This is a genomic window from Microbulbifer weihaiensis (assembly GCF_048323715.1).
GTDB lineage: Bacteria > Pseudomonadota > Gammaproteobacteria > Pseudomonadales > Cellvibrionaceae > Microbulbifer.
Window position 1 is genome coordinate 1 of record NZ_JBLWFL010000013.1, and the last position, 57,671, is coordinate 57,671.

Annotated in this window: 43 protein-coding genes (1 of these 43 running past the window's edge); 30 read left to right on the plus strand and 13 right to left on the minus strand. The window is 60.1% G+C overall.

Annotated features, from left to right (window positions below; translation table 11 throughout):
• Positions 1–274: 274 nt before the first annotated feature.
• On the plus strand, positions 275–1,009 hold the full coding sequence (locus ACNKU7_RS13870; protein ID WP_418297587.1) for an MHYT domain-containing protein: 735 nt from the start codon (positions 275–277) through the stop codon (positions 1,007–1,009).
• Between the two features lie 168 nt (positions 1,010–1,177).
• On the opposite strand, the gene gcvP is transcribed toward ACNKU7_RS13870, so the two are convergent.
• On the minus strand, positions 1,178–4,069 hold the full coding sequence (gene gcvP / locus ACNKU7_RS13875) for an aminomethyl-transferring glycine dehydrogenase (RefSeq protein WP_418297588.1): 2,892 nt from the start codon (positions 4,067–4,069) through the stop codon (positions 1,178–1,180).
• A gap of 474 nt (positions 4,070–4,543) precedes the next feature.
• Here gcvP and ACNKU7_RS13880 point away from each other — a divergent pair, with 474 nt between their 5' ends.
• A complete protein-coding gene (locus ACNKU7_RS13880) occupies positions 4,544–6,316 on the plus strand; it encodes a diguanylate cyclase domain-containing protein (RefSeq protein ID WP_418297589.1) in 1,773 nt (590 codons plus the stop codon).
• Positions 6,317–6,539: 223 nt separating this feature from the next.
• Entirely contained in the window at positions 6,540–6,782 is a 243-nt protein-coding gene (locus tag ACNKU7_RS13885) for a hypothetical protein (protein ID WP_418297590.1), read from the plus strand.
• A gap of 262 nt (positions 6,783–7,044) precedes the next feature.
• On the opposite strand, the gene ACNKU7_RS13890 is transcribed toward ACNKU7_RS13885, so the two are convergent.
• The 3 genes from ACNKU7_RS13890 to ACNKU7_RS13900 form a co-directional block, all read right to left on the minus strand.
• Positions 7,045–7,926 (minus strand): dTDP-4-dehydrorhamnose reductase family protein, encoded by an 882-nt coding sequence (locus ACNKU7_RS13890; RefSeq protein ID WP_418297591.1) that lies wholly within the window; start codon positions 7,924–7,926, stop codon positions 7,045–7,047.
• 7 nt (positions 7,927–7,933) lie between these two features.
• Positions 7,934–9,670 (minus strand): arginine--tRNA ligase, encoded by a 1,737-nt coding sequence (argS, locus tag ACNKU7_RS13895; RefSeq protein WP_418297592.1) that lies wholly within the window; start codon positions 9,668–9,670, stop codon positions 7,934–7,936.
• A 177-nt stretch (positions 9,671–9,847) separates the two neighbouring features.
• Positions 9,848–10,513: a hypothetical protein gene (locus tag ACNKU7_RS13900; RefSeq protein ID WP_418297593.1), complete on the minus strand. Its 666-nt coding sequence runs from the start codon at positions 10,511–10,513 to the stop codon at positions 9,848–9,850.
• Between the two features lie 179 nt (positions 10,514–10,692).
• Between ACNKU7_RS13900 and sbcB the strand changes: the two genes are divergently transcribed.
• Both sbcB and ACNKU7_RS13910 read left to right on the plus strand, forming a co-directional pair.
• Positions 10,693–12,129, plus strand: coding sequence for an exodeoxyribonuclease I (gene sbcB / locus ACNKU7_RS13905; protein WP_418297594.1), 1,437 nt, complete (start codon positions 10,693–10,695; stop codon positions 12,127–12,129).
• A gap of 193 nt (positions 12,130–12,322) precedes the next feature.
• A complete protein-coding gene (locus ACNKU7_RS13910; protein WP_418297595.1) occupies positions 12,323–13,339 on the plus strand; it encodes an aspartate carbamoyltransferase in 1,017 nt (338 codons plus the stop codon).
• A gap of 280 nt (positions 13,340–13,619) precedes the next feature.
• Here the strand turns inward: ACNKU7_RS13910 and ACNKU7_RS13915 are convergent, their stop codons facing one another.
• Together ACNKU7_RS13915 and ypfJ are read right to left on the minus strand one after the other, a co-directional pair.
• Complete coding sequence (locus ACNKU7_RS13915; protein ID WP_418297596.1) at positions 13,620–13,901, minus strand: peptidylprolyl isomerase; 282 nt, start codon at positions 13,899–13,901, stop codon at positions 13,620–13,622.
• Positions 13,902–13,968: 67 nt separating this feature from the next.
• Positions 13,969–14,868, minus strand: coding sequence for a KPN_02809 family neutral zinc metallopeptidase (ypfJ, locus tag ACNKU7_RS13920; protein ID WP_418297597.1), 900 nt, complete (start codon positions 14,866–14,868; stop codon positions 13,969–13,971).
• Positions 14,869–15,021: 153 nt separating this feature from the next.
• Here ypfJ and ACNKU7_RS13925 point away from each other — a divergent pair, with 153 nt between their 5' ends.
• From ACNKU7_RS13925 to ACNKU7_RS14000, 16 genes are all read left to right on the plus strand, one after another.
• Entirely contained in the window at positions 15,022–15,597 is a 576-nt protein-coding gene (locus ACNKU7_RS13925) for an LON peptidase substrate-binding domain-containing protein (RefSeq protein ID WP_418297598.1), read from the plus strand.
• Between the two features lie 69 nt (positions 15,598–15,666).
• A complete protein-coding gene (locus ACNKU7_RS13930) occupies positions 15,667–18,324 on the plus strand; it encodes a DUF2339 domain-containing protein (protein ID WP_418297599.1) in 2,658 nt (885 codons plus the stop codon).
• Positions 18,325–18,488: 164 nt separating this feature from the next.
• Complete coding sequence (locus ACNKU7_RS13935; RefSeq protein ID WP_418297718.1) at positions 18,489–19,736, plus strand: glutamate-5-semialdehyde dehydrogenase; 1,248 nt, start codon at positions 18,489–18,491, stop codon at positions 19,734–19,736.
• A gap of 287 nt (positions 19,737–20,023) precedes the next feature.
• Entirely contained in the window at positions 20,024–20,671 is a 648-nt protein-coding gene (nadD, locus tag ACNKU7_RS13940; RefSeq protein WP_418297600.1) for a nicotinate-nucleotide adenylyltransferase, read from the plus strand.
• Between the two features lie 33 nt (positions 20,672–20,704).
• Entirely contained in the window at positions 20,705–21,067 is a 363-nt protein-coding gene (gene rsfS / locus ACNKU7_RS13945; protein WP_418297601.1) for a ribosome silencing factor, read from the plus strand.
• A gap of 28 nt (positions 21,068–21,095) precedes the next feature.
• Complete coding sequence (gene rlmH / locus ACNKU7_RS13950; RefSeq protein ID WP_418297602.1) at positions 21,096–21,572, plus strand: 23S rRNA (pseudouridine(1915)-N(3))-methyltransferase RlmH; 477 nt, start codon at positions 21,096–21,098, stop codon at positions 21,570–21,572.
• A 337-nt stretch (positions 21,573–21,909) separates the two neighbouring features.
• Positions 21,910–23,811 (plus strand): penicillin-binding protein 2, encoded by a 1,902-nt coding sequence (gene mrdA, locus ACNKU7_RS13955; RefSeq protein WP_418297603.1) that lies wholly within the window; start codon positions 21,910–21,912, stop codon positions 23,809–23,811.
• Complete coding sequence (gene rodA, locus ACNKU7_RS13960) at positions 23,804–24,949, plus strand: rod shape-determining protein RodA (protein WP_418297604.1); 1,146 nt, start codon at positions 23,804–23,806, stop codon at positions 24,947–24,949. The genes mrdA and rodA overlap by 8 nt, the downstream gene beginning before the upstream one ends.
• A gap of 108 nt (positions 24,950–25,057) precedes the next feature.
• Positions 25,058–26,047 (plus strand): lytic murein transglycosylase B, encoded by a 990-nt coding sequence (mltB, locus tag ACNKU7_RS13965; protein WP_418297605.1) that lies wholly within the window; start codon positions 25,058–25,060, stop codon positions 26,045–26,047.
• A gap of 139 nt (positions 26,048–26,186) precedes the next feature.
• Complete coding sequence (locus ACNKU7_RS13970) at positions 26,187–27,092, plus strand: septal ring lytic transglycosylase RlpA family protein (RefSeq protein WP_418297606.1); 906 nt, start codon at positions 26,187–26,189, stop codon at positions 27,090–27,092.
• A gap of 123 nt (positions 27,093–27,215) precedes the next feature.
• Positions 27,216–28,364: a D-alanyl-D-alanine carboxypeptidase family protein gene (locus ACNKU7_RS13975; RefSeq protein WP_418297607.1), complete on the plus strand. Its 1,149-nt coding sequence runs from the start codon at positions 27,216–27,218 to the stop codon at positions 28,362–28,364.
• Positions 28,365–28,533: 169 nt separating this feature from the next.
• A complete protein-coding gene (locus tag ACNKU7_RS13980) occupies positions 28,534–28,809 on the plus strand; it encodes an HP0495 family protein (protein ID WP_418297608.1) in 276 nt (91 codons plus the stop codon).
• Entirely contained in the window at positions 28,809–29,519 is a 711-nt protein-coding gene (lipB, locus tag ACNKU7_RS13985) for a lipoyl(octanoyl) transferase LipB (protein ID WP_418297609.1), read from the plus strand. The genes ACNKU7_RS13980 and lipB overlap by 1 nt, the downstream gene beginning before the upstream one ends.
• Positions 29,512–30,519 carry a lipoyl synthase gene (gene lipA, locus ACNKU7_RS13990; protein WP_418297610.1) on the plus strand — a complete coding sequence of 336 codons (1,008 nt, stop codon included), beginning with the start codon at positions 29,512–29,514 and terminating at the stop codon, positions 30,517–30,519. Before lipB ends, lipA begins: the two co-directional genes overlap by 8 nt.
• Positions 30,520–31,050: 531 nt before the next feature.
• Entirely contained in the window at positions 31,051–33,231 is a 2,181-nt protein-coding gene (locus ACNKU7_RS13995; protein ID WP_418297611.1) for a prolyl oligopeptidase family serine peptidase, read from the plus strand.
• A gap of 334 nt (positions 33,232–33,565) precedes the next feature.
• On the plus strand, positions 33,566–34,813 hold the full coding sequence (locus ACNKU7_RS14000) for a sugar MFS transporter (protein ID WP_418297612.1): 1,248 nt from the start codon (positions 33,566–33,568) through the stop codon (positions 34,811–34,813).
• A gap of 124 nt (positions 34,814–34,937) precedes the next feature.
• Here ACNKU7_RS14000 and ACNKU7_RS14005 read toward each other — a convergent pair whose 3' ends face one another.
• Together ACNKU7_RS14005 and ACNKU7_RS14010 are read right to left on the minus strand one after the other, a co-directional pair.
• The gene (locus tag ACNKU7_RS14005; protein ID WP_418297613.1) at positions 34,938–35,654 is read right to left on the minus strand and encodes a 4'-phosphopantetheinyl transferase family protein; all 717 of its coding nucleotides are present in this window, start codon (positions 35,652–35,654) and stop codon (positions 34,938–34,940) included.
• A 116-nt stretch (positions 35,655–35,770) separates the two neighbouring features.
• Positions 35,771–36,061: a DUF1540 domain-containing protein gene (locus ACNKU7_RS14010; protein ID WP_418297614.1), complete on the minus strand. Its 291-nt coding sequence runs from the start codon at positions 36,059–36,061 to the stop codon at positions 35,771–35,773.
• Between the two features lie 217 nt (positions 36,062–36,278).
• Here ACNKU7_RS14010 and ACNKU7_RS14015 point away from each other — a divergent pair, with 217 nt between their 5' ends.
• Together ACNKU7_RS14015 and ACNKU7_RS14020 are read left to right on the plus strand one after the other, a co-directional pair.
• On the plus strand, positions 36,279–39,806 hold the full coding sequence (locus ACNKU7_RS14015) for a PAS domain-containing hybrid sensor histidine kinase/response regulator (RefSeq protein ID WP_418297615.1): 3,528 nt from the start codon (positions 36,279–36,281) through the stop codon (positions 39,804–39,806).
• A gap of 175 nt (positions 39,807–39,981) precedes the next feature.
• Positions 39,982–41,451, plus strand: coding sequence for a catalase (locus ACNKU7_RS14020; protein ID WP_418297616.1), 1,470 nt, complete (start codon positions 39,982–39,984; stop codon positions 41,449–41,451).
• A 71-nt stretch (positions 41,452–41,522) separates the two neighbouring features.
• On the opposite strand, the gene ACNKU7_RS14025 is transcribed toward ACNKU7_RS14020, so the two are convergent.
• Together ACNKU7_RS14025 and acs are read right to left on the minus strand one after the other, a co-directional pair.
• Entirely contained in the window at positions 41,523–42,251 is a 729-nt protein-coding gene (locus tag ACNKU7_RS14025; RefSeq protein ID WP_418297617.1) for a response regulator transcription factor, read from the minus strand.
• A gap of 212 nt (positions 42,252–42,463) precedes the next feature.
• Positions 42,464–44,434 (minus strand): acetate--CoA ligase, encoded by a 1,971-nt coding sequence (gene acs / locus ACNKU7_RS14030; RefSeq protein ID WP_418297618.1) that lies wholly within the window; start codon positions 44,432–44,434, stop codon positions 42,464–42,466.
• A gap of 235 nt (positions 44,435–44,669) precedes the next feature.
• On the opposite strand from acs, the gene ACNKU7_RS14035 reads away from it, so the two are divergent.
• The 3 genes from ACNKU7_RS14035 to ACNKU7_RS14045 are packed head-to-tail and all read left to right on the plus strand — an operon-like array spanning position 44,670 to position 48,064.
• Positions 44,670–46,001 carry a DcaP family trimeric outer membrane transporter gene (locus ACNKU7_RS14035; protein ID WP_418297619.1) on the plus strand — a complete coding sequence of 444 codons (1,332 nt, stop codon included), beginning with the start codon at positions 44,670–44,672 and terminating at the stop codon, positions 45,999–46,001.
• A gap of 29 nt (positions 46,002–46,030) precedes the next feature.
• Entirely contained in the window at positions 46,031–46,348 is a 318-nt protein-coding gene (locus ACNKU7_RS14040) for a DUF4212 domain-containing protein (RefSeq protein WP_418297620.1), read from the plus strand.
• A gap of 9 nt (positions 46,349–46,357) precedes the next feature.
• Positions 46,358–48,064, plus strand: a complete 1,707-nt coding sequence (locus ACNKU7_RS14045) for a sodium:solute symporter family protein (protein WP_418297621.1) — start codon at positions 46,358–46,360, stop codon at positions 48,062–48,064.
• 130 nt (positions 48,065–48,194) lie between these two features.
• Here the strand turns inward: ACNKU7_RS14045 and ACNKU7_RS14050 are convergent, their stop codons facing one another.
• From ACNKU7_RS14050 to ACNKU7_RS14060, 3 genes are all read right to left on the minus strand, one after another.
• Positions 48,195–48,731 (minus strand): GNAT family N-acetyltransferase, encoded by a 537-nt coding sequence (locus ACNKU7_RS14050; protein ID WP_418297622.1) that lies wholly within the window; start codon positions 48,729–48,731, stop codon positions 48,195–48,197.
• Between the two features lie 88 nt (positions 48,732–48,819).
• Positions 48,820–51,198, minus strand: coding sequence for an autotransporter outer membrane beta-barrel domain-containing protein (locus ACNKU7_RS14055; RefSeq protein WP_418297623.1), 2,379 nt, complete (start codon positions 51,196–51,198; stop codon positions 48,820–48,822).
• A 268-nt stretch (positions 51,199–51,466) separates the two neighbouring features.
• Entirely contained in the window at positions 51,467–53,452 is a 1,986-nt protein-coding gene (locus tag ACNKU7_RS14060) for a BCCT family transporter (protein ID WP_418297624.1), read from the minus strand.
• A gap of 124 nt (positions 53,453–53,576) precedes the next feature.
• Between ACNKU7_RS14060 and arfB the strand changes: the two genes are divergently transcribed.
• The 4 genes from arfB to ACNKU7_RS14080 form a co-directional block, all read left to right on the plus strand.
• Positions 53,577–53,993 carry an alternative ribosome rescue aminoacyl-tRNA hydrolase ArfB gene (gene arfB / locus ACNKU7_RS14065; RefSeq protein ID WP_418297625.1) on the plus strand — a complete coding sequence of 139 codons (417 nt, stop codon included), beginning with the start codon at positions 53,577–53,579 and terminating at the stop codon, positions 53,991–53,993.
• 48 nt (positions 53,994–54,041) lie between these two features.
• Positions 54,042–55,100: an Ldh family oxidoreductase gene (locus tag ACNKU7_RS14070; RefSeq protein ID WP_418297626.1), complete on the plus strand. Its 1,059-nt coding sequence runs from the start codon at positions 54,042–54,044 to the stop codon at positions 55,098–55,100.
• A gap of 132 nt (positions 55,101–55,232) precedes the next feature.
• The gene (locus tag ACNKU7_RS14075) at positions 55,233–56,675 is read left to right on the plus strand and encodes an amidase (protein WP_418297627.1); all 1,443 of its coding nucleotides are present in this window, start codon (positions 55,233–55,235) and stop codon (positions 56,673–56,675) included.
• Positions 56,672–57,671, plus strand: partial view of a pyridoxal phosphate-dependent aminotransferase gene (locus ACNKU7_RS14080; protein WP_418297628.1) — the 5' portion only. The gene runs 209 nt beyond the window's last position; only the first 1,000 of its 1,209 coding nucleotides appear in the window; its start codon is at positions 56,672–56,674; its stop codon lies beyond the right edge, outside the window. The genes ACNKU7_RS14075 and ACNKU7_RS14080 overlap by 4 nt, the downstream gene beginning before the upstream one ends.

Here is a 57,671-nt window from a genome sequence, read left to right on the forward strand (position 1 = left end):
GTGCCGAGTAAGAACGGCAAATAGAAAATGGGGAAGCGGGAGGCGTGAACTCCCGCTGCTTGAATGAAGACCAGGAAAATAGCTCGGGATGCAGCTGGTGTATCAGTAGTTTCTCGCGATGAATTCGGAGAGTCGCTTGGTTCACCCGGTATCGGTTTCACATGGAATTTGTCATGTGATCTGTTTCGCGCTTTGCTGCGTAATCACAACCACCTGTCCGCAAGGGCAGTGAACCTCATAAATTCCTTCTGTTGTTTCTCTGGAAAATCTCACCATGCTTGCTCAATACGATCCCGCGATTGTTTTTCTGTCTTATGTCATTTCCGTCCTGGGATCCTTTGCCGCGTTGCAATTAGTCACCGCGATCCCTGTAGCGGCAACCAGGGCACAGCGACGTACGGCGATTGTGTCAGCGGGTGCGGCACTGGGCCTTGGTGCGATCTGGTCCATGCATTTTGTCGGCATGCTGGCACTAAAGACTGATATGAAAATGGCCTACGATGTATGGGGCACCCTGGTTTCGCTGGCCGTTGCGGTTGCTGCTTGTACTGTGGGCATGGCGATCTGTGGTTCCGGCCGATTCAGCATCGATCGCCTGCTGCCTGCTTCCGTATTTATGGGTGCCGGTGTGGCCGGTATGCATTATTTCGGTATGGCGTCGATGCTGATGCCGGCGGAAGTCAGCTATAACCTCAATATCATCCTGATCTCGATCATTATCGCGGTGGTGGCTTCGTTCGCGGCGCTGTGGATGGCGTTCAACATGCAGGGTAACGGACGCAAGTTCCTCAGTGCGCTGGTCATGGGCGTGGCAGTATGCGGTATGCATTACACCGGCATGACAGCTGCCAGTTACCGCATGACCGGTGTCATGCCCCAGTCGGGCTGGGCCGGTGCGGTAAGCCAGACTTCGGTGGAAATTTTTGCGGGCTTTGTTGCCCTGTGTGTGCTGGTGCTCGCGATCGGGGTTGCCCGCTGGCACCGCAGCCGCCCGCAACTTGCCAGCTGAATCCCAATTAAGAACCAATTGTCATTCCCGCGCACGCGGGAATCCAGGTAGCAGGGTTGTCGCACCCCGGCAATGCTGGATCCCGGCTCAAGGCCGGGATGACGAAACTGGTTTGATCAAGGCATAAAAAAACCGGAGCAATTGCTCCGGTTTTTTTATTTCAGACTTTTAGTCCATGTAGCTCTCTACCGGCGGGCAGGAGCAGATCAGGTTGCGGTCACCGTAGACGTTGTCGATACGGTTGGACGCCGGCCACACCTTGTGGTGCTTGAGCCAGTGTGCCGGGCGACCGGCCACTTCGCGGCTGTAGGCGTGGGTCCACTCGTCGGCCATGATGTCGTCCTGGGTGTGCGGCGCGTTGTGCAGCGGGTTGTCTTCCGCAGTGTACTTGCCGCTCGCCACGTCTTCCGCTTCCTGGCGGATGATCGCCATGGCTTCCACGAAACGATCCAGCTCTTCCTGGGCTTCGGATTCGGTCGGCTCGATCATCAGGGTGCCGGCTACCGGGAAGGACATGGTGGGCGCGTGGAAACCGAAGTCCATCAGGCGCTTGGCAATGTCTTCCTCAGTGATGCCGCTCACTTCCTTCAGCGGACGCAGGTCGATCAGACACTCGTGCGCAACAAAACCATTGGTGCCGGTGTACAGCAGCGGGTAGTGCGCGCTCAGTTTCTTGGCCACGTAGTTGGCGTTCAGGATCGCGGTCTCGGTGGCCAGCTTCATGCCGGTCTTGCCCATCATGCGGATGTACATCCAGCTGATCGGCAGGATGCTCGCGGAGCCCCAGGGTGCCGCGGAGATGGTGCCGTTCACCGGATCGTTGCCCGGAACTTCGGTTACCGGGTGGCCGGCCAGGTAGGGCTTCAGGTGTTCGCCAACGGCGATCGGGCCCATGCCGGGGCCGCCGCCACCGTGCGGGATACAGAAGGTCTTGTGCAGGTTCAGGTGGGATACGTCACCACCGAACTTGCCCGGTGCGGCCACGCCAATCAGGGCGTTCATGTTGGCACCGTCGATGTACACCTGGCCACCGGCATTGTGGATAAGTTCGCAGATCTCGCGAATGCCTTCCTCGAACACGCCGTGGGTGGACGGGTAGGTGACCATCAGCGCGGCGATGCGGTCGCCGTGCTCTTCCACTTTCGCTTTCAGGTCGGCGATGTCGACGTTGCCCTTGTTGTCACAGGCAACCACGACCACCTTCATGCTGACCATCATCGCGGATGCCGGGTTGGTGCCGTGTGCAGAGGCCGGGATCAGGCAGATGTCGCGCTGGGTTTCGCCTTTGGCTTCCAGGTATTTCTTGATCGCTACCAAGCCGGCGTACTCACCCTGGGAGCCGGCGTTCGGTTGCAGGCTCACGGCGTCGTAACCGGTACATTCCGCCAGCATGGCTTCCAGCTGGGTGAACATTTCGCGGTAGCCTTCGGCCTGGTCGGCCGGCGCGAACGGGTGCAGCTTGCCGAATTCCGGCCAGGTCACCGGGATCATTTCCGCGGTGGCGTTCAGCTTCATGGTGCACGAACCCAGCGGGATCATGCTGTGGTTCAGGGCGATGTCCTTGGACTCCAGGGTCTTCAGGTAGCGCAGCATCTCGGTTTCGGAGTGGTGCGTGTTGAATACCGGGTGGGTCAGGAAGTCAGTGGTGCGCTGCAGGTTTGCCGGAACACCGGCAGGGCCTTTGGCGACCAGCTCGCTGTCGAGCTTGCCCAGGTCCAGGTTGTGCTCGCCACCGATGAATACGGCCAGCAGCTCGGAGACGTCGGCCAGTTTGGTGGTTTCGTTCAGGCTGATACCCAGTGCGTCGCTGCCAACCTTGCGCAGGTTGATCTCGGCGGCGATGGCGCGCTCGAAGATTTCAGACTGCTTGTCGCCCACGTTGATGGTGAGGGTATCGAACCAGCTTTCGTGGGTGAGGTTGAAACCGGACTGCTGCAGGCCGGCGGCCAGGATGTCGGTCAGGCGCTGGATGCGCGCAGCGATGGTCTTCAGGCCTTGCGGGCCGTGGTAGATGGCGTAGAACGCACTCATCACCGCCAGCAGTACCTGGGAGGTACAGATGTTGGAGTTGGCCTTCTCGCGGCGGATGTGCTGCTCGCGGGTCTGCATGGCCATACGCAGGGCGCGCTTGCCTTTGCTGTCTACGGAGACACCGATGATGCGGCCGGGCGCAGAGCGCTTGTAGGCTTCGCGGAACGCGAAGAAGCCGGCGTGCGGGCCGCCGTAGCCCATCGGGATACCGAAGCGCTGGTTGCAGCCGACAACCACGTCTGCGCCCATCTCGCCCGGCGCTTTCAGCGCAACCAGGCTCATCAGGTCAGCGGCAACGGTGACCAGGGCGCCGGCGTCGTGCACCTTGGCGATCAGGTCAGTGAGGTCGCGTACCACACCAGTGGAGCCCGGGTACTGGAACAGGGCGCCAAACAGGTCTTCCGGCAGCTCGGTTTCCGGGTTGCCTACCAGTACGTCAAAGCCGAAGTGCTCGGCACGGGTTTTGACGACGGCGATGGTCTGCGGGTGGCAGTCGGCATCCACGAAGAAGGTATTGGACTTGTTGCGCTTCACCTGGCGCTTACACATCGCCATGGCTTCTGCGGCGGCGGTGCCTTCGTCCAGCATGGAGGCGTTGGCCAGTTCCATGCCGGTCAGGTCCATGATCATCTGCTGGAAGTTCAGCAGGCCCTCGAGGCGGCCCTGGGCGATTTCCGGCTGGTAGGGGGTATACGCGGTGTACCAGCCCGGGTTTTCCAGCACGTTGCGCAGGATCACGTTGGGGGTGATGGTGTCGTGGTAACCCATACCGATGAAGGTACGGAAGATCTTGTTGCGGCTCGCCAGGGCTTTCAGTTCCGCCAGCGCCTGTTGCTCATCCACGGCATCCGCCAGATCCAGCTCATCCTGTTTACGGATGGAAGCGGGCACGGTCTTCTCGATCAGCTCGTCGAGGGACGCAACGCCAAGGGTTTCGAGCATAGCCTGGGTCTGGGCGGCATCCGGGCCAATGTGACGACGGATAAACGCGTCGCGTTGTTCCAACTGCTTGAGCGAAGGCTGGGTCATAGTGGATGAGTTCCTGTAAACACTAAAAGTGTGCTGCCGGCGCGCTGTTGCCAGAGGGTGCGCTGTTGTCAGAAAAGTACCGGTAAAAAATAGCAAAGAGGGCCACGACTAAGGTGGCCCGATGTCTAAAGTGGCCCGCATTTGGAATAGCCCCGCATACTGGCGGTGTGGGGCCCGGCCGGCGCGCATCTTAGCAACCGCGTTGGTAGTGGGCAATTGGGCACGGCCACGGTCAAAAATATGCTAGAAGATCGGCATTTTTGTGAGATATATCCTGTTTCTGCAAATGTGGCGTTATTTTATTCTGCGGTTTTTCGTGGTGACCGCTGGGCTGTGAGATCTTGACCATACTGTGCGTATAAATCACCGCAGACCGGGGTAACCCTGTGCCGCAGGAGAGGTAAGGCTGGAGGCAAGGAAGGCACTCTGCACAGAATAAATTGCACTCAACTCCATGGAAGTCGGGAATCTGCTGTGCTGAAACTGGCCACTCTCAATACACTCCGCTTCAAGGCGTGCCTGTTCTCCCTGCTGCTTGTTGTCGCCATGTGCCTGTTTTTCATTCTCCTGGGTAATGGCAGCCTGCAATCGCTCCTCGAAAAAAGCCGCGAGAGCCGTTATCTCAGCTTCCAGAAACAGATTTCCGGCCTGATGGTGCACTCGCGTCAGGAGGCCCAGCGCCTGGCGGAGCTGGTTGTACACAATGAGCGCGGGCGTATCGCCAGCCGGGATGACCTGCGCAAGTCCATGAATCGCCAGTGGGAGCTGTTACAGCACAACTGGGGGCTGCACTCGCTGAAGCTGTATTCCGGCACTGCCGAGCCTGCGCTCACCTGGGGGGCTCCACACAGCGGGCTTTCCAGGGACGAGGTGCGCCAGGTGCTGCTGCGTGGCCAGCCTCTGGAACGGGTGTATTGCGAGCACACGTGTGTGCAGAGTGTCGCGCTGCCGGTCAGGGCCAGTGGTGGCGACTACGTGTTGCAGATAGACCGGGCCCTGTCACAGCTGCTGGAGCGATTTCGCTCCATGACGGGATCGGAAATCGGCATTATTTCCAGCGAGCGTCAGCCCGAGTATGCGGATGGCGCCAATTACGTTGAGCGTTGGCAGCGCGAGGTGCTGGCGCTCACTTCCCGAGACCGCCTGTTGCCCCTGCTCGCCCAGCTGGCAGAGCGGGAAGGTCTCGAGCGCCTGCACTTTTCCCGCTTCTTTCGCTTTTCCAATCGCCAGTACGATATCCGGGTGATGCCGGTGGATGTAGGTGGGGAAGGGGCGCATTTCATCTTCATTGACGATGTCACCGAAGAGGCGAAGCACATCAGCGCCTCGGTGAAACTGCTTTTGCTGTTTTCGATACTGGGCGCACTGATCTTCAGCGCGGCGGTGGCGGGAACCCTGTGGCGCCCGATTGTGCGTCTGCGGCGCCTGGCGCAAGCCCTGCCGCTGCTCACCAACGGGCGCTTTGACGATGCCCGTCGCCTGATCCAGCCCGTGCACAAGGATCTGAATAAATTCGATGAGCTGGATGTGCTGGACAATACCGGCCTCACGGTGTGCGATCAGCTGGAAGACATGAACGACATGGTGAGCCGCAAAACCGCCCAGCTTGAGCAGATTGCCATGCACGACAGCCTGACGGGGCTGGATAACCGCTATAGCCTGCTCGACCAGCTGGAGCACTACCTGAACCTCCAGCGGCGGGCAACGACTGGGCAGCGGGAGCAGGGCTATCTGTTCTTTGTGGACCTGGACGACTTCAAGCAGGTGAATGATACCCTCGGTCACCAGGGGGGCGATGAGCTGCTGTGCGTGCTCGCACGGCGGTTACTGAGTGTGATGCGCTGTGGAGATATTGTCGCCCGCCTTGGTGGTGACGAGTTCTGTGTCTTTGTCCGGGATCTGCCCGAGGCGGATGCCTACCGGACACTGGCAGAAAAAATGCTCAATACGGTGGCCCAGCCGGTGAAAATTTTCGGGCACCTGGTAGCCGTTACCATGAGCGTGGGGGTGGTGGCGATTGATGAGCAGGGCGATACCCTGGAAGCCATACTGCAAAAGGCAGATATGGCGATGTATCACGCCAAGCGCAATGGTAAGAACAAGTTCCAGCTGTTTTCCCCCGACCTGCCCGAGAGTGCCGAGCTTTCTTCCCCTGAGTCCACACCGACCTCGACAAAATCCTCCTCTACAACAAAAGGCGCGCAAAACGTTGCGACTCTGGAACTCATTTCCAGCCAGCCACGATGATTGGCGCACCTGTCTTCATGAGGCAGCCCTGCGGGCCGATGACCGCAGCGCCCTGCACTATCTTTAAAGTTACCTTCTTCCGAAATTGCCTGCAGCGGATGTGACCCATCCAATGTGGTGGCGGAAGTCAGAGGGTGGCTTTGGGGGGTACCGCAAATGCTTGCGATACCGAACTCTCCGGAGCCAGTGTAAGGAACGTCGGCCACAAGCCGGCATGGAAGCAATGAACAGTCGCAGTATGGCGAGAAAAATTTATTCAACGAGCGATCAGTTACTGGGGAGTTACCTGCGTAATCTGCTGGAATCCGCCGGTTACTCCGTGCTCACCCAGCAAACCCGGGTGGAATCCCTGCAGCCCGATGGCAATCCCATGGACTGGCACTCCGAGCTTTGGCTGATCGGGGATTCCGATATGGCTATGGCGCAACAGGTGGTACAGCAGGCGCTGGCAGGGGAAGCCGGCTGACCGGAGTTCCGCTTTGATTGCGCGATCAATTCGCTCGACTTATGTTTCGCGCCTGGCGTTGTGCACGTGAGTTTACGATTCTGGTTTTACGACACCGGTCGCTCGCCCTTCCCAGGGGCTTCTCTGGCGAGCTGAGGCCCGCCGCCCCCTTTCCCATACTCTATCTCAGCGCAGTGGTCATCTGTCCCTGGCGATGTTTTGCCGTGCGCTCGACCCGCCTTGCTGGTGCGCCCCGTCACCGGATCCACGCCCTTTCAGGAGGTTAGAGGAATGGTGCCAGGGTGCGTGCCAGTTGTGTGCGAAGAGGCTCATCGGCAGTGATCCCCTGATCGCGCAGCCGTGAGGTGTCCAGCTGGCAGTTGTAGGGACGCGGCTCGGCCATGACCGGGTTGCTGTCTGGCTGGATGTGATCGCTGCTCACACCGGCGATATCCGCCACCATCAAAGCGAGCTGGTAGCGGGTTGTCGCCTTGCTGCCACTCCACTGGTAAATACCATCAAACGCGCTGCCGGCAGCGATGCGCGCCAGGCATTGATGTATGACATCGGCCACTTCTTCCACGCTGGTGGGAAAGCGGATAGCCCAGTCGTCGATTTTGACCGGGGTTTTATCCGCGACGATATCCAGCAGCGCCGTGATGCCGGATTCCTGCAGGTTTGCCGTGGGGCCGAACAGCCAGGGCAGGCGCAGCACCCAGTGGTTGCCGCTCTCGAGAACCACCTGCTCGCCGGCGAGCTTGCTGCGACCGTAAAAGTTCAACGGATTGGTGGGGGCATCGTGCCGGTAGGGCGCATTTTGGCCGTCAAATACGTAATCCGTAGAAATGTAGGCCAGCTGTGCACCGCGAGTAGCGCAGGCTTCTGCGAGTGCACGGGTGCTGTCCACATTCAGTTGCCAGGCGCTTTCCGGCTGTTGGGCGCAGCGATCTGGCCAGCGCTCCGCGGCGCAGTGGATAACCACTTCCGGTCGCACCTGATCCAGTACCCTTTGCACCTGGTCGGCATCGGTCAGGTTCAGGGCGATGAGCTGGTCACCGGCGCGGCTGAATGCCGTGCCGGTGGCCTGGATGTCGGCCTGCTGTTGCAGGCGGGCGAGAACACTGCGGCCCAGCAGGCCGGAGGCGCCGGTGACGAGTACGCGCATGGCGGGGTTACATCTGCTCCAGCACTTCAATGCCAAGCAGGTCGAGGCCGGTGGCAATCGTGCGTGCGACCACGTCGCACAGCTGCAGGCGGCTCTGCTTCTGCGCTTCTGTGACACCTTCCTTCAACACCGGGCAGGCTTCGTAGAAGGCCATGTAGGCGCTGGCCAGCTCATACAGGTAAGTACACAGCACGTGCGGGAAGGTGTCCTTCGCCACCTGATCCAGTACTTCGCCAAACTGGTTGAGCTTGATCGCCAGGGCGCGCTCGGCGTCGGTGCCGAGTTCAATCGCACCGGTGAGTTCGGACGGGGCGATGCCTGCGCGACGGAAGATGCTGCGCACGCGGGTGTAGGCGTATTGCAGGTAGGGGGCGGTGTTGCCTTCGAAGGCCAGCATCGAATCCCAGTTGAACACGTAATCGTTGGTGCGGGTCTTGCTCAGATCCGCGTATTTCACTGCACCGATACCCACCACGCGGCCAATCTCGGCCTGCTGTTCCGGGCTCAGTTCCGGGTTCTTTGCCGCGACCAGGGCAGTGGCGCGCTCAACCGCTTCGTCCAGCAGTGCCGCCAGTTTCACGGTACCGCCGGTGCGGGTTTTGAACGGCTTGCCGTCTTCACCCATCATGGTGCCGAAGGCGCAGTGCTCCAGTGTCACTGATTCCGGCAGGAAGCTGGCTTTGCGCGCGGCGGTAAAGGCCTGTTGCAGGTGCAGGGACTGGCGCGCATCCACCACGATCAGGATGCGGTCTGCCTTCAGCTGGTTGGCGCGATAGCGGATCGCGGCCAGGTCGGTGGTGGCGTAGAGGTAGCCACCGCCTTTCTTGCGGATGATCATCGGGCTGGGATTGCCCTCTTTGTCTGCCATTTCCTCCAGGAAGACTACGATCGCGCCCTGGTCTTCCACCGCGATTCCGCGATCGAGCAGTTCCTGCACCAGTACCGGCAGGTCGTCGTTATAGCGACTCTCGCCGTAGACGTCGCTGCGTGTCAGGGTGACGTTCAGCTTTTCATAGATCTCTTCGCTGTGGCTGATGGAGATGTCGATAAACTGTTGCCACAGTTTCAGGCACTCGGCGTCACCGCCTTGCAGCTTCACCACATATTCGCGGGCACGGTCGGCGAAACCTTCTTCCTCGTCGAAGCGAATCTTGGCTTCGCGGTAGAACTGCTCCAGATCCGACAGGGCGACCTCGGCATCGTCGCTTTTCAGCTTGTCTGACAGGTGTGCCAGCAGCATGCCGAACTGGGTACCCCAGTCGCCCATATGATTCTGGCGGATCACTTTGTGGCCCTGGAACTCCAGCAGCCGGGCCAGCGCGTCGCCGATAATGGTGGAACGCAGGTGGCCTACGTGCATTTCTTTGGCGAGGTTGGGGGCGGAGTAGTCCAGCACCACGGTCTGGGGCTCGGCTACCTTATCGATATTCAGGTGTTCATCGGCACGGGCTGCCACCAGGGTTTTGCCCAGCCAGGCGTTGTTCAGATGAATGTTGATAAAGCCGGGGCCAGCAATTTCCACTTTCTCGATGATCTCGCCCTTATCCAGGTTATCGACGATCTTCGCTGCCAGTTCGCGTGGGTTGCTGCCCACTTTCTTGGCGGCTGCCATGGCGCCGTTGGCCTGGTAGTCACCAAAACCGGCCTTCTTGGCCGGGGCCACTGCGGGGCTGCACTCTGCGGGGATACCGGCGGCAATCATGGCGGCCTGGAAGATGTCGTTCAGCTGTTGGCGAATGTTCATAGAGTAAGAATCGTCCGGGGAGAAAATCACTGGAGGAATAATAGAGAAGGCGGGATTTTAATGTGCGCTGGGGGCATTGCAACCGGCGCGCGAACCCGGGTTCTGGAACCCGGGCCTGCGGGATTGACCGGGCAGGCGTGGTAAGCCGCGGATCCGCGGCTGGCCTGCCCTGAAAAATCAGAAGCGGAAACCGACTGAGATGCTGCCCAGGGCGGGGGCGGTGTCTTCCATGTTGTATACGGTGTAGTCGGCGCTGAACATCCAGTTGCCGGCACCGAGACCCAGGGTCACACCGTAGTAAGGGTCGTTGCCGTCCACGGTTTCGCTGAGTCCGGCTTCGTTACCGTAGTCATAGGCCTCGTAAGCGCCAATGGCGCTGTTCCAGAAGTACTCGGTCCACTCGTCGATTTCATAGGCGTCAGCCTCTACGTCCCACAGGTGGTAACCGAATCTCACGCCGGCGGTGAAGCCGCTGTAGACGTCGGTTGAAAGTACCACGCCGATGGCCAGGGAGCTGGCGGAAATACCGGCGCCGGACTCGTAGACACCTTCCTCAAAGTAGTAATCGTATCCGGGGGTGCCGTAGCCGTAGGGCTCAATATAGGACTCGGTGATCTCGCCGAGGTTGACGTAACCACCCTCGAGTGCGAGGAACGGGCTGGCCTGGTAACCCAGCATCAGGCTGTAGCCCGCAGGCTGCTCGTAATCGTACTCGTCGAGTTCGTGGATGTCCGGATCGACGCTGCCGTAGCCAAACTTGAGGTAGAAAGGGCTGTAAGCACTGTCATAGGCGGTCGCAAAGGGCGACAGTAAAAGCAGCATGGCGCAGGCAAGCTTTTTCAAGGTGGTATTCCTTTTGTTGGTATCTTGGTCCCAAAGGCGGTTCAGCCGACGTCGAATGTGGATAACTTGCTGGCTGAGGGGCCGGGAATCTATACGAAATCCCTCCACAATGAAATTGATGCCCGCGAAGCCTGTGCGCCAATTGCGTTACCATGTGCCCCAAACTTCACGGAGGCTCCATGGCAACCACACTTTACTGGCACGACTACGAAACCTGGGGTACGGATCCCGGCGCGGACAAGCCCTCCCAGTTTGCCGGCATCCGCACGGATGAAGACCTGAACATCATCGGCGAACCGCTGATGATTTACAGCAAGCCGGCCAGCGACTGCCTGCCGCAGCCGATGGCGAGCCTGGTGACCGGGCTGGCCCCGCAAACTGCACTGGCGGAGGGTGTGCCGGAGATCGATTTTATCCGCCGCATTCTCGACGAGCTGGGCGCTCCGGGTACCTGCGGCGTGGGCTACAACAGCCTGCGTTTCGATGATGAGGTCACCCGCCACACCCTGTACCGCAACCTGCTCGACCCCTATGAGCGCGAGTGGCGCTCGGGCAATAGCCGCTGGGACATTATCGACATGGTGCGCCTGACTTACGCGCTGCGCCCGGAAGGCATCCAGTGGCCGCAGCGGGTCGCCGCCAATGGTGAGCGCGTGCCGTCTTTCCGCCTGGAAGAGCTCACGGCGGCCAACGGCATCAGCCACGAGGGCGCCCACGATGCGTTGTCGGATGTGCGTGCCACCATCGATATGGCGAAACTGATCCGGGAGAAGCAGCCCCGCCTGTACGAGTATGTGTACAACCTGCGCCGCAAGCAGGAAGTGGCCAAGCTGCTCGACCCCCACGCCCGCCAGCCGCTGCTGCACGTATCCGGCAAGGTGTCGGCGGCCCAGGGGCATCTCACCTATGTGCTGCCGCTGGCCATGCACCCGGTTAACCGCAACGCGGTGATCTGCGCCAATCTGGCCATGGATCCGCAGCCGATTATTGACCTGGATCCGGATGCCCTGCGCGAGCGCCTGTATACCGCCCGCGACAAGCTGGGTGAAGGCGAATTGCCGGCGGGCCTGAAACTTATCCACATGAACCGCTGCCCGGTGCTGGCGCCGGCGAAGATGCTGGACGACAAGCGGGCGGCGGAGCTGGGGATCGACAAGGCGGCCTGCGTGGCTAGCTGGCAGCGCCTGCGCGATCTGGATCTTACGCAGAAGCTGCACCAGGTGTTTCTCGACGGCGAATTCCCGGCGCGGGATGTGGAAGCGCGGCTGTACGACGGTTTCATGAACGATGCGGATCGCGACCTGTGTCGCCAGCTGCACCGGGCGCTGGCCAGTCGCGGCCCGGAGGCACTGGCGGGCGAGGTTCCGTTTTCCGATTCGCGCCTGCCGGAACTACTCTTTCGCCTGCGGGCGAGAAATTATCCGGAGACCCTCAGTGAGGTGGAGCAGGCGCGCTGGGAGGCCTGGCGCTACCAGCGCCTGACGGATCCGGCGTTCGGCGCGAGTATCACCATGGAAGCCTACTTCGAGGAGATCGCGCGCCTGCGGGAGGAGTTCCCGGAGCGCAGTGAGTTGCTCGATCAGCTGGAGGCCTGGGGCGACGCGCTGCTGGTCTGATGTCAGCTGGGTGGGAGCCTGCCAGCAGGCTCCTGAAAGTGGGCTCCTGAAAGTGGGCTCCTGTAAGAGGGCCCATGTAAGTTGGGTTCGGTGACTCTAATGTTCTGTTCCATGGGCCGGCTCCCGCGTAGAATACGCGCCCGGTAAAGCCGCCGGTGATCCCGGCGCAAACAGTGCTTAACGTGGAGCAGCAATGGATTTTATTGGCGCCAACATTCTTTCCGTCAGCCAGTTTGATCGCGGTGATATCGACCGCATCTTTTCTGTGGCAGACACCATGGTTCCCTACGCCCGCCGGGAGAAAGTAACCCGCGTGCTCGAGGGGGCCATCCTCGGCAATATGTTCCTGGAGCCCAGCACCCGCACCCGGGTGAGTTTCGGCTGTGCCTTTAACCTGCTGGGTGGCACGGTGCGCGAAACGGTGGGTATCTCCGCCAGCGCCATGGCCAAGGGCGAATCCCTTTATGACACCGCTCGGGTACTGTCCGGTTATTCGGATGTGATCTGTATGCGCCACCCGCAGGCGGGTTCGGTGGCGGAGTTTGCGGCGGCGAGCCGGGTACCGGTGGTGAACGGTGGCGATGGCGCCAACGAGCACCCGACCCAGGCGCTGCTGGACTTGTATACCATCCGCAAGGAGCTGGAAGGCAAGGGCCGCTCGCTGGACGATTTCCGCATCGCGATGATCGGCGACCTGAAATACGGCCGCACGGTGCACTCGCTGTGCAAGCTGCTGTGCCTGTTCAAGAAGGTGCAGCTGGTGTTTGTGTCTCCGGAAGAGCTGGCGATGCCGGAGAAGGTGGTCGAGCAACTGCGTGAGGCTGGCCACCAGGTGACGATTTCCGATCAGCTGGAGCAGTCGATCAAGCATGTGGATATCGTTTATTCCACCCGCATCCAGGAAGAGCGCTTCGCCTCCCAGGAAGAGGCGGATCGCTACCGCGGTCGCTTCCGCCTGAACCGCGATATCTTCACCCGCCATGCGGAACCCAACACCGTGATTATGCACCCGCTGCCGCGTGACTCCCGCGCCGAAGCCAATGAGCTGGATCCGGATCTCAATGAACACCCGAGCCTTGCCATTTTCCGCCAGACTGACAACGGCCTGCTGGTGCGTATGGCACTGTTTGCAATGTTGCTGGGGGTGGAAAACAAGGTGGACGATTACGCACGGCCGGTGACCTGGCAGGTGCGTCGCAATCCTATCTAACGGCTTTATAACGCCCTGACAGTACCGTGTATCGGCACCTTCGCTTCGAGTTTAAGTGGTTCTAATTGCTAGTTTAATAAGCTTTGCGAACGAAGTGCTGAACTGAGACGCGAAGGCAAATCACCCGGTGAAGTATTTCGAAACCGTCGGCGACAGGACGTCGCCGCCGGAGCTTACAGGGATGTATTCACAGCGTTTTCGAAATGCTTCACCGGGTGGTTTGCCGCCACCCAACCTACATCAAAACAGAAGCGGCGGGGTGGCCGAAAAAAGGAGGGGATCAGTTGGTGCGGCTGGTCACTTCCAGCAGGTGATAACCGAACTGGGTTTTCACCGGGCCGTGTACCTTGTTCAGTTCACCGTTGAATACGACTTTGTCGAATTCCGGAACCATCTGGCCCTGGCCGAATTCGCCCAGGTCGCCGCCGTTGCGGCCGGAAGGGCACTTGGAATACTGCTGGGCAATTTTGCCGAAATCGGCGCCGCCTTCGATCTGCTTTTTCAGATCTTCACACTGGGCTTCACTCTCAACAAGAATGTGTCGGGCTGTTGCTCTTGGCACGGGATTCTCCCTGGTTAATTCATTTACGTGCGGCACAGCTTAGTGGCTAAGACGCCGCTAGGCCAGTTTATTGACCCGACAGTGCTGCAAAAGTATTGCACTGATTCACATCACCGCTGGTAAAGCCGCGCTGGAACCAGTAAGCCCTTTGTTCGGCACTGCCGTGGGTAAAAGCGTCGGGGGAGACCGCACGGCCGGAGCGGCGCAGGAGATGGTCGTCGCCCACCGCAGCGGCCGCCCGCAATCCTTCCTCGATATCACCGGGCTCCAGCATATTGCGATCGCGGTGAGCGTAAAACGCCCAGACGCCAGCGAAGCAGTCGGCCTGCAACTCCAGCATCACCGACAACCGGTTGGCGGTGACCTTGTCCGCTTGCATCCGCGCGCGCTGCACTTTGTCGGAGGTGCCCATCAGGTTCTGTACGTGGTGCCCGACTTCGTGGGCGATCACATAGGCGAAGGCAAAGTCGCCGGGCGCGCCGAGTTTTTTCAATTCATTCAGGAAGCCCAGATCGAGGTACACCTTCTGGTCACCGGGGCAGTAAAAGGGACCCACCGCGGCTGAACTGAGTCCGCAGGCGGAGCGCACGGCATCGTTGTACAGCACCAGCTTTGGCGTGGTGTATTGGGAACCGGCCTGCTGGAACAGCTTGCCCCAGGTATCTTCGGTATCGGCCAGTACCACCGCGACAAATTGCGCCAGCTCATCGCTGGCGGCGTCCGACGGCTGTACCTGCCCATCAGGGCCAACAGTCGGTGGCCCGGTGTGGGTGGTGCCGCTGAACATGTTACTGCCGAAATAGTAGAGCGCACCCAGGACCAGGAGTATCAGCCAGCCGCGCTTGCTGCGCAGCAGGAAGGGCGCTATGGCCAGAAGGTTGCCGAGACCGCCCAGGCCACCGCCGGGGGATGCCTCGCCGCGACGGTCTTCGACATTGGAGCTTCTACGACCTTTACGCCAGCGCATAGCAATACCTCTCGCTGCACATCCGCACTCTGCATTAGTTAGAAGTCTAGAACAGCTGGCGCGAGTTTTTGTTTTATCGGAGTGACGTTATCCTTGGCGGGGTAAACACAGTGGTATCTTTGTCGCTTATCTGTGCATTGTTGGACGGTTACTTTGTCTCTTATCCCGCTATTTCCCCTGAATATGGCGCTGTTCCCCGGCGTAACCCTGCCGCTGCGTATTTTCGAGCAGCGCTACCTGCGCCTGGTGACGGAGTCGCTCAAATCGGATACCGGTTTCGGTGTCGCGCTGATCCGCAGTGGCCGCGAGGTGGGGCCTGCGGATGTCTGGCCGCTCGGCCTGTACGTGCGCATTGTTGACTGGAGCCAGGGCGAGGAGGGCCTGCTGCATATCGATGTGGCCGGGACGTCACGCTTTCGCATTCTGGATACCTTTTTGGAGGAGGACGGCCTGCGCATGGCGGAGGTGGAGTGGCTCGATGAGGAGGACTCCCACCCGATCCCGGAGCATTGCGATGGCCTGCTGGCGGTGCTGAATGAACTGAAACAGCACGCGGCGATGCTGGCGCTGAAGTTTGCCCCGGTGGACTCCGCTGAAGCGCTGTCGTGGCAGCTGGCGCAGCTGCTGCCGCTGGACGATGCCGCGCGGATTGAATTGCTTGCCAGCCAGGATCCGCTCGAGCGACTGGCGCATATTGCGGACAACCTGGATCGCTGGGCCAAACAGTAGCGCCTGGTTGATCGAATAATTTTACTGCTCAGGTTCCGCCGGTAAGCGGCGGGAATTTTTGGGGATGACATGGACGGTTTCTTGGTTTTCGGACTTTTACTGCTGCTAATGGTGATCTGCGGATCGCTGCTCGGACTGGTTTCCTACTTCGAGGTGCGGCGCCTGCGCACTGAGGTGCAGCAATTGCGCGCGGATCTTTCCGGCAGCGGCTCTTCTCAGCCTGCGGCAGCGGGGGCGGGTGCTTCCGGTAGGGAGCCGCCGATCCAGTCGGCTTCCGAGCCCGTGGCGGCAGTGCCGGCAGGCCCTGCCCCGATCCCGCCGGCGCAGGGCAGTGTGCCCAAGCCCCGGCCTGTGATCGCGCGGGGGGCAGCACCCGCTGGCGGCCGGGTGAAATCACCGGTATCTCCGCTGTGGTCGCATATCCGTGACAACTGGATGGTCTGGCTCGGGGGTGGCTGTGTTGCGCTGGCGGGAATTTTCCTGGCCCGCTACGGCATCGAGCAGGGGTTGCTCGGGCCGCGGGTACGGGTGGCCATGGGGCTGGTGACGGCCGCGGTGCTGTACCTGGTCTCGGAATACCTGCGTCGTAAAACCGGCGGCAGCCACCCGGCATTTGCCGCGCTCGCCGGTGGCGGTGCCATTACCGCCTTTGCCGCCATCCTGTCTGCGGTGCATCTCTATCAATTGTTTTCCCCCGGGCTGGCCTTTGCATGGCTGGCGGGTGTGGCCGTCGTCACCATGTGGATGGCGCGCCTGCACGGGCCGGTGCTGGCTGCGATCGGGATGATTGGCGCCTATTCGGTGCCTGCACTGGTGTCGACCGGCAGTGGCAATGTGCTGGCGGCGATGCTGTACGCGCTGATCATTTCGGTTTCCGTGCTGCTGTTGCTGCGTTACGTCTACCGCACCTGGCTCTGGTTGGGTTTGCTGGCCGGCGCCCTGGGCTGGTGGCTGGTTTCCCTGGTCGGGCATCAGGCGGATGGCTGGCGAGGGCTCTATCTGGCGGTGCTCGCCTACCTGCTGCTCGCAGTCATTTCCCGGGACTGGCTATTGCGCAGGGGCTCCGCGGTCGGCGCAGGGGAAACCTCAGTTGCGGCTGGGGAGGCGCTGCTGCTGCCGAGCCTGCTGGCGGTGGTGGCGGCACAGTGCCTGTCGATCCTCAAGCAGGGCTTTTCGCCCGATGCATTGTGGCAGTGGAGCCCGCTGGCGGTGGTTCTGCTGCTCGCGGCGCGCGCGCGCCCGGCGCTGGCACCACTGCCGTGGGCGCTGCTGCTGGGGCAGTGTGCGGTTTGGCTGGTGTGTCGGCTGGATGGCGTGGCCACTGATCCCGGGCAGGTAGGCAGTTCACTCCGACTGATTCCCTGGCCGGCAGAGCAGCAGGGCGGGTTTCTGCTGTACCTGCTGGCTACCACTGCCATGTTTTCCGCACTGTCTCTGGTCAATTTGCGCAACGGACAGGCGCGTTACTGGTGGGCGTCGCTGGCGGTGCTGGCACCTCTGTTGTCCCTGATACTTGGCTATCTGCTGGCCGGCGATTACCTAACGCAGTATCTGTGGGTTCTGCTTGCGGCGATTCTGGGCGCGGTGTACCTGTATCTGGGGAGTCTCGGTGTGGGTAAATCCTGGCCCAGGGCGGCGGTGGTGTGGCTGTTCGCGGCCGGCCATTTTGGCTACTGCGTGGCCGCCTGCCTGTGGCTGGAGCAGGCAAGCCTGACGCTGGCGCTGGCGCTGCAGGCGGTATCGCTGGCGTGGATAATCCGCCGCTTTGAGGTTCCGGGGCTGGGCTGGTTGCTGAAGGGCATATTGCTGCTGGTGGTGATTCGGCTCTCCCTGAATCCCTGGCTGCTCTCTTACGCCCCGGGTACGCACTGGTCGCTGTGGACTTACGGTGGCTCGGCCCTCTGTGCCTGGCTGGCGGCGCGGCTGCTGTTGCCGGTGTCTGGTTCGGCCTATGTGAACCTGGGGCGCTGGGCGGAGGCGACCGCCCTGCACCTGACGGTGTTGGCGCTGTGGGCGGAGTGCCGTTACTGGCTGTACGACGGCAACGCGTTTGCGGCGGAGTTCAGCTTCAGGGAGGCGGTGGTCAATGTATGGCTGTTTGCAGGGCTGGGGATGGTCTATTACCGCAAGAGCCTGGTCAGTGGCAGTTTTGCCCGCTGGTACGACGTCTATGGCCGCGTGCTGATGTTTGTTGCCCTGGCAACCTATGTGCGCATGCTGGTGGCGGTGGCCGACAGCGATGGCTGGGCCTGGCGGGCCGTCAGCGAACGGCCGCTGTGGAACCTGCTGTTGCCGGCCTTTGCCGGGCCGGCGTTACTGGCATTCCTGGCCAGCCGCTATTATCTGCCGGCGGTGCGCAGGGCGGCGGCGCTGCTGGCGTCCGCGGCCGGTTTTGTCTGGGTGTCTCTGGAGATCCGGCACCTCTGGCAGGGCAATATCCGCATCAGCCAGCCGGCGCTGACCGGCGAGTTGTATACCTATTCCGTGGTCTGGCTGCTGCTGGCGGTCGCGGCCATCCTGCTCGGCAGCTGGCGCGGGTGGCGCAGCTGTTACCAGGGGGGCATGGCGGTGCTGGCGCTGGTGATCGTGAAGCTGTTTCTTGTGGATATGTCCGGGCTGGAGGGCTTGCTGCGGGTGGCTTCGTTCATGGGGCTGGGGCTGGCGCTGCTGGGAATCGCCTATTTGCACCAAAAACTCAGTGGACATGGGCGAAATTCTGCCCATTAGGGGCAATCTCCGCGTCCGCTTAATGTATACTGCGCGGCCCGAAATTTCGGGTCGCCTTCAGGGGTTCCAGGCAGAGGTTTTGCCTTCTAGGGTTTTCAAGGAGAGAGTTCGTGAGCAGTACCAGTGCGCCCGCCGCCAGGCAGGAAGTGAACGCAGAGAGCACCATCGCCAGAGTGCAGGAAATGGGTCGCGCCGCGCGCGCCGCTGCACGCCTGATGGCACGTGCCGATACCGCAACCAAGAACCGGGCGCTGAAGGCCATCGCCGCGGAGCTGGATGCCCGCCGTGACGAGCTGGCCGCGGCCAATGCCAAAGACATGCAGAATGGCCGCGACAATGGCCTGGATGCCGCGCTGCTGGATCGCCTGGAGCTGAACAATGCGCGCATCGACGGCATGATCGAAGGCCTGAACCAGATTGCCGAGCTGCCGGACCCGGTGGGAGAAATCTCCGACCTCAAATACCGCCCGAGCGGCATACAGCTGGGCAAGATGCGCGTACCCCTGGGTGTGGTGGGCATTATTTACGAGTCGCGTCCGAACGTGACCATCGACGCGGCGAGCCTGTGTCTGAAATCGGGCAACGCGACCATTTTGCGCGGCGGCAGCGAAGCGCTGCATTCTAACGGTGCCATTGCTGCCTGTATTGCCGCGGGGCTGAACAAAGCCGGTTTGCCGGAAACTGCAGTGCAGGTGGTGGATACCACGGATCGCGCCGCGGTCGGCGCGCTGATCGCGATGCCGGAATATGTCGATGTGATCGTGCCGCGCGGCGGCAAGGGCCTGATCGAGCGCATCAGCCGCGAGGCGCGGGTGCCGGTGATCAAGCACCTCGACGGCATCTGTCACGTGTACCTGGATGACCGTGCGGATCCGAAGAAGGCATTTGATATCGCACTGAATGCAAAAACCCATCGCTATGGGGTGTGCAATGCGATGGAAACCCTGCTGGTGGCCGAAGCGGTAGCGGCGGAGTTTCTGCCGAAGCTGGCGGCGGCCTATGCTGAAAAAGGCGTGGAACTGCGGGGCTGTGACAAGACCCGGGCAATCCTGCCCCAGGCTCTGGCGGCCACTGAGGAAGACTGGGCCACGGAATACCTGGCGCCGGTGCTGTCCATCCGCGTAGTCGCGGATATGGACGGGGCGATGGATCACATTGCCCAGTACAGCTCGGGGCACACCGAGTCCATCGTGACCGAAGACTACACCCGCGCGCGGCGTTTCCTCGCCGAAGTGGATTCGAGCTCGGTGATGGTGAACGCCTCGACCCGTTTTGCGGACGGCTTTGAATATGGACTGGGTGCCGAGATCGGCATCAGTACCGACAAAATTCACGCCCGCGGCCCGGTGGGGCTGGAAGGGCTGACTTCCCAGAAGTGGATTGTGTTTGGGGATGGGCAAATCCGGGAATAACGGATTTCTAGTGATACTAGAGCTCGTTTTTTATGGAGTTTGGTGGCGGTACTGCTACCGGGTGCGGCTTTGTAAGACACGCCGTGAACCCATCCATGGGGGCTCGGCTGCGGCCGTCCTGGCCGCAGACGGTCTCACAAAGCCGCACCCGGTATCAGCACCTGCGCGGAAAGTCATGTGGTGCTCGTTAGCTTGACACGAATTGGGACGGTGGAAATTGGCGCGAATGCTCCCCGGCACTGGGAAGCCAAAATTTTCGCGTCTGATCCAACAGAACAGAGGGCCAAGTGGCTCAGAAAATGAAAACCATCGCCCTGTTCGGCGGAACCTTTAACCCGGTTCACTTCGGCCACCTGCGTATGGCGCTGGAGCTGAAGGAAGTGCTCGGGTTCGACGAAATGCGCCTGCTGCCCTCACACCAGCCGGCACACCGGGGGGAACCCGAGGTCAGTGCGGCTGACCGCCACGACATGCTGGCGCTGGCACTGGAAAACTGCCCGGAGCTGATGCTCGACGACCGGGAACTGCGCCGGGAAGGGGCCACGTATACCGTGGACACCCTGGAAGAATTACGCAGTGAGCTGGGCGACAAGATTTCGCTCAGCTTCTGTATGGGACTGGACTCCCTGCTCGGCCTGCCGGGCTGGCACCGCTGGGAAAAGCTGCTGACCCTCGCTCATCTGGTGGTGGTCACACGCCCCGGCTGGCACATTCCCCGTGAAGGGGAGGTGGCCGAGCTGGTGGCGCAGCATCGCGGTGATATGGCAGAGCTCGCCAGCGAGCCTGCCGGGCGGATTCTGATCCGGGAGCAGACCCTGCTGCCGATCTCCGCCACCGGGGTACGCGAACTGATCCGCAGCGGGCGCTCGCCGCGCTATCTGCTGCCGGAACGTGTACTCGACTACATTGAAACTCATCGACTCTACCGGAGTTAACTAGCGGGCCGGTATGGCCCGGATCAAGGTGTTATGACTGATATCAAAGAAATTGCCGTAAACGCACTGGAAGACCTCAAGGGACAGGACATCGTTGCCCTGGATGTTTCCGAACTGAGCGACGTGATGGAAACCCTCATCATCTGTACCGGTACCTCCAACCGCCAGGTGAAATCCCTGGCCAGCAACGTAGTGGAAGATGGCAAAGAGGCCGGTATTCGCCCGATCGGTGTGGAAGGCATGGACACTGGCGAATGGGTGCTGGTGGATTACGGTGACGTGGTAATACATGTCATGCAGGCCCAGATCCGCGCCTTCTACGACCTGGAAAAACTCTGGTCCATGACCCCGAATACCCGCGAAAACGCGGACGGCAGCGACCCGCACCAGGACTGATCGTGTTGAACCGGAACCGGGTGCGCTGATGAAAATCCGAATACTCGCCGCCGGCGGCAAGATGCCATCCTGGGTGCAGGAGGGGTACCAGGAGTACGCCAAGCGCCTGCCCCGGGAGCTGACCCTGGAAATGGTCGAGATCCCCCTCGGCAACCGCGGCCAGAAAAACTCCGCCGCGCTGGTGGAGAAAGCCCGCCAGAAAGAAGGCGAAGCCATGCTCGCGGCCCTCGGGCCACGGGATCACGTGGTTGCCCTCGATGTGAAGGGGAAGTCGTGGAGTACCGAGCAGCTCTCCCGGGAGCTCGCCGGTTGGCAGATGTCCGGGGACAACGTCAGCCTGCTGATTGGCGGGCCTGATGGCCTGGCACCGGATTGCCTGAGTCGCGCCAGTCAGCGCTGGTCCCTGTCTGCGCTGACCATGCCGCACCCACTTGTGCGAGTCCTGCTGGCAGAGCAGCTTTACCGTGCGTGGACGCTGTTGGCGGGGCACCCGTACCACAAATAATACGCGCTGCGGCGTTCAGTACCCCGTGGCGCCCTGCCATTGCTGCCGTTACCCACAGCCGGGTTTGTGTAAATCGCCCTGAGGGAATCTCCGGCACAGTCCCGAGAACTCTTTGAATCTGCCTTTGTCAGAAATGCGGTGGCGGCTAACCTGCTGCTGGCAATCGGTTGACAATTCACGCGTGTTTGCGAAATTGACGAATCCGTCGCGGGATTGACTGCATTGGGGTGCTCCGTACCGCCGCAAACTTGTGTACACTTCGTGGTTATTTTTACGCCACGAACGATGTGCCTGACACATCGGCAACCTTAACCTGATCTGCGCCCGAACCGAATTCATGTCCGAAAACCTGCGCTTCAAAGACCACCACACCGAGCAGCGCCTGTTCCGCAATCGTATGCTGGTGGCCATTCTTGGCGTCGTGGTGCTGATGGGGGTACTGGTTGTGCGTTTCTACAACCTGCAGGTTGTGAACTACGAAAGCTACCGTACCCAATCGGACCAGAACCGGATCCAGGTTCGCCCCGTACCCCCAACCCGTGGCCTGATTTACGACCGCAACGGCGAGCTGCTGGCCGACAACCGCCCCAGTTACACCCTGTCTATCGTCCGTGAGCGGGTGAAAAACCTCGATGAGACCCTGGAACTGCTGGGTCAGCTGGTCGAGATCGAAGACAGCGATGTGGATAAGTTCAACCGCCGCCTGCCGCGTCGCCGGCCGTTTGAGCCCGTGCCCCTGCGCTACCGGCTGAGCGAAGAAGAGATTGCGCGTATCAGCGTCAATGAGTACCGCATGCCGGGTGTGTCGGTGGAAGCGGAGCTGGTGCGCTACTACCCGAAGGGCGACCTGTTTGCCCACAGTGTCGGGTACGTGGGGCGAATCAATGACCGGGAACTGCAGCAGTTCACCGAAGAAGATGTGCGCCGCTATCGCGGCACGCTCAGTATTGGCAAGGTAGGGCTGGAGCGCTCCTACGAAGACCTGCTGCTGGGGGAGGTCGGTTTTGAAAACGTCGAAACCAACGCCCGCGGCCGGGTACTGAAGGTACTCGAGCGGCACGACCCCAAGCCGGGCTCAGAGCTGACCCTGCACCTGGATACCCGCCTGCAACAGGTCGCCACCGATGCCCTGGGCGACCGCCGTGGCTCGGTAGTTGCCATCGACGTCAAGACGGGCGGTGTACTGGCGTTTGTCAGCAAGCCCTCCTTTGATCCCAACCTGTTCGTGACCGGCATCAGCTTTGCCGACTACCGCGCGCTGAGTGACTCCCTCGATGTGCCCCTGTTCAACCGCGCCCTGCAGGGCCAGTACCCGCCGGGTTCGACCCTGAAACCGATGATGGGACTCGGTGGCCTCGCGGCCGGGGTCATCTCTGCGGATACCAAGGTCGCTGACCCGGGCTTCTTCAAACTGCCCAACGATAAACGTATTTACCGCGACTGGAAGCGCTGGGGCCACGGCAAGCATGTGGATCTGATCCAGGGGCTGGCGCAGAGCTGTGATGTGTACTTCTGGGACATGGCCGCGCGCTGGAATATCGATGGCATGCACGACATCGCCACTCGGTTTGGGCTCGGGGACAAAACCGGAATCGACCTGCCCGTGGAGCGTCCGGGGCTGTTTCCGTCCCGGGAGTGGAAGCGCGGCGCCCGCGGAACCTCATGGTTCCCGGGGGACAGCCTCAATGCGGTGCTCGGGCAGGGCTTTGTACTGGCGACGCCGCTGCAGCTGGCGGTTATGACCGCCACCATCGCCAACCGCGGCAGCCATTTCCGTCCCCAGGTGGTGATGGCTGTGGATGGCGTGGAGCAGCCGCCGGAAGTACTGCATCACGTTGAAGCCAGGCCTGAATACTGGGATCTGGTGTTCAAGGGGATGGAAGCCGTGGTGTACAGCGCCCACGGTACCGGTAAACGCGCCGGTGCCGGGCTCGATTTCAAAGTGGCGGGCAAATCCGGTACCGCACAGGTGGTGGGTATTGCCCAGGGTGAGCGTTACGATTCCGAAGCGCTCAAAGAGCGCCACCGCGACCACGCCCTGTTTGTGGCTTTCGCGCCGGCCGACGATCCTCAGATCGCGGTGTCGGTTCTGGTGGAAAACGGCGAGGGCGGTGGCCTGGTGGCCGCGCCAGTGGCCCGGGAAGTCTTTGCCGAATGGATGGCGCGCCCGCTGGAAGACACCGCCTGGCACCCGCCGTTGAACCTGAATAACTCCCAGGAGACCGTTGCCCGTGGCTAGTCGCGATTACATGCACCGGTTGCCGGATGCCGGCAGCAGCCTGCGCCGCCCGGCGAGCCTGTCCCGCCGCCTGCATATCGACGTGCCACTGCTGCTTTTGCTGATGGTACTGGCCAGTGTCGGCCTGGTGATTCTGTACAGCGCCTCGGGTGAAGAGATCCATTACGTCAAGCGCCAGTCGGTGTTCCTTGGGCTGGCGTTTGTGGGCATGCTGATCGCCGCGCAGATCCCCCTCGAGTTTTATCGCCGTTGGTCGCCGTGGTTTTACCTGGCCGGGTGCTGCCTGCTGGTGGCGGTGTTATTTGTCGGCGTGGGCGCGAAAGGCGCGCAGCGCTGGCTGGAAATCGGCGGTTTCCGTTTTCAGCCGTCGGAAGCGTTAAAACTTGCCGTGCCGATATCGGTTGCGGCCTATCTGCATAACCGTACGTTACCGCCGTCCCTGTTTTCCGTCATTGGCGCGCTCGTAATTGTCGCGGTACCGGCGGCCCTGATTGTGCGCCAGCCGGATCTTGGCACCTCGATCCTGATCGCCGCTTCCGGTCTGTTTGCGCTTTATCTCTCCGGTCTCAGCTGGAAGATGATCGGCAGCGCCGTGGTGGCGGCGCTGGCAGCGGCCTGGCCGATGTGGCAATGGGGCTTGCGGGACTACCAGCGGCAGCGCATTTTGACCCTGTTTAACCCGGATGCGGATCGCCTGGGGGCGGGCTGGAATATCTTCCAGTCGAAGGCGGCGATCGGTTCCGGCGGTTGGAGTGGAAAAGGGTACATGCAGGGCACCCAGTCCCAATTGGATTTCCTGCCGGAAAGCCATACCGATTTCATTATTGCGGTATTGGCCGAAGAGTGGGGCATGCGCGGCGCATTGCTATTGTTGTTGCTGTATTTATTGATTATCGCGCGGGGCATCTATATTAGTCTCATGGCCCAAAGCGTGTTTGGCCGCTTGCTGGCGGGCAGTATTACCCTGACATTCTTTGTTTATGTTTTTGTGAATATCGGTATGGTGTCCGGCCTCCTGCCGGTTGTTGGGGTGCCCTTGCCGCTGGTCAGTCATGGCGGAACTTCGGTCATTACTCTGATGGCAGGTTTCGGGATATTGATGGCCATCAGTACGGAAAAGCGCAGAGTGCTGTTTTAAATTGCCGTGAAGTGCCACTTTTTGGCGCGCTTGCAGTCACAGCTTCAGATTGAAACGAATAATTCCCCAGCAGTTGGAAAGCACTCTATGAAAACAGGAGCGGTTGCGTTGAAGTGGACCACAGGATTGATGGCAGGATTGGGGCTGGTTCTCAGTGCCTGCGCACAGGAGCAGGGCCACGAAGAGAATGCCCAGGCCCAGGCCTTTGTCGAGTACATGGCCGCCGAGCACAACTTCAACCGCGATGAGCTGACCCTGTTGATGCGCGAAGCCAAGCGCAAGGATTCCATTCTGCGGGCGATCAAACGCCCCGCGGAAAAAGCCAAGCCCTGGTATGAATACCGCAAGATCTTCCTCAGCAATACCCGCATCAGTGGCGGTGTTGATTTCTGGGACAAGAATTCGGAAGCTTTGAAAGCGGCCCAGGAAAAATACGGCGTGCCGCCGGAACTGATTGTGGCCATTATTGGTGTGGAGACGCGCTACGGTGGCAATATGGGCAGTTACCGGGTGCTTGATGCGTTGTCCACGCTTGCATTCAATTACCCCCGTCGCGCCAAGTTTTTCACCAAAGAACTGGAAAATTACCTGCTGCTGACCCGGGACGAAAAAATTGACCCGACTTCCCTGAAGGGCTCTTATGCCGGCGCCATGGGTTTTGGACAGTTTATGCCGTCCAGCTACCGCCACTACGCGGTCGATTTTAACGGTGATGGCCGCGTTGATATCTGGACCGATACCGAAGATGCCATCGGCAGTGTGGCGAATTACTTTGTGGAGCACGGCTGGCGGCCGCACGAGCCGATTGCGGTGATTACCGAGCCGCGCCCGAATGCCGATATGACGGTGGTTAACGACGACCTGAAACCCAAGTGGACGGTGGGGCAGCTGGAAGAGAAGGGGTTTCCGACCACTGCGCAGGTGACGAAAGACATGCCGGCCAATGTGTTCTCGCTGGAGACAGACAACGGCAAGCAGTACTGGATTGGCCTGAACAATTTTTACGTAATTACCCGCTACAACCACAGCCGCCTCTACGCCATGGCGGTATACGAACTGGGTCAGGAAATCATCAAGGCCCGCGGGGGGCGTTCCTGACGCCCGGGGGATTACCGGTTTGTGGCGTTCAGAATTGATTCATCTCTGATCATGAAAATAGTCCGGATATCTGCGAAATAGTCCGGTTAGATAATGCACGGTTGCGGCCCGTTTTTTTGGGGCTGTCCGGGGGAAAGTCATGTATAAGAAAATTTCTACGCTGGGGGCGGTATGCACCCTGGCTCTGCTCAGTGCCTGTACCACGGTGCCGCTCTCGCCCAAGGGGCAGGGTGGTGACAAATCAGCGGGTAGTGATGTTCCATTTGACCAGGTGCGAGACAGCGGCCCTGCCGTCCCTGTGGATATGATGGCCACTCCGGAAGTCACACCCGTGCGGGAACCTATTGGGGTTGCCGGCAACAAATCGCCTTACGTGGTAAATGGCGTCAAATACCGGATATTGAAGGGCGTTAAAGGCTACCGGGAAAAGGGGCAGGCCTCCTGGTACGGCACCAAGTTCCATGGCCGCAAGACTGCAAACGGCGAGGTGTATAACATGTACGCCATGTCCGCGGCGCACAAAACCCTGCCGTTGCCGAGCTACGCCAAGGTCACCAACCTGGACAATGGCCGCAGTGTCATCGTGCGCGTGAACGACCGCGGGCCTTTTGTACCGGGCCGGATCATCGATTTGAGTTACACTGCCGCGCAAAAGCTCGGCTATATCGATAAGGGCGTGGCGCGGGTTGTGGTCGAGGCACTGGATCCGGCAGCCCTGCCCTCGGCTTCGGAGACTCTGGCGATCGAAAAGGACGCCGCCGCGCGACAGGCGCTGCCGCAGGACGCCAGCTTTAAACTGCCGGCCAATACCTTCCTGCAAGTGGGCGCATACAGTTCCGCATCCCAGGCGGAAGAGGTTCGCACCCAACTGGCCGCTGCATTCGGCTATCCTGTATCCGTCAGTCCGGTTGAGAGTGGCGGTAAGAGTCTTTACCGGGTGCGCATTGGGCCCATTGCCCAGCAGCGTGCGCTGGTTTCGCTGCGGGAATCGATCGAGAAGAAGTCCTTTGGCCAGCCCCAGGTGGTTGTCGACGCCGGCGAATAACGCCGGATGCGACTGAACCGTCATAAGGCGCGGAGGTCTACTGCTCCCGAAGCCTTTTTGCGCACATCCCGGCTGGAGCCGGGTTTTTGATACCAACTGAACGCAAGGAATAAAGAGATACCCATGTTCAAACGCTTATTTGCCTGCCTCCTCCTGACCGTCTGTTCCAGCGTGGCCCAGGCCGATAAACCGCTCATTCCTGCACCGCCGCAACTGGCGGCCACAGCCTATCTGTTGATTGACGCCCATACCGGCCAGGTGCTGGTAGAGCACGATGCGGACAAGCAGATCCCGCCGGCCAGCCTGACCAAGATGATGACCAGTTACATCGTTTCCGAAGAACTGGAGAAGGGCGCGATCAAAGAGCAGGATATGGTGAATATCTCCGAGAAGGCCTGGCGCAAAGGCGGTTCGAAGATGTTTGTCAAAGTGGGTGACAAGGTGCCGGTGATCGACCTGCTGCGCGGTGTGATCGTACAGTCCGGCAACGACGCGAGTATCGCGCTGGCAGAGTTCGTTTCCGGCAGTGAAGAGGTCTTTGCCGAAGTTATGAACCAGCAGGCGCAGTTGCTGGGTATGAACGATACCCATTTCGTCAATGCGACAGGCTGGCCGGCAGAGGGCCACGTGACCACTGCCCGTGACCTCGGCAAACTGGCGCGCGCACTGATCAATGATCACCCGGATCACTACGCGCTTTACTCCGAAAAGTATTTTCGCTTCAACGGTATCAACCAGCCGAACCGCAACCGCCTGTTGTGGCGCGACCCGGCGGTAGACGGCATCAAGACCGGTCATACCGATGAGGCCGGTTACTGTCTGGTGGCGTCTGCGGTAAAACGCGGTATGCGCCTGATCTCCGTGGTTGTTGGCACCGACAGCGATGAAAAGCGCGCGGCCGAGACCCAGAAGCTGCTCGCTTACGGTTTCCGTTATTACCAGACCCACAAGGTGTATGGCAGCAACGATGTTCTGCAGACCGAGCGCGTCTGGGGCGGCAAGACTGATACCGTGGGTGTAGCGGTCAAAAACGATGTGTTTGTGACCATCCCGCGCGGCGGCGAAGACAGCATCAAGGCTGACCTGATCATCGATGGCGAACTGAAAGCGCCCCTGGCCAAGGGCCAGCAGGTGGGCAAAGTGGTGGTGACCCTGGATGGTGAAACGGTGGCTGATGTGGCCGCAGTGGTCGCAGAAGACGTGGAAGAAGCCGGCTTCTTCAAGCGGATGTGGGATGCCATCAAGCGTTTCGTGATGGGATTCTTCGAGTAAACCGAACAAATAACTGACTGTTGCCCCGGATCCGGTTTCTCCGGCTCCGGGGCCCCGCCCACCGCTGTTCCTACCTGTCCACTCCCCGATCATCACTGTATAATCGCCGCCCGGCCGCATACCCCGGATTCCCGGCTTCATTTCAGACCTGCGGCCCCGTGAGAGTGGTATGACCCAAGAGCAGCAGCCTCCCAAGATTGAATTTCCCTGTGTTGACTATATGGTCAAGGTGGTGCGTGAGTCTGACGACGAAGTGCACGAGTTCGTCATGGAAGTCATGCGCCGCCATGCACCGGAGCTGGATGAAGCCAAGATGAAACACACGCCCAGCCGCAATGGTCGGTTTACCTCGGTGACGTTCTTCATCCTGGCCACTGGCGAGCCGCAGCTGAAGGCGTTGTTTGAAGAGCTCAAAGCCCACCCCCGTGTCCACATGGTGCTGTGATGTCTGTACCGGAACTGGCGATATGTAATCTGGGGCGTCGGGACTACGAAACCGTCTGGCGCGCCATGGCGCATTACACCGACACCCGCGGCGAAGAGGCCCGGGATCAGATCTGGTGTGTCGAGCATCCCCCGGTATTCACCCAGGGGCAGGCGGGCAAGGCCGAGCATTTACTGAATACCGGTGATATCCCGGTGGTTCAGGTGGATCGCGGTGGCCAGGTCACCTACCACGGTCCGGGCCAGCTGGTGGTCTACCCCTTGCTGGACCTGCGCCGTGCCAAAGTCGGCGTGCGCGACCTGGTGACCGCGCTGGAAGAAGCCACCGTGGCGATGCTGGAAAAATTCGGCATCGCCGCAGCGCCGCGGGCGGATGCGCCGGGGGTTTACCTGACCGATGGGCCGCGCGCGGGTAACAAGATCGCCTCGATCGGCCTGCGGGTGCGCCGCGGGTGCAGTTTCCACGGTATTGCGATCAATATCGACATGGATCTCGGGCCTTTCCTGCGCATTAACCCCTGCGGTTATGCGGGGATGCAGATGGTACAAATGGCGGAAGTGATTCAGCCTGTACCCGCATGGGGCGAGGTCGCTGAAATTTTTGTAGCGGAGCTGCTGCGCACTCTGCAATTGCCGGAAGCACAATGGCAACCGGTTGACGAGAATCTATTTGCGGTGCCCGGCATCGAATCAGGAACAACCAATGTCTGAAAGAATTGACGCTGACAAGCCGGAAATCGTCCCGGTAAAACGCACCCGCCGCCTGCAGCAGGGCGAGAAACTGCGCGATGGTGACAAGGTAGAGCGTATCCCGGTCAAGGTTATTGCCAGTGACCAGACGCTGCGCAAGCCGGACTGGATCCGGGTAAAGGTGCCTTCGGTCAAGGCCTCCAAGGAAGTGGAGCGCATCAAGAGCATCCTGCGCTCGCAGAAGCTGGCAACCGTGTGTGAAGAGGCCAGCTGCCCGAACCTGGGCGAGTGCTTCAGTGGCGGTACCGCCACCTTCATGATCATGGGTGAAATCTGCACCCGTCGCTGCCCGTTCTGCGATGTGGGCCACGGCAAGCCGAACCCGCTGGATCCGAATGAGCCGCAGCACCTGGCGGAAGCCATTGCCGCGATGAGCCTGCGCTACGTGGTGATCACTTCCGTAGACCGCGACGACCTGCGCGACGGTGGCGCCGAGCATTTTGCCGAGTGCATCAAGCGCTCCCGCGAACTGTCGCCGAACCTGCAGGTGGAAATCCTGACCCCGGACTTCCGCGGTCGTATGGACGTGGCACTGGATATTCTCGAAGCGGAAGCACCGGATGTATTCAACCACAACCTGGAAACCGTGCCGCGCCTGTACCGCGAGTCGCGCCCGGGTGCCAACTACAAGTGGTCGCTGAAACTGCTGCAGGAATACAAGAAGCGTCGTCCGGACGTTTTGACCAAGTCCGGCCTGATGGTGGGACTGGGTGAAACCAAGGAGGAAATCTTCGAGGTGATGGACGATATGCGCGCGCACGATATCGACATGCTCACCATTGGCCAGTACCTGCAGCCGAGTAAGGAGCACCTGCCGGTACAGCGCTATGTGCATCCCGATGAGTTCGAGGAGTACCGCCGCTACGCAGAGCAGATCGGATTCAAGCACGCTGCCTGTGGTCCGATGGTGCGCTCCAGCTATCACGCCGACAAACAGGCACACGGCGAAAAAGTCAGCTGACGGTTTTCCCGTGAATCCAGCCCCTGGCGTTACGGCGCCGGGGGGCTTTCCTCCCCGTTTTTCTCACCCCTCACCTGTTTTCCGCCTGTGCCCCATTCGCCAGAGTGCGGTTTGGCCGCAGTCGCCGGACGCGCGGAATCGACCCTGTTCGCCGCGGTAAACCACCCGGCCGCAATCAGGGGACAGCCAGGCCGCCTCTTCGATTATCCGCTCTGGTTTTACTGGCGATGCTGGCCTTTGCCACCGCGCCGTGCACGATGATACCGGGGGATGGTTTTTATGTTCGCTGGCAGCAATGCGGTGAACGGCTGGCGGGGTGTGCTCGACCTCGGCAGAAACTGAACGGTGCAGGATATATGTCTGCATATTTAGTGTGTTTTCGCGGTTTATGTGGTGAATGCGGCAGGTGGCAGACAATAAAATTCAGGGTTGAATTTTGCCGTGTGATCTTGTGAGCTAGTGCTGACCGCCTGGGTCTGGCGGAGTGGTACTATCGCTAAAAGTCCATAAAAACAGCTAAGTGAAGAATTGATGAAAAAAGTTCCTGTGCTTGCACTGGCAAGTGTGCTCGCAGCCTGTGCGGGCGAATCTCCAGAGAGTAAGAAAAGCGTGAATGCAGAAGCAGAGCCCACAGCCGTTGCCGAAGTTGCCGTGTCCGCGTTGAGTTATCCAGCGACGCGCAAGGATGACGTGGTGGATACCTACTTTGGTACCGAAGTGGCGGATCCGTACCGCTGGCTGGAAGATGACCGCAGCGCGGAAACCGAATCCTGGGTTAAGGCTCAGAATGCGGTGACTTTTGGTTACCTGGATCAGATCGGTTACCGCGAAACCCTGAAGCAGCGCCTGGAGCAGCTGTGGAACTACGAAAAAGTCGGTTCGCCGTTCAAGGAAGGGGATTACACCTACTTCTATCGCAATGACGGCCTGCAGAACCAGTATGTGGTCTGGCGCAAGAAGGGCGATGGCGAAGCTGAAGTCTTCCTCGACCCGAATACCTTCAGTGAAGACGGCACCACGTCACTGGCCAGCCTGCAGTTCTCCAAAGACGGCTCCATCGTCGCCTACTCCATTTCCGAGGGCGGCAGTGACTGGCGCAAGATCATCATCATGGATGCCGAGACCAGGCAGGTACTCGAAGAGCCACTGGTGGACGTGAAATTCTCGGGTATTTCCTGGGTAGGCAACGAAGGTTTCTACTACTCCAGTTACGACAAGCCGGAAGGCAGTGAGCTGTCGGCCAAGACCGACCAGCACAAGCTGTATTTCCACAAGCTGGGTGAGCCCCAGTCGGCTGACGAACTGATCTTCGGTGGCAAGGCGGAAGAGAAGCGCCGCTATGTTTCCGGCACCGTGACCGAGGACGACCGCTATCTGGTGATTTCCGGTGCGACCTCCACCTCCGGTAACGACCTCTACATCCGCGACCTGAGCAAGGCGGATGCGCCGCTGGTGCAGATCCTGGATGACTTCGACTCCGATACCTATGTGCTCGACAACCAGGGCAGCACCCTGTACCTGGTGACCAACCGCAATGCACCGAACAAAAAGATCGTCACCGTTGATGCCGCAGCGCCTGCGGAAGAGAACTGGAAAGACTTTATCGGTGAGACCGAGAACGTACTGACCGCCTCCACCGGTGGTGGTTACATCTTCGCCGAGTACATGGTGGATGCCCTGTCAAAGGTCTACCAGTATGACTATAGTGGCAAGCAGGTGCGCGAGATCGCTTTGCCGGGACCCGGCAGCGCAAGCTCCCTGGATGGCAAGCGCGAAGACACGACCCTGTATTACTCCTTCACCAACTACAAGACCCCGGCCACCATCTTCGCGTTTGATGTGAAAGAGGGGCAGTCCAGTGTCTACCGTGAGTCCGGGGCCAAGTTTGATCCCGCCGGCTACGAGTCCAAGCAGGTGTTCTACACCTCCAAGGACGGCACCAAGGTGCCGATGCTGATCACCTACAAGAAAGGCATCGAGCTCAATGGCAAGAACCCGACCATCCTGTATGGTTACGGCGGCTTCAATGTCAGCCTGACCCCGTCCTTCAGCATCGCCAATGCGGTGTGGCTGGAGCAGGGTGGTGTTTATGCGGTTCCCAACCTGCGCGGCGGCGGTGAGTACGGCAAGCGCTGGCACGATGCGGGCACCAAGCTGCAGAAGCAGAATGTGTTCGACGACTTTATCGCCGCCGGTGAGTACCTGATCGAGCAGGGCTACACCTCCAGCGACTACCTCGCCATTCGCGGCGGCTCCAACGGCGGCCTGTTGGTGGGCGCGGTCATGACCCAGCGTCCTGATCTGGTGAAAGTGGCGCTGCCGGCCGTGGGCGTGATGGACATGCTGCGCTACCACACCTTCACTGCCGGTGCCGGCTGGGCCTATGACTACGGTACCGCCGAGCAGAGCAAGGAAATGTTCGAGTACCTGCTGGGTTACTCCCCGGTCCACAACGTGAAGGCAGGCACCGCCTACCCGGCGACCATGGTGACCACCGCGGATCACGACGACCGCGTGGTGCCGGCGCATTCCTTCAAGTTTGCCGCCGAGCTGCAGGCGAAGCAGGCGGGAAGTGCCCCGACCCTGATCCGTATCGAAACCAACGCCGGCCACGGCGCCGGTACCCCGGTATCAAAAACCATTGAGCAGTACGCGGATCTGTTCAGCTTCACCCTGTACAACATGGGTGTGAAGACCCTGCCTAACGGCTGATCCCAACAGCCCCGCGCAAACACCAAAGCCCGGCCATGTGCCGGGCTTTTTGTTGCCTGTCAGTCGGATGCCCCGGTTTATACGCTATCGCGGCGCTTTCCCGATCCTTTCCCGGCTTCCCATTTTGCAAAGTGGCACCTCCTGGGGAAAAAAGTGATACCTGCTGATGGAAAATGGCACGCTTTGCCGGTGGCAGCCCATGGTATTGTGCTGAGCAGCTTTGTATGAGGGGAAAGACCGTCGCGTGGGGTTTACATCCCGGTGTGAAAGTCCGAACCGCTTGGCCGTGAATAACTATCATAAAGGGTGACTTATGGCGGGAATCCAGGTTTCTATGAAGGGTGTCAAAGCCGGTACCAGTGTGGTCGGCGCTGAAGGCAATTTCAGGTTTGCGCTGACAGCACTTACCGTGCTGTTTTTTATGTGGGGCTTCCTCACATGCCTCAATGACATCCTGATCCCACACCTGAAGAAAGTATTCGACCTGAACTACACCCAGGCGATGCTGATTCAGTTCTGTTTCTTTGGCGCCTACTTCCTGGTGTCACTGCCGGCCGGTGCGCTGGTCAAGCGGATTGGCTTCCAGAAAGGCATCGTCGGTGGGCTGCTGGTCGCTTCGGCGGGTTGTGTGCTGTTCTATCCGGCGGCGGAGAGCCACTCCTACCCGGTCTTCCTCGCTGCGCTGTTCGTGCTGGCTTCGGGGATCACCCTGCTGCAGGTGTCTGCGAATCCGTATGTAACAGCACTGGGCAAGCCGGAGACCGCTTCCAGCCGGTTGACCATGACCCAGGCGTTCAACTCCCTGGGTACAACCATCGCGCCCCTCTTTGGTGGCGTACTGATTCTCTCCGCCGCGACAGTCGGCGCCGACGCGTTGAGCCCGGAGGCCGAAGCCGCCGCGGTGAAGGTGCCCTACCTGATTCTGGCCGGTGTATTGGCCTTCCTGGCGGTGGTGTTCAGCCAGCTCAAACTGCCGAATATCAATGTGCGCGGCGACGACGCCGTGGCCGCTGAAGGGGAGTCCGTCTGGTCCCATCGTCACCTGGTGTTGGGGGCCGTCGGTATTTTCGTGTACGTCGGCGCTGAAGTATCCATAGGCAGCTTCCTGGTCAACTTCCTCGGGCTCGACAGCGTAGCGGGTCTGGAAGAAGCCGATGCAGCCCATTACATCGCCTACTACTGGGGCGGTGCCATGGTCGGCCGCTTTGTGGGCGCGGTAGTGATGAGCCGGGTATCCCCGGGGCTGGTACTGGCATGTAATGCGGCGGCGGCCATCCTGCTGGTGCTGCTGGCCATCGTGGGTGCCGGCAGCCTGGCCATGTGGGCGATCCTGCTGGTGGGCCTGTGCAACTCCATCATGTTCCCGACCATTTTCAGCCTGGCGCTGCAGGGGCTGGGCAAGCAGGCAGGACAGGCGTCCGGCGTGCTGTGCCTGGCGATTGTGGGTGGCGCGCTGGTGCCCCTGATCCAGGGCGTGGTTGCCGATGCCGCCGGCCTGCAGATTTCCTTCCTGGTGCCGGTGGTGTGCTATCTGTACATCGCGTATTACGGTCTCAAGGGTTCCCGTGTGGCAGTGCACTGACGCTGCCAACCCGTAACCTTCTTTTCACTGCCGGCGGCTCTCGCCGGCAGTAACTTCCCAAGCTTCCCTCTTTTCCCGTTACTGCTTTCCCCTTCCTTTTTCCTGAACTTTGCCGCAAGTGGCTTCACACCACCTCCAGCCAGGTCAGGTAGCCTGTGCCCAGTACCCGGTAGTGGCCCCTGAAGGTCTGCGGTGGGCCAAAGCCAGCACCTATGTCATTCAACAGCACCAGCTCCAGGCTGCCACCGTCATCGCCGATGTGTTGCGCGCGAACCTCGGCGTCCTGGAAGTCGAAGTATTGCCGCACCAGCGGATACAGGGCCTTGAACAGGCTTTCCTTTGCGGAAAACACCAGGGTAAGCCACTGGTTATCCGTGAGTGGTGCAGGTGGGCCCCGGCGGGTTTCCCCGGGCGTCATGATCAGGGCGCGAACGTTGTCTGCACTGGCGGGGGCGATCAGGGGTTCGTAGTCGACGCCAACGGGGTAAGCGCTCAAGGCGCAAATGGCCAGGTCGTCGCTGTGGCTGATGGCCCCGTGAATACCCTGGGGCCAGACTGGACAGCGGTCTTCCCCGCTGGCGATATGGCCGCTGACCGCAGTGGAGACACCCCGCGACAGCAGCAGCTGTTGGGCACAGCGGCGGCCGGCGAGAAACTCCGCGCGGCGCTTGCGCACGGCCCTGGCCAGCTGCGAAGGAAAGGTGATACCGAAGTGCGCGAACAGCCCGTCATCGTAGTGTTCCTGTGAAAATGCCAGCAGCCGTGCCGTGCCGCTGAAGCCTTCAAGGGGCAGGTCGTAGTGCTGGTGGATAAACTGGCTGCTCGTTTCGGCGGTGGTCATCGGCGCAGGAATCGGGTTGCTCGGGATTGTATTCGAGCGATTGTGCGGCAAAGGGGCGCTGCGAGCCAGCCACAGTCGCGTGGCTGGCCGAAAGGGAAAGGGTTAGCGGGGCTGGATCAGTGCGCGTAGGTCAGGCAGTTTACGGTGTCGCCACTGTAGCCGAGCTCGATTTTTTCCGCAGAGCACTCGTAATCGTCATTGTGATTGCAGTCTGTGATCTTGCAGGCGCCGACGCCGGCGATGCGCGCGCGCTTGGTGTGATGGCTGTTGCTGAAGTAGGTGTCGCAATCCGGGTCTTTGCCGTCGCCAATGGTGATGGCGCGGGCGTGACAGGCAGAGTCGGTGTTGTACGCGCACTCAATGGCGGCGCAGCTGCTGACTTCAGGCATGTCGGTAGCGATGATCATGGTGCAGTTCTCGTTGGATTATTGTGAAAGGATCAAACCCCACCGATGAGCCTAGTTCAGGGCCCGGGGCTGTCAAACGCGTGGCGGCCAATCCCCCGCATTTCCGACAGGGCTGCGACGTTTCGCTAATTGCATTCGCGGCCATGGGCCGGTTAACTAGCGGTTGACCCCGGAAAAAGAATTTCGCGCTCGCGAGACTAAAAACAGGTTTCTGTTCATGATCGGTAAACCGCTGCTGCTGTTTTTCGCGCTCCTGTACGTTGCCGTACTGTTCGTTGTGGCCTGGCGCGCAGATCAGCGCAAGCAGTGGTTGCTGCGTTACCGGCCGTTGATCTACGGCCTTACGCTCGCGGTGTACTGCAGTTCGTGGACCTTTTTCGGTGCGGTGGGGCAGGCGGTCAGCGATACCTGGAGTTACCTGCCGATTTACCTGGGGCCAATTTTACTGTTCCTCTTTGGCAGCGGTTTCCTGCGCAAGTTGATGCTGGCGGGGGAGCGGCAGAAGGTGACCTCGGTGGCCGACTTTATCGGCTCCCGCTACGGCAAGAGTCGTGGATTGTCGGCACTGGTCACGCTGCTCGCCATTGTGGGCAGCCTGCCGTATATCGCCCTGCAGCTGCGCGCCGTTACCATGGGGTGGGAGGCCATCGGTAATGAGTCCGTCAGCGAAACCTTCCTGAACCTGGATACCGCACTGGCCACGGCACTGCTGATGGGGCTTTTCGCGATCCTGTTCGGTACCCGGCACCTGGAGGGGCGCGAGCGCAACCGCGGGGTTGTGGCGGCGATTGCGCTGGAGTCCCTGGTCAAGCTGTTTGCGTTCGGCGCGGTGGCGGCACTGGCGCTGTGGTTGCTGGCCACGGACACCAGCGGGCTGCCAAAGGAGTACTGGCAGTGGCAGTCCCTGACGCCGGATATCAACTTCCTCACCCAGACCCTGCTGGCGATGGCGGCGATCATCTGCCTGCCGCGCCAGTTTCATATGGCCGTGGTTGAGTACCAGGACGAGCGCGACCTGCAAACCGCGCGCTGGCTGTTGCCGTGCTATCTGGTGCTGTTTTCGGTCCTGATCCTGCCCATCGCCCTTGCCGGCCAGCCGCTGGCGGCGATGGGGTTGAGCGACCCGGACAGCCTGGTACTGACACTGCCCCTGAGCAGTGGCAACAACATGCTGACCCTGTTCGCGTACATCGGGGGGTTTTCCGCCGCCACTGGCATGGTCATTGTGGCGGCGGTGACACTGGCGGTCATGGTCTCGAACGAGCTGGTGGCGCCGGTCTGGCTTTACCTCTCGCGCTATACCCGGCTTTCCGCGATCTCCCTGGGCAACCATTTACGCCTGATCCGCCGCGTCAGCATCCTGCTGCTGATGCTGATGAGCTGGGGCGTGCACCGGGCGATTACCGGCATGGAGGCCCTGGCCTCCATCGGCCTGTTGTCGTTTGCCGCCGCCGCGCAGCTGGCGCCGGCGATTGTCGGGGCGCTGTACTGGCGCCGCGCGCACCGGCGCGGAGTCTGGGCGGGATTGATTGCCGGTTACGGCCTGTGGGGCTACTGTCTGGTGCTGCCGGCGATATTCCCGCAGCACCCGGCGATTACTCTCGGCGCCTTCGGCGTCGACTGGTTGCGCCCACAGGCACTGTTTGGTGTGAGTGGACTGGACTCCCTCAGCCATGGTGTTTTCTGGAGCCTGGTGTGCAACCTGGCGCTGTTCGTGTCTGTATCCCTCTGTTGTCGCCAGCGGAGCAGTGATCGCCATCAGGCGGCGCTGTTTATGGATGCCCAAACCAGTACCGAAGCTGCTGCAGACCTGGTGCCGACAGCCATTCACATGGGGCAGGTGCGTATCCTGCTGCAGCCGTTTGTGGGCGCCCAGCGGCTGGAGGAAATCTGGAACGGGTTCGAGCAGCGCAGCCAGCAGCGGCTGTTGCCGGACGATACCGCGCCGCGCTTTGTGGTGGCGGAGGCGGAGCGCACCCTGGCGGGGATTGTGGGTTCGGCGGCAGCACACCAGGTGATGGAACTGTTGCACAGCAACCGGCCGCTGCAACTGGAAGATATCGCGCGGCTGGTGGACAGCACCTCCCAGCGCCTGCGCTTCAGTCAGGAACTGCTGCAGACCACGGTGGAAACCATCAGCCAGGGCATCAGTGTGGTGGATGCGGACCTGCGCCTGGTGGCCTGGAACCAGCACTATCTGGAGCTGTTCAATTACCCGGAGCGCCTGCTCTACATCGGCTGCCCGGTGGCCAACCTCTACCGCCACAATGCGGAGCGCGGCCTGTATGGCCCGATTGACGACCCCGACGAACTCGAGGTGCAGGTACAGAAGCGTCTGGATCTGCTGCGCCACGGCAGCGCGCACCGGTTTGAGCGACGCCTGCCCAGTGGCGCCATTGTGGAAGTGCGTGGAACCCCCATGCCCGGCGGCGGGTTTGTGACGACCTTTACCGATATCAGCGAATACCGCGCCGCCGTGGATGCGCTGGAGGAAAACCGGCGCACGCTGGAGGACCGGGTCGAGTTGCGCACCGCAGAGTTACTGGAAAGCAACCGCGCGCTGCAGGAAGAGAACCGCCGGCGCGGCGAGGTGGAAGCGAAAATCCGCGAGCTGCACGGCGCCAAAACCCGCTTCCTCGCCCACACCAGCCACGATCTGCTGCAACCGATCAACGCGGCGCGCCTGTTTATCGCCTCGCTGCAACAGAAAGCGGCACGGGGCAGCTGGCGGGAAATGGGGGACGATATCCACTATATCGACAGCGCCCTGACCTCGGCGGAGCAGTTGATCGGTGCCCTGCGGGAAATCAGCCGCCTGGATGCGGGCAACCTCACGCCCAAGCGGGAGCACTTCCCGCTGCGGCAGCTGCTGGACGGACTCAATGCGGAGTTTTCCGTCATTGCCAGCGAGCGCGGACTGTCGCTGGATTACGTTGCCACCGACGCCTGGGTGTTCAGCGACCGGCACCTGTTGCGCCGTATTCTGCAGAATTTCCTCAGCAATGCGCTGCACTACACCTCCCGCGGGCGGGTGTTACTTGGCGTGCGCCGGCGCGCGGCCGATATCGACAGCGGCCGCGGGATGCTGGAGATACAGGTGTGGGACACGGGCCCCGGCATCGCCGAGGAAGTGCAGGCACAGATTTTCGACGAATTCGTGCGCCTTGGGGGCAGTGAGCGCAGTGCCGACAAGGGGCTGGGCCTGGGGCTGGCGATTGCCAAGCGCAGTGCAGATCTGCTCGGCCACCGGATTTGCCTGAAATCGATACCCGGGCGGGGATCCATGTTCAGTATTTTGGTACCGCTGGGGTGGGCCCAGAGCCACGCGGTAACTCAATCACAGAGCCTGCCGGGCGGGGGCAATCTGTCCGCGGTGTCTGTGCTGTGTATCGACAATGAGATTGCCATCCTGCGCGGGATGCAGAGTCTGCTGGAAGGCTGGGGGTGCCGCGTGGTGACTGCCGCATCACTGGAAGCGGCGCTGGAGAACTGGGTCGACTCGGAACCGCCGCAACTGGCGATTGTGGACTATCACCTGGATCGGGACGCCACCGGGGTCGAAGCGCTGGATCGGCTGTGTGAGCACTGGGGCGCGGCCGTGCCGGGAATACTGGTCAGTGCCGATATTTCCGAGGAAGTGCGCAATTCGGCGGCGGCGCGGGGCTGGTTCTACCTGCCAAAACCGGTCAAGCCGGCGGCACTGAGGAACCTGATTCGGCGGCTGGTACGGAAGGTGCCGGCCTGAAGCGGCAGTTGGCAAGGTCGGGAACCGAAATTATTGTCTGAATTTTGTTCAGTTTGCCGGGCGTAATCCGCTTGGGTTGCCATTTTGACTTGGATCAATGGTCACATTTTGACCGCCCGAAGAATGCCTCGCGTTAGCCAATTCGAAAGACGGCCAACGTCTAGAGGTAAACATTATGGCAACTACCAGGTTGACGACTTCCAGCGGCGCTCCGGTCGCTGACGACAACACCAGTATTTCCGCCGGTGAGCGCGGATCGCTCACCTTTGACAACTTCCGCATGTTCGAAAAGCTCGCGCACTTCAACCGCGAGCGCATTCCCGAGCGGGTGGTGCATGCCCGTGGAACCGGTGCTTACGGTACCTTCCGCCTCAACAAGGATCTCTCCCACCTGACCATTGCCGACTTCCTGCAGACGGCTGGCAGTGAAACCCCGGTGTTCGTGCGCTTTTCCACCGTGGGCGGCGGCCAGGACTCCAGTGATTACGCGCGGGATCCGCGCGGCTTCGCGGTGAAGTTCTACACCCGAGAGGGCAATTTTGACCTGGTGGGCAACAATACCCCGGTATTCTTTCTCAATGATCCGGCCAAATTTCCCGACTTCGTGCACTCGCAGAAAAAACATCCGCGCACAAACCTGCCGGATCCCGCGGCCATGTTCGAGTTCTGGGCCAACCATCCACAGTCGTTGCACCAGATGACCATCTTGATGTCGGATCGCGGTATTCCACTGAGCTACCGCCATATGCACGGCTTTGGTTCGCACACCCTGAGTTTCTGGAACAGGGAAGGTGAGCGCTTCTGGGTGAAATGGCACCTTAAGTCCCAGCAGGGCATCAAGACCGTGCGCGCTGACGCGGCGGCCAACTACCCGGCCCATGGGGCGCAGCAGGATCTGGTGGAATCCATCGACTGCGGAGATTATCCCAGGTGGAGCGTAAAGTTGCAGGTGCTGAGCGAGGCTCAGGCGAAATCGCTTTCGGTGAACCCGTTTGATCTCACCAAAGTATGGCCGCACGCGGAAGTGCCCTTGCAGGAAATCGGCATGCTGGAGCTGAGCCGCAATGTGGATAACTATTTTGCGGAAACCGAGCAGGCGGCATTCGCGCCCAGCAATCTCGTTCCCGGCATCGGCGCGTCACCCGACAAGATGTTGCAGGCACGCCTGTTTGCTTACCAGGATGCACACCGTTACCGCGTGGGGGCCAACGTCAACACTATCCCTGTGAATGCGCCCCGGTGTCCAGTCAATCACTATCAGCGCGACGGCGCGTTTGCGGGCATGTGCCCGGTTTCGGGAAAGGCGCCCAACCAGGGCAGTGAGGTGCATTTCTATCCCAATGACCGCGTTGACCGGGGCGCGCCCGCACCGGTGCCGGAAGTGGCGGAACCGCCAATGCCACTGGAGCAGGATGCGTGGATCAAGCCCTACAGCCAGGATGGCGACGACTATTACTCCCAGGCCGGCGCGCTGTTCCGGTTGATGAGTGACGACCAGCAAACCCAGCTTGTGGAAAACATTGCTGCAGGCCTGTCGCAGGCGGATGTCTCGATTCAGGCGCGAATGCTCGAGCAGTTTTACCGGGCGGATCCCGCCTATTGCGACAGGGTGAAAGCGGCGCTTGCCGATATTGCGGAAGCGTAAACTTGTCGTGTTATCCACATAAAAAAAGGCGGTGTGACCGCCTTTTTTTATGTGGATAAATCAATACCGGGTCAGTTGAGCTGTTCTGTTTTGACCGCCGGCCTTTGTGGTGCTGAGAATTGCCCGGGCTGCTCCACATCCAGGCTGCTGAGCGCCAGTACCGCCTGGGTGCGGGAATTCACCTCGAGCTTGCGGAACAGGGCGGTCAGGTGGGCCTTTACCGTGGCTTCCGTCACCTGCATTTCGTAGGCAATCTGTTTATTCAGCAGTCCTTCGGCCAGCATGGTGGCCACGCGGAACTGCTGTGGTGTAAGGGTGGCGATGACATCGGCCACGCCGTTTTCACTGTCACTGATATCGCCGGCACTGTAGCGTTCGGCAATTTCCGGCGGCAGCCAGATTTCCCCACCGAGCACCTGCTTCAGTGCCTCACTCATCAGCTCCACCGGGGCGGACTTGGGCAGGAACCCGCAGGCGCCATAGTCAATGGCGCGGCACATGACTTCCGGCTTTTCATTGGCGGAAACCACCATGACCGGCAGTTGCGGGTACTGGCCGGCAAGGAAAATCAAACCGCTGAAGCCGTGTGCCCCGGGCATGTGCAGGTCGAGCAGCAACAGGTCGCAGTCGGGGTGAGCGGCGACGCAGTCCTGCAGGCTCTGCAGGTCGCTGGCCTCGAAAATTTCCGCATCCGGAAAGGTCTGGGCTATGGACTGGCGCAGGGCACCACGGAACAGAGGGTGATCGTCCGCAATAATGAACTGGTGCGCCCCTTGAGCGGGGTCGTTGTGATTTTTCATCGCTATTCATCCCTTCCGGTCGAAGGCGGTTTTCCCAATGTACATGGAAATTGCCCACGGTTCTTATTATGAATTTTTATAAACCTTTCCCACGCAGGCGGGGATGACTTTACTGCGTTTAAGGCCGGCCTTCAAAAAGGCCTGTTGATCTTGAGCCATTGCGATTGCCCCGGAGGCCTGATGCAGGCCCCGGGGCCGCGCGTCAACGGTTGCTATGCAACAGTGGCCGCGGCGCGGTTGGCGATCAGGTTGTCGACCACGGCGGGGTCGGCGAGGGTGGAAATATCCCCCAGCTGATCGCACTCATCCGCGGCAATCTTGCGCAGGATGCGCCGCATGATTTTGCCCGAGCGGGTTTTCGGCAGGCCCGGTGCCCACTGGATGACATCCGGGGTCGCGATCGGGCCGATCTCCGCGCGCAGCCAGTTACACAGGGCTTTGCGCATTTCCTCACTGGGCTGCTGGTCGCTGTTCAGGGTCACATAGATGTAAATGCCCTGGCCCTTGATGTCATGGGGATAACCGACCACTGCCGCCTCGGCGACGGCCTCGTGCGCCACCAGTGCACTTTCGAGCTCGGCGGTGCCCATGCGGTGCCCGGATACGTTCAGTACGTCGTCCACGCGCCCGGTGATCCAGTAGTAACCGTCCTCATCGCGCCGCGCGCCGTCACCGGTGAAATACAGGTTGTCGAAGGTGCTGAAATAGGTATCGATAAAGCGCTGGTGGTCACCGAACACGGTGCGCATCTGCCCCGGCCAGCTGCCCACAAGCACCAGGTTGCCCTCTGCGGCACCATCGAGGAACTTGCCTTCGTTGTCTACCAGTGCCGGTTGCACACCGAAGAAGGGGCGGGTGGCGGAGCCCGGCTTGAGTGCGGTCGCGCCGGGCAGTGGCGTGAGCATGGCGGCGCCGGTCTCGGTCTGCCACCAGGTATCCACGATGGGGCACTGGCCGCGTCCGAAGGTGCGGTGGTACCACTTCCAGGCTTCAGGGTTGATCGGCTCGCCCACAGTGCCGAGCAGACGCAGGCTCGCCAGGCTGGCACCGGCCACCGGCTTGTCGCCTTCCGCCATCAGTGCGCGGATGGCAGTGGGCGCGATGTAGAGAATATTGATGTCGTGGTCATCGATGATCTGGGCCACGCGGGTGACATCGGGATAGTTGGGCACACCTTCGTACATGACCGTGGTGGCGCCATTCGCCAGTGGGCCGTAAATGATATAGCTGTGGCCGGTGATCCAGCCGATGTCGGCGGCACACCAGTAGCGCTCGCCGCGGCGGTAATCGAATACGTATTCGTGGGTGAGGGAGGCGTAAGTGAGGTAGCCGCCACTGGTGTGCAATACGCCCTTGGGCTTGCCGGTGGAACCCGAGGTGTAGAGGATAAACAGCGGATCCTCCGCATCCATTGCTTCCGCCGGGCAGTCGTCGTCCTGGGCGGATACGAGATCGCGGTAATCGCGGTCGATACCCGGGTTCCACGCGACTTCGTCCCCGGTGTAGTTGACCACCACCACGTGATCCACGGCCGACTCGCCGCACAGGGCCACTGCCTTGTCGACATTCTGCTTCAACTGTACGGTCTTGCCACCGCGGCGGCCGGCATTGGCGGTAATCACGATACGGGACTTGCCATCCTGCATGCGCCCGGCCAGTGCTTCCGGGGAAAAGCCGGCGAACACCACCGAGTGCACTGCACCAATGCGGGCACAGGCGAGCATGGCCACTGCCGCTTCCGGAATCATCGGCATATAGATGGTCACCACATCCCCTTTCTGTACGCCGAGCTTTTTCAGCCCATTGGCAAACCGGCACACATCCCGGTGCAGTTCCCGGTAACTGATGTTGCGCGAGGTACCGGGTTCGTCGCCAACCCACAGGATTGCGGTGGTGTCTCCGTATTCGGCCAGATGCCGGTCGAGGCAGTTGGCGGCGACATTCAGCTGTCCGTCGGCGAACCAGCGGATATGCAGGTCGTCGCGGGCAAAAGAGACATCCTTCACCTCGGTGAACGGCTTGATCCAGTCGAGACGCTGCGCCTGTTCGCGCCAGAAGTTCTCATTGTCCGCAATCGAGCGGTTGTACAGGTCGAAGTACTGCTCTTCATTGGTCAGGGTCTTGTTCGCGTAGGCCGCGGGAACGGGATAGACAGCGGATTTTGGATCGGTCTCGTGGTGCATTTACAGGCCCTCGGTGCTTATTTCTCTCAGGCGCGCATTCTGGCATTGGGGTTTAACCGGGGCGTATTAGACAAAAGTCGAAATGCAGGAAATCGTGGCAGGAATATCATTGGCCATATAGACATTGGTCGAAGTTAACCGCCGACTTAGACCAATGGTTAATACCAACTTCGGCCTTAAGGGGGTTTGATCGTCGCCAGCAGTACTCGACAACCAACCTTCAAAGGAACACGTTATGTCGGTCATAACAATAAATAAGCGCGGCCTAAGCGGGGCAATCACGCTGGTAGCGATGATGGGTGGACTGCCGTTGGCAGCCGCTGCACAGGATAGCGCCTCGACTACTGGAGAAGCGGTAACCGCTGCGGAACTGCAGCAGCGCATTGCCGAATTGCAGGCACAGGTGGATCGTCTCGCACAGGCGGCGCAAATCAATGATCCCGAGCCGGAAAAGAAAACCTTTGGCGAAACGGATATCCAGATTGGCGGCTTTGTGAAAGTCGACAGTGCGTTCAGCCAGTATTCCGATGGCAGCTCGGCCACAGCCGGTATCGGTGAGGATTTCCTGGTACCGTCCACCATCCCGATTGGCGGCGAGGGCGGTGATACCAAATACCACGCCCATGCCAAGGCGACGCGACTGTTTATCAAATCCCGCACGGAGTATGGTTCCGGCTCGATCAATACCCACCTGGAAATTGATGCGATGGCCGGCGGCCAGGGCGATGAGCGGATCAGCAACTCCTACGCGCAACGCGTGCGGCACGCATATGTGGACTGGCAGATCGATGAAAACCGCAGCCTGCTGGCGGGACAAGCCTGGTCCACCTTTTTCAATGTGGGGGCGCTGCCGGAAGGGCTGGATTTTGTCGGCCCGGTGGGCACCATTTTCGAACGCCAGCCGCAGTTGCGCTATTCGCACAAAATCGGCAGCGGCCAGATACAGTTCGCTGCGGAAAACCCGGCGTCCACGCTGTACAACGGCACGGAGAACCCCTACGACGATAACGCCACGCCGGACTTCGTTCTGCGCTACAACAACAGCATCGGTAACCTCAGCTATTCCGCCGCATCCATGAGTCGCGAGCTGGCGTATGAGAGCGGCACTGGTGCCGAGGATTCCCGCCGCGGTTATGCGATCAGCCTGGCGGGCAAACTGCAGCTCGGCCGCGATGACATCCGCTTCATGTACAGCTACGGCAACGCGCTTGGCCGCTACCTGGGGCTGAACAGCTACCGCGCCGGCATCATCGATGCCGATGGCGATATCGAACTGATCGACCAGCACGGCGGTTTTGTCGCATTGCGGCATTTCTGGAACGACCAGTGGCGCAGTAACCTGGTGCTGTCGGCAACCAGCGCAGACAACCCGGATTTCGTCTCCGATACCACGCCCACCGCTTACCAGAGTGCGCAGGTAAACCTGATGTATTCACCGGTGCCGAAGCTCAGCCTTGGCGGCGAGTACATATATGCACAAAAAGAAATTGAGAATGGCAGCGGGCTGCTGGCGGATGACAGTGGCGATCTGCAGCGAATGCAGTTCTCAGTGAAATACGTCTTCTAAACCCATAACAATAACTGTGGAGATTCGCGATGAGTTTTGAAAGTGAACAACACGCCGATGACTACTGGAAAGAAAACCTGCGCATGATGCTCACCTTGCTGTGCGTCTGGTTCGTGGTTTCTTTCGGTTGCGGCATCCTGTTTGTCGAAGAGCTGAATGCAATCCGCCTCGGCGGTTTCAAGCTCGGTTTCTGGTTTGCCCAGCAGGGCTCCATCTATGTGTTCCTGGCGTTGATTGTTGTCTATGCGTTCAAGATGAATCAGCTTGATCGCAAGTACAACGTGCACGAGGACCACGAAGAACCGGAAGAGTTTGAAGAAGCACTCGAAGAAGAGTTCGGCCAATAGGAGCAGACCATGGATATCCAAACACTAACTTTCCTGATTGTCGGTGCGACCTTCGCGCTGTACATCGGTATCGCGCTCTGGGCCCGTGCCGGCTCAACCCATGATTTTTATGTGGCCGGTGGCGGCGTTAACCCGGTAGCCAATGGTATGGCGACAGCCGCGGACTGGATGTCGGCGGCCTCGTTTATTTCCATGGCGGGCCTGATCAGCTTTATGGGTTATGACGGTGCGGTGTACCTGATGGGGTGGACCGGTGGCTATGTACTGCTGGCACTGTGTCTGGCGCCGTACCTGCGCAAGTTCGGCAAGTTTACCGTGCCGGCATTTATCGGTGACCGTTATTACTCCAATACCGCGCGTACCGTGGCAGTGATCTGCGCGGTGTTTGTCTGCTTCACCTATGTGGCCGGACAGATGCGCGGCGTGGGTGTGGTCTTCTCGCGCTTCCTCGAAGTCGACATCACCAGCGGCGTAATCATCGGTATGGCAATCGTCTTTTTCTACGCCGTGCTCGGCGGGATGAAAGGCATTACCTACACCCAGGTTGCCCAGTACTGCGTCCTGATCTGTGCCTACCTGGTACCGGCGATCTTTATCTCCATCATGATGACCGGCCATGTGATTCCGCAGATCGGTTTTGGTGCCGAGCTGAATGATGGATCCGGAACTTACCTGCTCGATAAGCTGGATGGGCTGTCAACGGAGCTGGGTTTTGCCGAGTACACTTCGGGGACGAAAAGCACCATCGATGTGTTCTTCATTACCGCTGCGCTGATGGTGGGTACAGCCGGTCTGCCGCACGTGATCGTACGCTTCTTTACCGTGCCGAAAGTGCGCGACGCGCGTAAATCTGCAGGCTGGGCACTGCTGTTCATCGCCCTGCTGTATACCACTGCACCGGCCATCGCGACCTTTGCCCGGGTGAACATGATCGACACCATCAATGGTCCGGATGCCCAGGGCACGGCCTATGAGCAGGCGCCGAGCTGGATCACCAACTGGGAAAGCACCGGCCTGATCTCCTGGGAAGACAAGAACGGCGACGGCAAGATGTTCTACTCCGGTGATGAGCGCAACGAGATGAAAATCGACCGCGACATCATGGTACTGGCCAACCCGGAAATTGCGGATCTTCCGGCCTGGGTGATCGCGCTGGTGGCTGCCGGTGGTATTGCCGCAGCGCTGTCCACGTCTGCAGGCCTGCTGCTGGTGATCTCGACATCGATATCCCACGACCTGTTGAAGCGCAACCTGATGCCGAATATTACCGATAAGCAGGAGCTGCGTTACGCGCGGATTGCGTCTGCTGTAGCCATCTGTATCGCTGGTTACCTCGGCATCAATCCACCGGGCTTTGTGGCGCAGGTTGTGGCGTTTGCCTTCGGGCTCGCGGCGTCGTCCTTCTTCCCTGCAATCATCCTGGGTATTTTCAGCAAGCGGATGAACAAGGAAGGCGCGATTGCCGGCATGATTTCCGGTATCAGCTTTACCGCGCTGTACATCATCTACTTCAAGTTCATCAACCCCGCGGCCAACGTTCCGGAGAACTGGTTGTTCGGTATCTCCCCGGAAGGCATTGGTACCCTGGGTATGGTGCTGAACTTTGTGGTGGCTATCGTGGTGGCCCGCTACACCGCCGATGCGCCGAAAGATGTGCAACAGCTGGTGGCCAATATCCGTTTCCCGAAAGGTGCGGGAGAGGCCAGCGCACACTGATCTGACCTTTCTAACGGCCGCGAGTCCTTGCGCTTGCGGCCGGCACAATGTCACTTTGTGTTTGGCGAGTTCCGGCATACCGGGCTCGCCATTTTTCGTATTTAGCCCGCCAGAATATTACAAGAGGTGGTTAACGAGCCGCCTTTTGGGCTTCTGCATCTTGCCAGCCGAGCAGCAGGAGCGTCTCGTCACTTCCCGGCAGGGTGATATGGCCTTCGGCCTGCAGGCCGAGTTTTTCGAGCAGGCGAATGGATGCGGCGTTATCGGGACTGGCGATGGCCAAAATTCGCGAGAGGCCGAGTACCTGCTTCGCCCAGTCCATTACGGCTTGCGCCGCTTCCCCCGCATAGCCGCTACCGCGGTATCCCGGCAGGAAGGCGAAGCCGATATCAATATCGTCGAGCCCCTCGCGGCGAATCAGCCCACACTGGCCAATGGGAGTGCCGTTTTTCAGTTCCACACAGTACATGCCGAAACCGTGCTGGCGGTACATCGCTAGCGGGCCGCGCTCGAGGTAGTTGCGGGCCTCTTCCAGGGTGCGCACACCGCGGTCGCCGATAAACCGGTGGAAGTCCGGGTCGTTGACCAGCGCGAGGGTGAACTGGGCATCCCGGTCGCTGTCAGTTAATTCACGCAGTTGCAGGCGATCTGTGCTCAGCAGGTTCATGGTGTTGTTCCGGTTGGGGTTTGCCGCAAGATTGACAGAAAACGCCCTCGGAGGAGGGCGTTTTCAGAGGTGGGTGCTTGTGACCGGCTCAGAAGCGGTAGGTGACGTTGATAGAACCGTGTTCGGACATGGGGCGAGCGGTGAGATTAGCGCTTACCGCAAGGGTGTCCGCGGCCTGCCAGCGTATGCCGAGCAGCGCGCCGGCACCGCTCTGGAACAGGCCGGTGTCCTCGCTGGCGTAGCTTGGCATGGCATTCATGTTGCCACCCATGGACTTGACGCCTACTTCCAGCGAGTCGTTTTCGGTTCCGGTGGTATCTTCGAACCAGACCTGGCCATAGGTACTGATCTTGTCCCAGCGCTTATCCACAAACGCGCCGAGACGCATGGTGGTGTAGCGCCGTTCCTGATTGCCAAAATGCATCCCGAGCGGATCCTGCTCCACGCCACTGGCATCGGTGTAGGTAAAGCCGTCGAGCGCATTTTCGGTGTAGCCATCCACATCTGCGGTGATTTGGGTTACGCCGACAAACGGGCCGTAACCCGCATTGCCGCTGGACAGGTTCACCCCGCCGATCAGATCCAGCGCCAGGCTTTCGCCATCGGTACTGGCTTCCAGGCTGTCATTGAAGCGCTCACCCAGGGCGATGTGACGATCGATGTGGTCGTATTCCATATCGGTCACGGTTGCGCTCGCATTCAGGAAAAACTCGTTGTAGTGGAGGCGGCCGTACAGGCTGTAGTTCGTAGAGGTGGTCTCGACGTCGGCCTGGCGGTTGTTCAGCGTCGTATCGGCGCGGCTGACGGCGAAGCCCAGCTCGGCGTTGTCGCGCAGTGCCAGGCTGGCGCCGATCAGGCTGGTTCTCTGGTCGCCATCGGCCGTGGCGGCAAAATTGTTGTCGTAGTCACTGTTACCGAAAACGCCGCTGACAAACACACCGGTCTGTGCGGTGCGGTAGCGGACACTCGCCAGGCTTTCCTCCAGTGCACTGACGTGGCTGCGTGCCGCGTGGACGCCGATGTCCGGCAGTTGCCCGGCGACCTGAGCGGCAGAGACCACACTGGTGTAGTAGTCCGCGAGGGACTGCTGCGCGGCCTGGGTCGGATGCACCGCGTCATTGAATACCAGGCGATCTGCATCTGGCGCCGTGCCGTTTTTTCCGTAGACCGGGTGTTCGATACAGTCGCCACTGCCGTCGTAGCAGAACTGGGTCTGCTCTGTATCAGCGTCGTAACCCAGCGCTGCGGCGTTATTGAGGGATACCTGTAATAACCCGTTCTGATCCACCAGCAGCACGCCGTCGATATTTTTTGCATTGGCGATCAGTGTGCTGTTGAAAAGATTGACCCCTGCAGTGGCCTGTTCGAGCGTGGCCTCGATGGCGCTGTTTAACTGCGCGTTGGCATCCTCCTCGGTCATCAGGCCGGCCGCCACGGCATTGGCCAGCAGTGCCGCTTCCGGACTGTTGAGAACGGCCTGGCTAACCGCTGCGTACATGCCCGGCGTTCTGCCAATATCGGGGACATTGGACACCAGAATGTAATTGGCTCCGGCATCCGCCAGTGCCTGCGCGCTGTCGGCCAGCATCGTTGCGGCGGTATCAACGCGCGCGCCAAACTGCTCTGCGGTGATGGTGCCTGTGAGTGTGGCGCTGAAGCCGCTGAGTAGATCGTTACCGCCGCCATTTACCCAGTAGAGTGCTTTACCGTCGGCGCGGCCAAAGCTCGCCTCCAGATACCCGGCGCCCAACGGGTGTGGATTACCGGTGATACCGGAGTCCGCGATGATGGCTGCGGGGGCCGCGGCAATTTCTGCTTCGAGTTGGTCGGCCTGAGCGGTGAGATACGCCGCGGTCGCTGCATCGCCGTCAGCTTCCGCCTGAGCGGCGGCGGTGCGAAGTTCGGCCAGGAAAGCGGGGCCCTGCATCAGAAGACCGAGCAGCCCAAGGTCGGCATAGAGCCCTGTGCTGGTGGTACGCGTGGCATCTGGCAGCAGTGCACTGGCGAAATTGTGGGCGTTGACATCCAGCGCCAGGCCGCGCTCGTTCAGATACGCCAGATAGCCTCGGGTGCCGAGAATATTCAGCAGCACATCCGCCGCGCGATGACCACCTACGGCCCAGCCGCCACCAACACTCGGGAGTGAAGCTTGCACCTGTGCCTGTGCCGCTGCCAGGCGCTCTTCCTCCGGCAGGCTCATATCCACATCCGGCAGGCACAGATACATGCCGGCACAGGACGGGGTTACTGGCCCCAGGCCCAATTGCTGTGACATCAGGCTGATCGCAGCCTGCTTGTTATCACCGCTGGTGAACACCCCGGCATTCCCCACATCCGTCAGGCTGTCGCCGAAGGCGATGACCTGGGTAAAGGGCGATTTGTCGCCGGCAACCGCGGTGCTGGCGAGGGTGGAAGAAAGTGTGAGACAGGCGATGGCCGCCGCGAGGCGGTGTTTAATGATTGGCATGAAGTTTTCCTCTCGGTAACACTCCGATCCCAAACGCCGACTGGCGTTATCAGGGGAACGGGCGCTCATCGTTATTGTTCTTGAAAATAGTTTTTTGACTTCTATTTTTGCTGCTTTCCGGCCGCTCCATTGGCCGGAAACGATCTGATAGTAACCAAGCATTCTGGTCGTGACCAGCAATCCATTCGCAGTCAAGTAAATTTTTGTGACTGACTGGTTTTGATCTCTGTGCTCGCCTTGCGTGGGGTTCGGGCAAAATTGCTCGGGTTTACCGCACGGTGTGCAGGAACTGCAGATGGCGCTCGTACTGGGTCAGTATGTCACTCAGTAGCTGGTCTTTGGTCCAGCCCATTACGTCGTAATCCTGGCCGCCCTCGTGCAGGTACACTTCCGCGCGGAAGTACTTTTCCGGGTCACCTTCGTCCACGGTATCGTCGAGCTCTTCATCCCTGGGAGCCGCATCCGGCTTCAGGTGTGCCTTGGGATGGAGGCCGTAAGTGAAATCCACTTCTTCACCGTGAAAAACCTCCAGATAGACGTAATTGTTCTGGCCGTGTGACACCCGCGCGGCGAAGCCATTTTTTTCCATTTCGCTGGCAAACTCTCTGAGCGCCGGTTCACCGATATCGAGAATATATTCTTTAACCTCCTGCAAATTCGGTAAGTGCACCAGGTTTCTCAAGCGGCGTTGCCAAGAAACGGGGTTGCGCGCGGTGACCGGTGCAACGGGTGCCGCCTGGGCCTCGCGTTTGGCGTGTTCAGTACGCAAGGCACTCAGCAGGCCGTAGATGGCAGCCAGCAAAATCAGCGAAAAGGGCAGGGCACTGGCGATGGCCGCGGTTTGCAGGGAGCTGAGGCCCCCGGCGAGGAGCAGGGCAATCGCCACCGCGCCGATAATCCCGGACCAGAAAACCCGCTGCCACATCGGCGTGTCATCGCGGCCATGGGAAGAAAGCATGTTGACGACCATGGCCCCAGAGTCCGCCGAGGTCACGAAAAACACGATCACCATAATCACGGCGATGAGTGAGAAAACGCCGGAGAAGGGGAATTGATCCAGAAACTCAAACAGGGCGAGTGACTGATCCTTACTGACAATATCGCCGAGTGTGGTCAGTCCCTGGTTCAGGATCATATCGATGGCCGAGTTGCCGAAAATAGTCATCCACAACAGGGTAACCGTCGCCGGTACCACCATGGCGCCAATCACAAATTCACGAATGGTACGGCCGCGGGAAATGCGGGCAATAAACAATCCCACAAATGGTGACCAGGACATCCACCAACCCCAATACAGGATCGTCCAGCCGCCCAGCCAGTCCGTAGGTGCATAGGCGTAAAGGTTGAATGTACGGCTCACCAGTACCGACAGATAACTGCCAAAATTCTGCACGAAAGCCTGCAGCAGATACACCGTACTGCCGAGCAGAAAAACCATCAGCAGGAGGATGATGGCAAGGCCCATGTTCAGTTGTGACAGCCGCTTGATACCGGTGTCGAGGCCGGCAACCACAGAGATGGTGGCGAGAATCGTGGTGATGATGATCAGTCCCACCTGCACACCGGCGCTGACCGGCAGGTTAAACAGCTGATTGAGTCCCGAGTTGATTTGCAAAACGCCGTAACCCAGTGTCGTGGCGACACCGCAGACAGTACCGACGATCGCGAATACATCCACGGCGTGGCCTATTGGGCCATAGATGCGGTCGCCAATAACCGGGTACAGGGCAGAGCGCAGGGTAAGCGGCAGTTTGTGGCGGTAACTGAAATAAGCCAGGATCAGGGCAACAATCGCGTACACTGCCCAGGCGTGGAATCCCCAGTGAAAAAATGTCAGTACCATCGCGTGGCGAGCGGCGGCGATGGTACCGGTGTCGCCGTCCGGTGGATTGAGATAGTGCATCACGGGCTCGGCTACGCCGAAAAACAGCAGGCCGATGCCCATACCGGCGGAAAACAGCATCGCAAACCAGGTGCCATAACTGTAATCCGGCTTGGAATGCTCTGGCCCCAGCTTGATGTCGCCATAGCGGGAAATGGCGATGAAGATGACCATCATCAGTATCAGCGCCACCACGAGAACGTAGTACCAGCTGAGATTGTGTACGATAAAGGCCTGCAGCCCCTGAAAACGTGCGGTTGCGTCCTCGGAGAAAAACGCTGCGTACGCGACCAGCAAGACGAGAAAACCCGTTGCGGTGTAGAACACCGGTGGGTTGAAGTGCGCCTTGTCTGTGGTCAGCGGTTGTTGCATTGTCTTGGCCTTTAACAGCGGGCAGCGGATGATATCGGCTGCTGTGGGCGGTCATTTCGTCGCTCTATTTGAGCATAGCTGATCAAACGCGTTAGTCTTTCAGCGAATAGCCAGAGAGTTCTTCATGTTGATTATTTCTAACCAGATCGCGCTGTCGGATGACGAAATTGAACTCAGCGCGGTGCGTGCGCAGGGCGCTGGCGGCCAGAATGTTAATAAAGTTTCATCGGCGATCCACCTGCGCTTTGACATAAACGCGTCCAGCCTGCCTGAGGAAATCAAGCAGCGTGTGCTCGCCCTGCGCGACCAGCGCATCAACGCTGACGGTGTGGTGGTGATCAAGGCTCAGCGCTTTCGCACCCAGGAGAAAAACCGTATGGATGCACTCGAGCGCCTGCGCGACCTGATTGCGGGTGTACTGAAGACACCGAAAAAACGCGTGCCAACCAGACCCACCAAAGGCTCGAAAGAGCGGCGCCTGCAAGGCAAGTCCCGACGTTCCCAGATCAAGTCCATGCGTGGAAAAGTCGTCGACCGTTAATTCTGCTTTTCCTGTTTTCGCCCCAGTTAGATTTACAAGGAGATCATCATGGCAAATCGCTACGACGCACAGGCATTGAAAAAACTGGCCAGTGCGCTGTTTGCAACCAGCGGAATCGACCCGTCCCGGGCGGACGTGATGGCCGACGTTTTCCTGCAAGCGGATCTGATGGGCTTCACCACCCACGGCCTCAACCGCGTCGCCAGTAACTTGCGCTGGCTGGAAAGTGGCGCATCGAGGTTACACGGTGAACCCCACGTTCTGAAGGATCGCGGCAATTGTTTCAACTGGGACGCCGAGTTTCTGCCCGGGCCCTGGGTTGTGACGAAGGCCATTGACGAAGCCCTGTCGCGGGTTGCGGAACACGGTGTTGTCAGCGCGACGATTCGCCGCAGCCAGCATATCGCCTGTCTCGCGGCCTACCTGCCAAAAATCGTGGAACAGCAGTGCGTCGGCATTCTCACCTGCTCAACTCCCGCGGAAAACACCGTCGCGCCACAGGACAGCAAAACGGCTTTGTTTTCTGCAAACCCCATCGCCTTTTGCGCTCCGGCCGGGGACTACCCGCTGTTGTTTGATATCAGTATGTCGGCCACTGCCGGCGGCTACGTGGCACGGGCAAAGCGCGAAGGGAAAGCATTGCCCCACAAATACCTGAAAGATCGCGATGGCAACCTTTCGGATGACCCTGCGGTGTTTGCCGATGGCGGCAGTATTTTGCCGGTTGGCGGCGCTGATCATGGCTACAAGGGCGCCGCACTGTCGGCCATGCTCGAAGTCCTCTCGATGTCATTGGGAGGCTACGGCCGGGCGGATGATGTTTCCGCCGACGATGAGGCCAATTCGGTTTTCCTGCAGGTCATCGATCCCAAAGCATTTGGAACGCAAGAACGCTTTCTTCGGCAGACCGCGGCACTGACGGCGTTGTGGGAGCAGTGTGAAAGCATGGATGGCGAACCGGTGCGGGTACCGGGCAAGAGAGCCTGGCATTTGCGGGAGCAACAGCTGGCCAGCGGAGTTGAGTTGTATTCAACAATCGTCGAGGATCTCAGCGCGCTTGCCAGCCAGTACTCACTCGTGATGCCCGCGCCAATGGGCAATTCGTAAATATCAGAGCATCTTGTGGAAATCGGGGCGTTTTGTTCTACGTGGATTTTACGGAACAGGCGCAAAAAGGGTCTAGGATAGGGGGAAACCGCCACATACACAGAGGTAGCTGACAAAAGGAGTGAGCTGGCTATGGATGATCTGGTCCGCATGACTGCGCTGGAGTTGTTGCACGGCTATCGGGAAAAACAATTTTCACCAGTTGATGTCACGCAGGCCATGCTGTCCCAGATCGCCCGGTGCAACCCGGTGGTGAACGCCTACAACCTTGTTGACGAGGCGTTTACGATCGCCGCAGCCCGTGAATCAGAAGCCCGTTACCAGTCGGGGGAAACCCGCGGTGCCCTGGATGGGGTGCCCGTGGCGATCAAGGATGTATTCCTGACACCTCAGTGGCCCACCATCAAGGGCTCCAGAACCATCGACCCAAACTCAACACTCGGCAAAGAAGCGCCGAGCGTGGCGGCGCTCAACCGCCACGGTGCAGTGCCGCTGGGCAAAACGACCACACCTGAATTTGGCTGGAAAGGCGTAACAGACAATCCGGTCGACGGTGTTACCCGAAATCCATGGAACCCGAGCAAAACCGCCGGTGGCTCGAGCGGTGGCAGTGCCGCCGCTGTACCCCTGGGGATGGGACCTTTGGCGCTGGGAACGGATGCCGGCGGTTCTATTCGTATCCCCGCCGGTTTCAGTGGCCTCGTGGGACTGAAACCGAGTTTTGGCGAGGTGCCGCACTGGCCCGCGAGTCCGTTCGGTACCCTGGCGCACGCGGGCCCGATGACCTGGACGGTGGCCGACTGTGCACTGCTGATGAACGTGCTCAGCGAAGGTGACAGCCGCGATACGCACGCAATTCCCCGCCGCAACATCGACTATCTGGCGGCCATACAGGGCGAGCCGGAGGCGCTGTTAAAAGGTGTGAAAATCGCGTTCAGTGCGACACTGGGCTACGTGCAGGTGGATCGGGAGGTCGAGGAAACGGTGCGGGCCGCGGCCCTGAAACTGCAGTCGCTTGGTGCCGAGGTGACAGAAGTGGCGCCCGGGTTTGATGATCCCCTCGCGGCATTTGGGCACCTGTTCTATGGCGGTGCGGCAAATGCGTTGCGGGCGATTGGCAAGAAGCAGCGCGGGTTGATGGATCCGCAATTGGTCTCGGTATCAGAAAAGGCGGCCCAGCTGTCCATGCTGGATTACCTCGAGGCCGTGAATGAGCGAATGGCGCTCTGCGAGCGCATGGCCCTTTTCCACAAAAAATACGATCTGTTACTGACCCCCACCTTGCCGATCACCGCGTTTGCGGCGGGCAGGGAGGTTCCGGAAGACTGGCCGAGTACGCGCTGGCCATCGTGGACCCCGTACACCTACCCGTTCAATCTCACCGGGCAGCCGGCAATTTCCGTCCCTTGTGGCTTTTCCACCAGCGGCTTGCCCATAGGGCTGCAACTTGTCGGTGCGCGTTTTGATGATCGTGCGGTATTGCGTGCGGCGCAGGCGTACCAGCTTGCGGCTCCACTGACCCATGTGCGACCGCAACTTTTCTTTGAGAATTCGCCAGAGGAACAAAACGCGTGAGCCGGCTCGACTTCGACTTCTACGAATCGGAAGACCCGGTCTGGAATCCCGCTTTACTCACGATTCCTGTGCCGGGCATCCGCAAAATGGTCAATCTCGCGGCGACCATGGAAGATGTGATCCATCTTTCCATTGGCCAGCCAGATGCGCCAACGCCACCCCACGTCATTAATGCGGCGGTGGATGCGTTGAATGCTGGACAGACCGGCTACACCATGGATGCTGGCTTGCCTGAATTGCTGGAGGCTCTGGCGGAATATTATGGTGAGCGCTCCGGGCGCTACATTTCGCCGGAGAATATTCTGGTTACAACCGGGGCAACCGAGGCCATCTATCTCGCACTCACGGCCGTTTCGGCACCCGGTCGTGAGTTTATCGTGCCGGATCCGTCATTCATGCTGTACGCCCCCCTCATTCGAATGAATGGTGGGGAGGTAAAATACGTGCCCACGCGCGCGGAAAATAATCACCAACTGGATCCCCAGGAAGTGATTGATGCGATCGACAGTAACACTCACGCCATCATCCTGAATTCACCGAGTAATCCCACCGGTACCGTATATCCGCGGGAAACCGTGGAAATGATTGTGCAGGAGGCTGCCTATCGCGGTATTTATGTCATCAGTGACGAAGTCTACGATCACCTGATTTATGACGAGCGCGGGGCCGCGAATTACGCGAGTGTGCTTTCCTGTTGCTCAGACCTGGACCATGTCATGGTGATGAGCAGTTTCTCCAAGACATTCAGTATGGCGGGTATGCGAATTGGCTGGCTGATTGCCAGTCAGGGAGCCATTCGCAAACTGCGCCGTTATCACATGTTTACCACGACCGTGGCCAACACCCCCTGTCAGTGGGCTGGCGTGGCGGCCCTGCGAGGTGATCGCAGTTTTATTGCCGACGTTGTCGATACATACAAGAAGCGCAGGAATCGGCTGGTGGAGCTGGTGGAGCAAACCCCGTTCCTCGAAGGTTACGTTCCGGAAGGGGCTTTTT

Excerpts from the sequence above, each read along its gene's own strand:
- ACNKU7_RS13870 (WP_418297587.1), top strand. The coding sequence starts at position 275 with ATGCTTGCTCAATACGATCCCGCGATTGTTTTTCTGTCTTATGTCATT.
- gcvP (WP_418297588.1), bottom strand. The coding sequence starts at position 4,069 with ATGACCCAGCCTTCGCTCAAGCAGTTGGAACAACGCGACGCGTTTATC.
- ACNKU7_RS13885 (WP_418297590.1), top strand. The coding sequence starts at position 6,540 with ATGAACAGTCGCAGTATGGCGAGAAAAATTTATTCAACGAGCGATCAG.
- ACNKU7_RS13890 (WP_418297591.1), bottom strand. The coding sequence starts at position 7,926 with ATGCGCGTACTCGTCACCGGCGCCTCCGGCCTGCTGGGCCGCAGTGTT.
- argS (WP_418297592.1), bottom strand. The coding sequence starts at position 9,670 with ATGAACATTCGCCAACAGCTGAACGACATCTTCCAGGCCGCCATGATT.
- sbcB (WP_418297594.1), top strand. The coding sequence starts at position 10,693 with ATGGCAACCACACTTTACTGGCACGACTACGAAACCTGGGGTACGGAT.
- ACNKU7_RS13910 (WP_418297595.1), top strand. The coding sequence starts at position 12,323 with ATGGATTTTATTGGCGCCAACATTCTTTCCGTCAGCCAGTTTGATCGC.
- ypfJ (WP_418297597.1), bottom strand. The coding sequence starts at position 14,868 with ATGCGCTGGCGTAAAGGTCGTAGAAGCTCCAATGTCGAAGACCGTCGC.
- ACNKU7_RS13930 (WP_418297599.1), top strand. The coding sequence starts at position 15,667 with ATGGACGGTTTCTTGGTTTTCGGACTTTTACTGCTGCTAATGGTGATC.
- rsfS (WP_418297601.1), top strand. The coding sequence starts at position 20,705 with ATGACTGATATCAAAGAAATTGCCGTAAACGCACTGGAAGACCTCAAG.
- rlmH (WP_418297602.1), top strand. The coding sequence starts at position 21,096 with ATGAAAATCCGAATACTCGCCGCCGGCGGCAAGATGCCATCCTGGGTG.
- mrdA (WP_418297603.1), top strand. The coding sequence starts at position 21,910 with ATGTCCGAAAACCTGCGCTTCAAAGACCACCACACCGAGCAGCGCCTG.
- ACNKU7_RS13970 (WP_418297606.1), top strand. The coding sequence starts at position 26,187 with ATGTATAAGAAAATTTCTACGCTGGGGGCGGTATGCACCCTGGCTCTG.
- ACNKU7_RS13975 (WP_418297607.1), top strand. The coding sequence starts at position 27,216 with ATGTTCAAACGCTTATTTGCCTGCCTCCTCCTGACCGTCTGTTCCAGC.
- ACNKU7_RS13980 (WP_418297608.1), top strand. The coding sequence starts at position 28,534 with ATGACCCAAGAGCAGCAGCCTCCCAAGATTGAATTTCCCTGTGTTGAC.
- lipB (WP_418297609.1), top strand. The coding sequence starts at position 28,809 with ATGTCTGTACCGGAACTGGCGATATGTAATCTGGGGCGTCGGGACTAC.
- lipA (WP_418297610.1), top strand. The coding sequence starts at position 29,512 with ATGTCTGAAAGAATTGACGCTGACAAGCCGGAAATCGTCCCGGTAAAA.
- ACNKU7_RS13995 (WP_418297611.1), top strand. The coding sequence starts at position 31,051 with ATGAAAAAAGTTCCTGTGCTTGCACTGGCAAGTGTGCTCGCAGCCTGT.
- ACNKU7_RS14000 (WP_418297612.1), top strand. The coding sequence starts at position 33,566 with ATGAAGGGTGTCAAAGCCGGTACCAGTGTGGTCGGCGCTGAAGGCAAT.
- ACNKU7_RS14005 (WP_418297613.1), bottom strand. The coding sequence starts at position 35,654 with ATGACCACCGCCGAAACGAGCAGCCAGTTTATCCACCAGCACTACGAC.
- ACNKU7_RS14010 (WP_418297614.1), bottom strand. The coding sequence starts at position 36,061 with ATGATCATCGCTACCGACATGCCTGAAGTCAGCAGCTGCGCCGCCATT.
- ACNKU7_RS14015 (WP_418297615.1), top strand. The coding sequence starts at position 36,279 with ATGATCGGTAAACCGCTGCTGCTGTTTTTCGCGCTCCTGTACGTTGCC.
- ACNKU7_RS14020 (WP_418297616.1), top strand. The coding sequence starts at position 39,982 with ATGGCAACTACCAGGTTGACGACTTCCAGCGGCGCTCCGGTCGCTGAC.
- ACNKU7_RS14025 (WP_418297617.1), bottom strand. The coding sequence starts at position 42,251 with ATGAAAAATCACAACGACCCCGCTCAAGGGGCGCACCAGTTCATTATT.
- acs (WP_418297618.1), bottom strand. The coding sequence starts at position 44,434 with ATGCACCACGAGACCGATCCAAAATCCGCTGTCTATCCCGTTCCCGCG.
- ACNKU7_RS14035 (WP_418297619.1), top strand. The coding sequence starts at position 44,670 with ATGTCGGTCATAACAATAAATAAGCGCGGCCTAAGCGGGGCAATCACG.
- ACNKU7_RS14040 (WP_418297620.1), top strand. The coding sequence starts at position 46,031 with ATGAGTTTTGAAAGTGAACAACACGCCGATGACTACTGGAAAGAAAAC.
- ACNKU7_RS14045 (WP_418297621.1), top strand. The coding sequence starts at position 46,358 with ATGGATATCCAAACACTAACTTTCCTGATTGTCGGTGCGACCTTCGCG.
- ACNKU7_RS14050 (WP_418297622.1), bottom strand. The coding sequence starts at position 48,731 with ATGAACCTGCTGAGCACAGATCGCCTGCAACTGCGTGAATTAACTGAC.
- ACNKU7_RS14055 (WP_418297623.1), bottom strand. The coding sequence starts at position 51,198 with ATGCCAATCATTAAACACCGCCTCGCGGCGGCCATCGCCTGTCTCACA.
- ACNKU7_RS14060 (WP_418297624.1), bottom strand. The coding sequence starts at position 53,452 with ATGCAACAACCGCTGACCACAGACAAGGCGCACTTCAACCCACCGGTG.
- arfB (WP_418297625.1), top strand. The coding sequence starts at position 53,577 with ATGTTGATTATTTCTAACCAGATCGCGCTGTCGGATGACGAAATTGAA.
- ACNKU7_RS14070 (WP_418297626.1), top strand. The coding sequence starts at position 54,042 with ATGGCAAATCGCTACGACGCACAGGCATTGAAAAAACTGGCCAGTGCG.
- ACNKU7_RS14075 (WP_418297627.1), top strand. The coding sequence starts at position 55,233 with ATGGATGATCTGGTCCGCATGACTGCGCTGGAGTTGTTGCACGGCTAT.